The 57,671-nt window shown below is 70.2% G+C and carries 48 protein-coding genes and 1 tRNA gene (1 of these 49 only partly in view); 34 read left to right on the top strand and 15 right to left on the bottom strand.

The annotated features are described in order from the left end of the window. The 7 genes from eccCa to EAO72_RS20520 all read left to right on the top strand — a co-directional run. Window positions 1-4,057 (top strand): type VII secretion protein EccCa (gene eccCa / locus EAO72_RS20490; protein WP_148021924.1); only part of this gene is annotated, 4,057 nt, incomplete at its 5' end. A 52-nt stretch (window positions 4,058-4,109) separates the two neighbouring features. Next, a complete protein-coding gene (locus tag EAO72_RS20495; protein ID WP_148018782.1) occupies window positions 4,110-5,549 on the top strand; it encodes a DUF6177 family protein in 1,440 nt (479 codons plus the stop codon). Between the two features lie 127 nt (window positions 5,550-5,676). Beyond that, a complete protein-coding gene (locus EAO72_RS20500) occupies window positions 5,677-6,009 on the top strand; it encodes a hypothetical protein (RefSeq protein ID WP_123471228.1) in 333 nt (110 codons plus the stop codon). A 62-nt stretch (window positions 6,010-6,071) separates the two neighbouring features. Beyond that, the gene (locus EAO72_RS20505) at window positions 6,072-6,392 is read left to right on the top strand and encodes a pore-forming ESAT-6 family protein (RefSeq protein ID WP_148018783.1); all 321 of its coding nucleotides are present in this window, start codon (window positions 6,072-6,074) and stop codon (window positions 6,390-6,392) included. Between the two features lie 96 nt (window positions 6,393-6,488). Then, window positions 6,489-6,914, top strand: a complete 426-nt coding sequence (locus tag EAO72_RS20510) for a DUF6507 family protein (protein ID WP_148018784.1) — start codon at window positions 6,489-6,491, stop codon at window positions 6,912-6,914. Then, window positions 6,911-9,748: a hypothetical protein gene (locus tag EAO72_RS20515; RefSeq protein ID WP_148018785.1), complete on the top strand. Its 2,838-nt coding sequence runs from the start codon at window positions 6,911-6,913 to the stop codon at window positions 9,746-9,748. Before EAO72_RS20510 ends, EAO72_RS20515 begins: the two co-directional genes overlap by 4 nt. A 67-nt stretch (window positions 9,749-9,815) precedes the next feature. Beyond that, window positions 9,816-10,631: an immunity 49 family protein gene (locus tag EAO72_RS20520; RefSeq protein WP_148018786.1), complete on the top strand. Its 816-nt coding sequence runs from the start codon at window positions 9,816-9,818 to the stop codon at window positions 10,629-10,631. Between the two features lie 509 nt (window positions 10,632-11,140). Here EAO72_RS20520 and EAO72_RS20525 read toward each other — a convergent pair. Beyond that, window positions 11,141-11,641 (bottom strand): GNAT family N-acetyltransferase, encoded by a 501-nt coding sequence (locus EAO72_RS20525; protein ID WP_148018787.1) that lies wholly within the window; start codon window positions 11,639-11,641, stop codon window positions 11,141-11,143. Window positions 11,642-11,758: 117 nt separating this feature from the next. On the opposite strand from EAO72_RS20525, the gene EAO72_RS20530 reads away from it, so the two are divergent. The 7 genes from EAO72_RS20530 (at window position 11,759) to EAO72_RS20555 (ending at window position 18,385) form a co-directional block, all read left to right on the top strand. Continuing rightward, complete coding sequence (locus tag EAO72_RS20530) at window positions 11,759-12,478, top strand: ArsR/SmtB family transcription factor (protein WP_261991586.1); 720 nt, start codon at window positions 11,759-11,761, stop codon at window positions 12,476-12,478. A 263-nt stretch (window positions 12,479-12,741) separates the two neighbouring features. Further along, window positions 12,742-13,362 carry a DUF7691 family protein gene (locus tag EAO72_RS20535; RefSeq protein ID WP_148018788.1) on the top strand — a complete coding sequence of 207 codons (621 nt, stop codon included), beginning with the start codon at window positions 12,742-12,744 and terminating at the stop codon, window positions 13,360-13,362. A 145-nt stretch (window positions 13,363-13,507) separates the two neighbouring features. After that, window positions 13,508-14,767, top strand: coding sequence for a HEAT repeat domain-containing protein (locus tag EAO72_RS20540; RefSeq protein WP_148018789.1), 1,260 nt, complete (start codon window positions 13,508-13,510; stop codon window positions 14,765-14,767). A gap of 270 nt (window positions 14,768-15,037) precedes the next feature. Continuing rightward, window positions 15,038-15,199, top strand: a complete 162-nt coding sequence (locus tag EAO72_RS42085; RefSeq protein ID WP_187285150.1) for a hypothetical protein — start codon at window positions 15,038-15,040, stop codon at window positions 15,197-15,199. Window positions 15,200-15,245: 46 nt separating this feature from the next. Beyond that, the gene (locus EAO72_RS20545) at window positions 15,246-16,403 is read left to right on the top strand and encodes an acyl-CoA dehydrogenase family protein (RefSeq protein WP_148018790.1); all 1,158 of its coding nucleotides are present in this window, start codon (window positions 15,246-15,248) and stop codon (window positions 16,401-16,403) included. 18 nt (window positions 16,404-16,421) lie between these two features. Then, window positions 16,422-17,312 carry an acyl-CoA thioesterase II gene (gene tesB / locus EAO72_RS20550; protein ID WP_148018791.1) on the top strand — a complete coding sequence of 297 codons (891 nt, stop codon included), beginning with the start codon at window positions 16,422-16,424 and terminating at the stop codon, window positions 17,310-17,312. Between the two features lie 38 nt (window positions 17,313-17,350). After that, a complete protein-coding gene (locus EAO72_RS20555; protein WP_148018792.1) occupies window positions 17,351-18,385 on the top strand; it encodes a cation diffusion facilitator family transporter in 1,035 nt (344 codons plus the stop codon). A gap of 95 nt (window positions 18,386-18,480) precedes the next feature. Here EAO72_RS20555 and EAO72_RS20560 read toward each other — a convergent pair whose 3' ends face one another. Both EAO72_RS20560 and EAO72_RS20565 read right to left on the bottom strand, forming a co-directional pair. Next, the gene (locus tag EAO72_RS20560; protein WP_148018793.1) at window positions 18,481-19,260 is read right to left on the bottom strand and encodes a phosphatase; all 780 of its coding nucleotides are present in this window, start codon (window positions 19,258-19,260) and stop codon (window positions 18,481-18,483) included. A gap of 73 nt (window positions 19,261-19,333) precedes the next feature. Further along, window positions 19,334-19,957, bottom strand: a complete 624-nt coding sequence (locus tag EAO72_RS20565) for an SACE_7040 family transcriptional regulator (RefSeq protein ID WP_148018794.1) — start codon at window positions 19,955-19,957, stop codon at window positions 19,334-19,336. A 132-nt stretch (window positions 19,958-20,089) separates the two neighbouring features. On the opposite strand from EAO72_RS20565, the gene EAO72_RS20570 reads away from it, so the two are divergent. From EAO72_RS20570 to EAO72_RS20595, 6 genes are all read left to right on the top strand, one after another. Next, window positions 20,090-21,700 carry a carboxyl transferase domain-containing protein gene (locus EAO72_RS20570; RefSeq protein ID WP_148018795.1) on the top strand — a complete coding sequence of 537 codons (1,611 nt, stop codon included), beginning with the start codon at window positions 20,090-20,092 and terminating at the stop codon, window positions 21,698-21,700. Between the two features lie 7 nt (window positions 21,701-21,707). After that, window positions 21,708-23,789 carry an acetyl-CoA carboxylase biotin carboxylase subunit gene (locus EAO72_RS20575; protein WP_187285151.1) on the top strand — a complete coding sequence of 694 codons (2,082 nt, stop codon included), beginning with the start codon at window positions 21,708-21,710 and terminating at the stop codon, window positions 23,787-23,789. Continuing rightward, window positions 23,786-24,763 (top strand): hydroxymethylglutaryl-CoA lyase, encoded by a 978-nt coding sequence (locus EAO72_RS20580; RefSeq protein ID WP_148018796.1) that lies wholly within the window; start codon window positions 23,786-23,788, stop codon window positions 24,761-24,763. The genes EAO72_RS20575 and EAO72_RS20580 overlap by 4 nt, the downstream gene beginning before the upstream one ends. 7 nt (window positions 24,764-24,770) lie before the next feature. Beyond that, window positions 24,771-25,937: an acyl-CoA dehydrogenase family protein gene (locus tag EAO72_RS20585; protein WP_148018797.1), complete on the top strand. Its 1,167-nt coding sequence runs from the start codon at window positions 24,771-24,773 to the stop codon at window positions 25,935-25,937. A 367-nt stretch (window positions 25,938-26,304) separates the two neighbouring features. Next, window positions 26,305-27,288 carry an ABC transporter substrate-binding protein gene (locus EAO72_RS20590; protein WP_148021927.1) on the top strand — a complete coding sequence of 328 codons (984 nt, stop codon included), beginning with the start codon at window positions 26,305-26,307 and terminating at the stop codon, window positions 27,286-27,288. A 2-nt stretch (window positions 27,289-27,290) separates the two neighbouring features. Continuing rightward, a complete protein-coding gene (locus EAO72_RS20595; protein ID WP_148018798.1) occupies window positions 27,291-28,169 on the top strand; it encodes a siderophore-interacting protein in 879 nt (292 codons plus the stop codon). A gap of 132 nt (window positions 28,170-28,301) precedes the next feature. Here EAO72_RS20595 and EAO72_RS20600 read toward each other — a convergent pair whose 3' ends face one another. After that, window positions 28,302-29,963, bottom strand: coding sequence for a beta-N-acetylhexosaminidase (locus tag EAO72_RS20600; protein WP_148018799.1), 1,662 nt, complete (start codon window positions 29,961-29,963; stop codon window positions 28,302-28,304). A 330-nt stretch (window positions 29,964-30,293) separates the two neighbouring features. On the opposite strand from EAO72_RS20600, the gene EAO72_RS20605 reads away from it, so the two are divergent. Both EAO72_RS20605 and glmS read left to right on the top strand, forming a co-directional pair. Next, entirely contained in the window at window positions 30,294-30,569 is a 276-nt protein-coding gene (locus EAO72_RS20605; RefSeq protein WP_148018800.1) for a hypothetical protein, read from the top strand. Window positions 30,570-30,673: 104 nt separating this feature from the next. Further along, window positions 30,674-32,503 (top strand): glutamine--fructose-6-phosphate transaminase (isomerizing), encoded by a 1,830-nt coding sequence (glmS, locus tag EAO72_RS20610; RefSeq protein WP_148018801.1) that lies wholly within the window; start codon window positions 30,674-30,676, stop codon window positions 32,501-32,503. A gap of 637 nt (window positions 32,504-33,140) precedes the next feature. Here the strand turns inward: glmS and EAO72_RS20615 are convergent. Continuing rightward, window positions 33,141-33,662: a universal stress protein gene (locus tag EAO72_RS20615; RefSeq protein ID WP_148018802.1), complete on the bottom strand. Its 522-nt coding sequence runs from the start codon at window positions 33,660-33,662 to the stop codon at window positions 33,141-33,143. Between the two features lie 379 nt (window positions 33,663-34,041). On the opposite strand from EAO72_RS20615, the gene EAO72_RS20620 reads away from it, so the two are divergent. The 5 genes from EAO72_RS20620 to EAO72_RS20640 all read left to right on the top strand — a co-directional run bounded on the left by EAO72_RS20620 (window position 34,042) and on the right by EAO72_RS20640 (window position 38,486). Beyond that, complete coding sequence (locus EAO72_RS20620) at window positions 34,042-34,335, top strand: hypothetical protein (RefSeq protein ID WP_187285153.1); 294 nt, start codon at window positions 34,042-34,044, stop codon at window positions 34,333-34,335. A 391-nt stretch (window positions 34,336-34,726) separates the two neighbouring features. Next, a complete protein-coding gene (locus EAO72_RS20625; RefSeq protein WP_148018803.1) occupies window positions 34,727-35,983 on the top strand; it encodes a helix-turn-helix domain-containing protein in 1,257 nt (418 codons plus the stop codon). 10 nt (window positions 35,984-35,993) lie between these two features. Next, window positions 35,994-36,596 carry an oligoribonuclease gene (gene orn / locus EAO72_RS20630; RefSeq protein ID WP_148018804.1) on the top strand — a complete coding sequence of 201 codons (603 nt, stop codon included), beginning with the start codon at window positions 35,994-35,996 and terminating at the stop codon, window positions 36,594-36,596. A gap of 126 nt (window positions 36,597-36,722) precedes the next feature. Then, window positions 36,723-36,795: transfer RNA gene (locus EAO72_RS20635), tRNA-His, on the top strand. Window positions 36,796-36,935: 140 nt separating this feature from the next. Then, window positions 36,936-38,486 carry an FMN-binding glutamate synthase family protein gene (locus EAO72_RS20640; RefSeq protein WP_148018805.1) on the top strand — a complete coding sequence of 517 codons (1,551 nt, stop codon included), beginning with the start codon at window positions 36,936-36,938 and terminating at the stop codon, window positions 38,484-38,486. A 4-nt stretch (window positions 38,487-38,490) separates the two neighbouring features. Here the strand turns inward: EAO72_RS20640 and EAO72_RS20645 are convergent, their stop codons facing one another. The 4 genes from EAO72_RS20645 to EAO72_RS20660 form a co-directional block, all read right to left on the bottom strand. Next, a complete protein-coding gene (locus EAO72_RS20645) occupies window positions 38,491-39,474 on the bottom strand; it encodes an MBL fold metallo-hydrolase (RefSeq protein WP_148018806.1) in 984 nt (327 codons plus the stop codon). Further along, entirely contained in the window at window positions 39,458-40,048 is a 591-nt protein-coding gene (locus EAO72_RS20650; RefSeq protein WP_148018807.1) for a winged helix-turn-helix domain-containing protein, read from the bottom strand. The genes EAO72_RS20645 and EAO72_RS20650 overlap by 17 nt, the downstream gene beginning before the upstream one ends. A gap of 206 nt (window positions 40,049-40,254) precedes the next feature. Beyond that, entirely contained in the window at window positions 40,255-41,502 is a 1,248-nt protein-coding gene (locus tag EAO72_RS42090; protein WP_187285154.1) for a cell wall protein, read from the bottom strand. 494 nt (window positions 41,503-41,996) lie between these two features. Next, a complete protein-coding gene (locus EAO72_RS20660) occupies window positions 41,997-42,329 on the bottom strand; it encodes a helix-turn-helix domain-containing protein (protein ID WP_148018809.1) in 333 nt (110 codons plus the stop codon). A 394-nt stretch (window positions 42,330-42,723) separates the two neighbouring features. Between EAO72_RS20660 and EAO72_RS20665 the strand changes: the two genes are divergently transcribed. The 3 genes from EAO72_RS20665 to EAO72_RS20675 all read left to right on the top strand — a co-directional run bounded on the left by EAO72_RS20665 (window position 42,724) and on the right by EAO72_RS20675 (window position 44,838). Beyond that, window positions 42,724-43,458: a DUF6879 family protein gene (locus EAO72_RS20665; RefSeq protein WP_148018810.1), complete on the top strand. Its 735-nt coding sequence runs from the start codon at window positions 42,724-42,726 to the stop codon at window positions 43,456-43,458. A 9-nt stretch (window positions 43,459-43,467) separates the two neighbouring features. Further along, window positions 43,468-44,304 (top strand): helix-turn-helix domain-containing protein, encoded by an 837-nt coding sequence (locus EAO72_RS20670; RefSeq protein ID WP_148018811.1) that lies wholly within the window; start codon window positions 43,468-43,470, stop codon window positions 44,302-44,304. 87 nt (window positions 44,305-44,391) lie between these two features. After that, window positions 44,392-44,838, top strand: a complete 447-nt coding sequence (locus EAO72_RS20675; RefSeq protein WP_187285155.1) for a hypothetical protein — start codon at window positions 44,392-44,394, stop codon at window positions 44,836-44,838. A 792-nt stretch (window positions 44,839-45,630) separates the two neighbouring features. Here EAO72_RS20675 and EAO72_RS20685 read toward each other — a convergent pair. Further along, a complete protein-coding gene (locus tag EAO72_RS20685) occupies window positions 45,631-46,470 on the bottom strand; it encodes an SDR family oxidoreductase (RefSeq protein ID WP_148018813.1) in 840 nt (279 codons plus the stop codon). Between the two features lie 94 nt (window positions 46,471-46,564). On the opposite strand from EAO72_RS20685, the gene EAO72_RS20690 reads away from it, so the two are divergent. Further along, the gene (locus EAO72_RS20690) at window positions 46,565-46,936 is read left to right on the top strand and encodes a winged helix-turn-helix transcriptional regulator (protein ID WP_148018814.1); all 372 of its coding nucleotides are present in this window, start codon (window positions 46,565-46,567) and stop codon (window positions 46,934-46,936) included. A 79-nt stretch (window positions 46,937-47,015) separates the two neighbouring features. On the opposite strand, the gene EAO72_RS20695 is transcribed toward EAO72_RS20690, so the two are convergent. From EAO72_RS20695 to EAO72_RS20715, 5 genes are all read right to left on the bottom strand, one after another. Next, window positions 47,016-48,047: a LacI family DNA-binding transcriptional regulator gene (locus tag EAO72_RS20695; protein ID WP_148018815.1), complete on the bottom strand. Its 1,032-nt coding sequence runs from the start codon at window positions 48,045-48,047 to the stop codon at window positions 47,016-47,018. A gap of 249 nt (window positions 48,048-48,296) precedes the next feature. Further along, on the bottom strand, window positions 48,297-49,757 hold the full coding sequence (locus tag EAO72_RS20700; protein WP_148018816.1) for a GH1 family beta-glucosidase: 1,461 nt from the start codon (window positions 49,755-49,757) through the stop codon (window positions 48,297-48,299). Between the two features lie 121 nt (window positions 49,758-49,878). Continuing rightward, a complete protein-coding gene (locus tag EAO72_RS20705) occupies window positions 49,879-50,799 on the bottom strand; it encodes a carbohydrate ABC transporter permease (protein ID WP_148018817.1) in 921 nt (306 codons plus the stop codon). A 15-nt stretch (window positions 50,800-50,814) separates the two neighbouring features. After that, the gene (locus EAO72_RS20710) at window positions 50,815-51,813 is read right to left on the bottom strand and encodes a carbohydrate ABC transporter permease (protein ID WP_148018818.1); all 999 of its coding nucleotides are present in this window, start codon (window positions 51,811-51,813) and stop codon (window positions 50,815-50,817) included. A gap of 375 nt (window positions 51,814-52,188) precedes the next feature. Continuing rightward, complete coding sequence (locus EAO72_RS20715; protein ID WP_148018819.1) at window positions 52,189-53,517, bottom strand: ABC transporter substrate-binding protein; 1,329 nt, start codon at window positions 53,515-53,517, stop codon at window positions 52,189-52,191. A 678-nt stretch (window positions 53,518-54,195) separates the two neighbouring features. On the opposite strand from EAO72_RS20715, the gene aspT (EAO72_RS20720) reads away from it, so the two are divergent. The 3 genes in view from aspT (EAO72_RS20720) to EAO72_RS20730 are tightly spaced (at most 18 nt apart) and all read left to right on the top strand, a layout consistent with a single transcriptional unit that may run on beyond the window. Next, window positions 54,196-55,872, top strand: a complete 1,677-nt coding sequence (gene aspT, locus EAO72_RS20720; RefSeq protein WP_148018820.1) for an aspartate-alanine antiporter — start codon at window positions 54,196-54,198, stop codon at window positions 55,870-55,872. Next, complete coding sequence (aspT, locus tag EAO72_RS20725; protein WP_148018821.1) at window positions 55,873-57,576, top strand: aspartate-alanine antiporter; 1,704 nt, start codon at window positions 55,873-55,875, stop codon at window positions 57,574-57,576. 18 nt (window positions 57,577-57,594) lie between these two features. Further along, on the top strand, window positions 57,595-57,671 hold the 5' end (the start) of the coding sequence (locus EAO72_RS20730) for a bifunctional aspartate transaminase/aspartate 4-decarboxylase (RefSeq protein ID WP_148018822.1). 1,585 nt of this gene lie beyond the right edge of the window; 77 of the gene's 1,662 nt are visible here — the first part of the coding sequence; it begins with the start codon at window positions 57,595-57,597; the stop codon falls past the right edge of the window.

A 57,671-nucleotide genomic window follows, 5' to 3' on the forward strand; every position in this document is an offset into this window, starting at 1 on the left:
GCCCCGCACCATCGAGGCGCCGCCCAACCTGCCCGAGGGCAAGGCGGGCAACATCGCGATGTRGCTCCTGCCGGTCGCCGGGGTCATGTCGTCCGTCGTGATGATGACGGTCGTCCGCAACAGCCAGTTCGCCGGACTCGGCGCGATCATCCTCGTGGTCACCGTCATCGGCTCCGCGGCCCTGCTCCTCMCGCAGCGCGGCAAGGCCCAGCGCACCCGCCGCACACAGCGCGAGGCCTATCTCGCCTATGTGGAGGACCTGCGCGAGGAGCTGTCGGCCGAGGAGCGCGAGCGGCGCGGGCGCGCGGACGTACTGAACCCGTCGCCGTACTCCCTGTACGACATCGTGCGCGACCCGGCCCGGCTCTGGGAGCGGCGACGGGTCGACGACGACTTCCTGCGGGTACGGGTCGGCACCGGCGAGATGCCGGTGCGGGACCTCCAGATCGCCGAACAGGGCTCGTCCGTCCTCACACCCCCCGACCTCTTCATGCTGAACGAGGCCTCGGCCGTGGTGACCCGCTTCCGCAACGGCACCGAGCTCCCCCTGACCGTCCCCCTCGACCGCGTCGGCAACGTCAGCGTCATCGGCCCCCGCGAGGACTGCCTGCGTGTCGCCCGCGCCCTGCTCGTCCAGGCGGCCGCCCTGCACGCGCCCGACGACGTGGCCGTCGCCGTCGCCGCCCCGGGCGACCGCATAGCGGACTGGGAGTGGGCCAAGTGGCTGCCCCACCTGCTGGACCCCGAGCAGTTCGACGGCCCGGTCGCCGCCCGCCGCATCGCACCGTCCGCACCCCAGCTGGCCCGCCGGCTCGACGCGGAGCTGCGCCGCCGGGCCTCGTACGCCGCCGAGGTCCGCCGCGGACTGGCCGGCCGGGACGCGCTGTCCATGAACTCCCGGCTGCTCGTGGTCACCGACGGACACGGCGAGGACGCCGTCGACCTGCCGCGCCCCGACGACGCCGTCGGGCTGCGCGAGATGGGCGTGACCGTGGTGCACCTGCTCGAACAGCGGGTGCAGGAACCGGGACACGTCAACGTACGCATCACCGTCGACGGCACCGGCGTGACCATCGAGGACCTGCGCGAGGCCGAACCGGTCCAGGCGCACGGCACGGTGGACGAGGTCGGTGTGCCGTTCGCCGAGGGCCTGGCCCGGATGCTCGCCCCGCTGCGGCTCTCCGCCGAGTCCCTGATGGACGCCCCGCTGTCCGGCCCGGTCGAGTTCGCCGCGATGCTGGGCATCGACGACGTGGCCCGGCTCGACCTGGACCGGCTGTGGGCGCCGCGCGGGGACCGCGCCTTCCTGCGCGTCCCGATCGGCATCAGCGACACCCACGAGCCGGTGCTCCTGGACCTCAAGGAGTCCTCAGAACTCGGCATGGGCCCGCACGGGCTGTGTGTGGGCGCCACCGGGTCAGGGAAGTCGGAGCTGCTGCGGACCCTCGTGCTCGGCCTGGTGGCCACCCATTCGCCCGAGGACCTCGCGCTCGTCCTGGTCGACTACAAGGGCGGCGCCACCTTCGCACCGTTCGCCGGCCTGCCCCATGTCGCGGGCGTCATCACCAACCTGGAGAACCAGGCCGGACTGGTCGAGCGGGTCCACTCCTCGCTCGCCGGTGAGGTCAAGCGCCGCCAGCAGGCCCTGAAGGACGCGGGCAACGTCGCCGACATCGGGGACTACGCGGCCCTGCGCGCTTCGAGGCGCCCGGACCTCGCCCCGCTGCCCCACCTCTTCGTCGTGATCGACGAGTTCGGTGAACTGCTCACCGCCAAGCCGGACTTCATCGACCTGTTCCTCTCCATCGGCAGGATCGGGCGCTCCATCGGCGTCCATCTGCTGCTCTCCAGCCAGCGGATCGAGGGCGGCAAGCTCAAAGGGCTGGAGACCTACCTCTCGTACCGGCTCGGCCTGCGGACCTTCTCGGCCGACGAGTCGCGCACGGTCCTGGACACCACGGACGCCTTCCACCTGCCGCCGCTGCCCGGTTTCGGCTACCTCAAGGTCGACACGAGCCACTACGCGCGGTTCAAGGCGGGCTACGTCTCCGGCGGATACCGCGGTCCTGTCCGGCACGCCGACGAGGCGGAGACCGGGCCGCTCGCCCTGGAGTACGAGGCGTTCAACACCCTGGCCGGACCGGACAGCGGTCGGCAGGCACCGGAGCCCGCATCCCGTCGCCGCGAGACCGGTCCCACCGAACTCGGCATCATGGTCGACCAGTTGACGGGCGCCGCCCCCGGCGTCCGCAGCATCTGGCTGCCCCCGCTGCCCTCCGCGATCGCCCTGGACACGGTCGCCGGTCCGCTGGACGTCGGCCCGCGCGGCATGCGCCTGGCAGGGGCGCGCACGGTTGGCGGCGGGGCAGGTACGGGGAGCGGTCCGACCGGTACAGCAAGCGGGCGGGCCGGCACGGGAAGCAGTCCGACGGGCACAGCAGACAGCCCGGCAGCCACGGGCGGCGGTCCGGCCGGCGCCCGTCAGCAGGGTCCGCTCCGGGTGCCGCTCGGCCTGCTGGACGACCCGGCCAAGCAGTGGCAGGGGCAGTGGTTCCTGGACCTGACCGTGGCCGGCGGCCACGCGGCCGTGATCGGCGGCCCGCAGTCCGGCAAGACGACGCTCCTGCGCACGCTCGTCCTCTCCCTCGCGCTGACCCACACCCCGCAGGAAGTCGGCGTCTACGGCCTCGACCTGGTCGGCGGCGGCCTCCAGGCGCTGGCGGAGCTGCCGCACGTCGGCGGCATCGCGGGCCGCGCCGACCGCGAGCGGGCGGCCCGCACCGTCGAGGAGGTCCGCGCCATGCTCGCCGTGCGCGAGGACCTCTACCGCGAGCACGGCATCGATTCGGTCGAGCAGCTGCGCACGCTGCACGCGGCGGGGCGACTGCCGCAGCTGGCGTCCGCCGAGATCGTGCTCGTCATCGACGGATTCGGCGCGTTGCGCGACGACTTCGACGACCTCGACGACGCGGTCGCGGACATCCTCAAGCGCGGTGGCGGCTACGGCATCCACGTCGTCGCGGGCATGCTGCGCTGGAACGACGTACGCATCGCCATCCAGTCCAACTTCGGCACCCGTGTCGAACTGCGGCTGAACGATCCCGGCGAGTCGAGCATCGAGCGCAAGCTCGCCGCGACCCTGTCGCCCGACGAGCCCGGCCGGATCCTCACCGACGGCAAGCTCTTCGCCCAGGTCGCGCTCCCCCGCACGGACGGGGCCTGCGACACGGCGGACCTGGGTGCCGTGCTGGAGCGCACGGCACGCGCGGTCCGCGCCACCTGGCACGGCGACGTCGCCCAGCCGGTACGGGTGCTGCCGCACATCCTGGAGCCCGCACGGCTGCCGGGACCGGTCGCCGAGCCGCAGCGGGTCCCGCTCGGTCTCGACCAGTCGGCGCTGGCACCCGCCCTGCTCGACCTGTTCGGCCACGACCAGCACCTGCTGGTGCTGGGGGACAGCGAGTGCGGCAAGACGAACCTGCTGCGGACGGTCGCGCGCGGGCTGGTCGACCGTTACGGCGAGGACGACCTGGTCTTCGCCGTGATGGACCCGAGGCGCTCGCTGCGCGGGGTGGTCCCGGAGGAGTTCAACGGTGGCTACGCGTACAACTCCAAGCTGTGCGCCGGGCTTTCGGCCGGGATCGCCACCGAGCTGGAGAAGCGGCTGCCCGACGAGAACGCGCGCCTGGAGGACCTGGAGCCGGGCAGCTGGGGCAAGGGGCCGCGCATCGTGGTGCTGGTCGACGACTACGACGTCCTGACGACGGCGGGCCAGTCGCCGCTGGCCGCGTTCCTCCCGTACATCCCGTCGGCGGTCGACATCGGCCTCCACTTCGTGCTGACGCGGCGCGTGGCCGGTGCCTCGCGCGGCATGTACGAGCCGCTGGTGCAGGGCCTGCGGGAGTCGGGCGCGTCGGCCCTGGTGATGTCCGGCGACCGGAGCGAGGGACAGCTCTTCCCCGGCGTCTATGCGTCTCAACAGGCAGCTGGCCGAGGCGTGTTCATCCAGCGGGGCCGTCCGAACCGTCTGGTCCAGACGGTGTACGCACCGGCGTGAGGGACTCCGTGGACCACCTTTTCCCCCGAACACCGAAGGACCGGACGACTCCATGACGAAAGACGTCATCGCGCTCACCGCCCGCATGCCCGACCCGTGGACCGTGCTCGCGGGCCTGCTCTCCGGCGGCCCGGACAAGCTGGTGGGAACACGGGGCGACGGCGCCGTGGTGCAGCTCTGCGACACGCAGGGCCGCCCGCTCGTCTCGGTCGAGGCACCGTTGCTGGTCGCCGTGGAGGGCGAGGCGGAACGGCTGCTGGGGGCGACGCCGCCACCGGTGCCGTACTGGTGGACGGAGGCCCGCGCCACCACGGGCGTCGCGGAGGCGGAGCGGCTCGCGGGCACGTTCGCGACCCGGCTCACCGCGCTGGTGGGCGGCTCGGCCTGGCCGCCGGACGCCGTCGGTTCGCTCACCGTGGTGCCGTCGGACGGGGTGCGGGTCGCCCCGGCACCGGCCGCCGCGCAGCCCGCCGTCGACGTGCTCACGGAGAAGGTCGCCGTCGTCATCCAGGACCGTCCGGTCGTCGCGATGACCGCCTGGCTCTCCGACGCCTTCCGCGCGGCCGCCGGGGCCGGGCTCGGCCTCCAGATCGTCAGCCCGGCGGGGACCACGCTCTCCCCCGCCGTACGCGACAGCCTCGGCGGGTGGCCGTCGCGCTGGGTCGTTCAGGACGAGCGGGACGGCTACTACGACGGCCTGACGGGGGCCGTACTGCGGTGGCAGGACGGCGCGTTCGCCCCGCCCGGCTCCCCGGACCCCGCGGAAGCTTCGGATTTTTCGGAGGGCGACCCGCACACGCGGGTGGCGGCCACCTACCAGGAGGTCACGGACACGGGTGAGCGCCAGCTCGGCCTGACCTTCCGCATGGTCCACCCGGCGGACGACCGGCTGGTGCTGGGCGGCGGCCTGGAGACGGTGTGGCGGGAGCTGACGGGGAAGCCGCCGGCCGGCTGGGGTACCTCGGAACCGGCCAACCTGCCCTGGTCTCTGAGCCAGTTGACCGACGTGGCCCATCGCAGGGCGCCGGAGCCGACCTGGCTCGTCGTGGTCGGCGGCCCGGACCGGCCGGGCCTCGCCACCGTACGCGTCACGCGCACGGAGGCGGGCGTCGAGGAGCACGTCACGATGGCGCTCGGCTACGGAAGCGGCGAGGAGTGCCCCGTGGACGCCCTGCCCGCCCTCGCGGAGGCACTCGCCACCCGGCACCGCCTCCAGTCGATGCTCGTACAGCTTCGCAAAGCGCGACGCGACATGGCGGTGCCCGCACGCTTCGAAGGGCCGGGCGTTCCGCTGGCGTTCGTCCTGGGCGCGGATGAGGTCCGCGACCTGCCGGGCGACCGCGCCCGCCGCACACCCCTGCCGCAGGCGCCTCTGCCTCTCGGCCCGAAAACGCGCCCTGCGCTGTACTACCCGCTGCCGGGCGACCCGTCGGACCTGTCGGGCTGGCTGGACTTCGAGCGACTGATGCGCCATCTCAAGGGGGCGCCGTGACCGCGCCCGGTGTCATGACTCTGCAACAACGACAATCTGTCCGATTGCAGATTGCAGTAGCGACGCACGAGTTGATAGACATGTATTCGATCAAGAGGGTTTTCGTTCGAGCGGGTGGGGGAAGCTGATGAAGTTCAACATGGGGGCCTCGGTCCTCTCGACCCTGATGTCGAAGTCACAGGGCTCCAGTACGGATCTGGGCACGCTGATCCGGCAGTTGATCGCGGCGGCGGAACCGCTGGAGGGCAAGTTCCACGGGTCGGGCAAGGTCGCGTTCGACGACTTCAAGAACCGCTCCGACGAGATCACCGCGGCGCTGAACGCCTCGCTCTCCGGAATCCTCGGCGGCCAGTCCGGGATGGACGCGGCCTTCGGCTCGGGTGACCAGGAACAGGGCGAGAACGCGAAGACGCAGATGGCGTCGGCCAACTTCGACGCGGCCCGTTTCTCGGGCCGCTGACACCGGCCCGCCCGACGGGCGGGCGGCGGGTTTTCGTTCTTTCTCACGGGGAGTGATGGGTGATGGCAGGAAACGCGGGCGACACCGACCGGCGGGCGTACGACACGGGCGCCTCCACCGAGGTCCAGGGCAACATCCAGGTGGTGATCGCCCAGCTGGAGGCGGTGATCACGGCTCGGGACACACAGGTGAAGGCGGCGATGAGCGACTTCGCGGCGGACGGCGTGGCGGACGAGTACCACGGCAAGGAACTGCGGTGGAACGCGACCTCGCAGGAGGTCAAGAACATCATCCAGCTGCTCCGTTCGACGCTGGAGAAGAACGACGGCACCGCGCAGCAGACGCTGGCGCGCGCCAAGGCCGCGGTCGACAACATCGGCTGAGCGGTCTGGCTGTGACGCCCGTCGGAAGAATCGTTCCTTCTTCTTCCGACGGGCGCTGGTTCCGGATCAGGTACGGGCACGGGGGGCGGGTTTTCAGTGACGGCGTGGGACATCAAGCCGCAGGGTGTGCAGGGGCAGCTGAAGCAGGTCGGTCGGCACGCGGGTGACCTGGAGAAGGCGCTGAACGCGATGGTCACGGCCATGTCGGAGGCGGCGACGCATGCGGGGACGGCGGTGCCGGGCACGGCGGCGTCACTGCCGGTGGCGGGGCCGGTGGCGGTGGGGGCGGAGCCGTTGTCGCATCCGACGCTGGGGCCGGTGGCTGCGGCGCTGGGCACGTACATGACGGAGCGGAAGCCGCAGCTGAAGTCGATGGCGGAGCGCATCCAGGCCGCTGTGCTGGGTGCGGCGACGGCGACGAACGAGTACGTGGAGGGCGACCTGGACACGGCCAAGCAGGCCCAGGACGCCGCGAAGTCCGTGCGTCTGGATCTGCTGAAGGACATGGGGGCCGCCAAGTGAGCAAGAACGAGGCGGTCTCCCCGTCGGGCATCCCCGTCTTCACCGGCAACCTTGCCCTGCTGGACACCAGCGTGACCGCGCTGACGAAGGCCGCGGGGTCGATCGCCACGTCCGCCGGTGACGTGCACAGCAGCTTCGGCGGCCTCCAGGCGTTCTACAAGGCGCCCGAGGCCGACCAGCTGTTCGCGACGACGAAGCCGGTCGCGGACCGCGGGACGTCCCTGAAGTCGGACCTGGCCACGATCACGGCCGCGCTGAGCACGTACTCAAACGACGCCCACCCGCTGGTAGAGAAGCTGAAGCAGCTCAAACTCGACGCCGACGCCTTCCTGGTCCAGATCCGGGACGACGACAAGTGGCGCGAGGACGGCGACCTGGTCGACGAGAACAACGGCCGCCACGCCGAGATCATCGAGACCTGGACGGCGTTCCAGGCCGTGGAGCGGGCCTGCCACGACAAGATCGTCGCTCTGGTCGGCGGCCCCGCGCTGAAGATCGACGACGGCTCCGGCAAGAAGGGGACGTACGGCTACGACGCCGAGACCCTCAAGCACGCCGAGGGCCTGCCCTGGGGCGACCCCGTCGAGGAATCGAAACCCTGGTGGCACGTCCACGAACACGCCTGGGACTTCGTCAAGGGCTTCTTCGTCGACGGTGTCTGGGGCACCATCAAGGGCCTGGGCACCCTGGTGGGCACCGACGGCTGGGACTCCGCCAAGCAGGCCTGGTCGGGCCTGGGCAAGCTCGCCACCGGCCTGGCGATCACCGCTTCCCCGCTGGGCGTCGCGTACTGGATGACCCCCGAGGACCAGCTCCCCTCCTACCTGCGTGACTCCCGCACGGCCATGAAGGAGACGGGCAAGGCGCTGCTGGCCTGGGACCAGTGGGGCGAGAACCCCTCCCGCGCCGCCGGCGCGGTGACGTTCAACGTCATCACGACCGTGTTCACGGGCGGTGCGGGCGGCGCGGCCTCCGGCGCCGGCAAGGCCGCCCTCGCGGCGAAGGCCCTGTCCACCGCGGGCAAGGTGGGCCGGTTCGTCGACCCGATGACGTACGTCTTCAAGGGCGCGGGCATGGGCCTGACGAAGATCGGCGACGTGATGGCCGGCTTCAAGGGCCTGGGCAGCACCCAGATCCCCGCCCTCCCCGAAGGCACCATCACCCTCCCCGACGGCGGCTTCAAACTCGCCGACGGAACCCTGCACCTCCCGGAGGGCTCGGCGGTCCCGGAGGCCGCCTTCGAGGTCCCGAGCAACTCCTACAAGCTCCCGGACGGCACGGCCATCCCCGCCGGAGCGATCGACCTGGGCGACGGCGTGGTCCGCCTCCCGGAAGGCATGGCACCCCCCGCCGGCTCCCTCCACATCCCCGAAGGCGCCCTCAAACTCCCCGAAGGCACCACCGCCCTCCCCGAGAACGTACTCAAGGGCACGGACGAACACGGCAACACCGTCTACCTGGACCGCCCGGGCAACGTCCTCAAGGAAGACGGCACCCTCAAGCAACACCACACCGCCGCGAAGCAGGAAGGCGTGGCCACGGGGGCGGAAGCCCCGGCCACGGTCAAGGTCCCGGAGCACGAACTGGTCGGCGCCGGCGCCCACTCCATCGCCGGCAACGCGGACGGGGCTCTCCGCACGGGCGACGACCTGAGCGGCGCGGGGCGGGCCGGCGACGAGGCCACTGGCACGGGTGCCGGTACGGGCAGGAGCCCGGGCGGGTCGGCAAGCAACCTGCCCGGGGGCTCGGCGGGCAACTACGTGCCGAGTAACAACCTGGAGGGCGGCGGGCCGGTCGGATCGGGCGGCCACCACCCAACGAACAACCTCGATGGTGGAGGGTCCGGCGGGGGTCATAGCGACCTCGGCGCCACCGGCGGCCACGACGTGCCCGACGGCGCAGGCACCGCTGACGACGGCGCTACGGCTTCGCCGACGCACCGCGCAGACGAGGGCTCCGCGGGTAGCGGTGGAGGTCCCGCCGAGCGAGAACTGACCGCCGCCGAGCGGAAGAAGCTGCAAGACAGGCATGTGTGGTTGGCCAACAACAACGACGTGTGGCGCGAAACTCACTACCGAGGCGACGGCCATCGCTGGGACAAGAACGTCAAGGTCGACGGCGTTGAGCTGCCCATCCTCAAGAAGGGTGCCAACGGCGCGTGGGTTGCCAAGTACGACCTCCCGCACGGCCCTTCGGAGATCAAGCACAGCCGAACACCACTCAAGCCGGACTCCGCTGACCCCAGGCACATCCCACAGTTGGACGAGGCCGCGAAGAACAGCAGGGTGAGCGTGGACCTCGCCAACGCTGAAAGAGCATTCAAAGAAGACCCATCGCCTCAGAACCACTCTGACCTTGACACGGCGGCCAGCGCCTACCGCGATCAATTGGCCGATATCCCCAACAACAGCAAGCACTCGGAGAGGCTCGGCGAGAAGGCATCCAGGCTCCACGCCATCCCCAAGATTTTCCCGACAGCCAAATACGTTGATCTCCCCAGGACACCAAATGGCGCCAACATGCTTGACGACCTATATGAGATCGGCGATGACGGCAGCTATCTCGTCGTTGAGCAAAAAGGACCGAAGGCAAATCTGAACCCTCCTCGCCTCGGTGCCGGTCCAGCCGCAAACATGATGGTCAAGCAAGGAACGAGGCCATACCTGGAAACAATCTTCCATGAGATGTGGAAGCGAGGCGGTGTGGACAGGCAGCTCGCGGAGAAGCTATTCGATGCCCTTGAGAACAAGAAACTGCAGTATGTTCTAGTAAAGGGCAAAGAGAGCGCCGGCTCCTACGACGGCTCCGTGCTTGAGTACTTCAAGATCTACTAGAGGAGAGAAACCAGTGGTCACGAGCGTTCCCCGCCACGACTTCCCAGTAGGGGCAACCCAGGAGGACATGGCTTCGCTCACAGCGAGCACCAATCGGGTCCTCGATCGGCTCGAAGTATCGGAGATGTCCCGCTCCCGCGCCCTTGACTGCTGTTTGACCGTGGCCATGTCGCGCTGCGCCGGCGATCCCCAGGCCGAGAAGATCGAGACCTGGGAGGCTTGGGTCACCGCCATGCAGGTCGGCTCCGCGCTGTTCGATTCGGCCACTGCGACAGAGGGGGTCCTGCCCTGCCGCATCGGGATCGCGGGCGAGGTGAGGCAACTCCCCGCAACCGGACCGACCTCCTATACACACGCCGGATCATGGCTCACTGCGGTCTACCTGGCGACGATCTGCCGTGAGGAGGAGCGCCTCGACCGGCTCATGCAGGTTCCGGTGTCGTTCCTCCGCGCATCCGGAGCAGTGTTCGACGAGTACGTCTATGAATGGGTCGAAGCTCTGCAAAGCTACTGGGCCCGCCGCTCCAACGACATGTGGAGCCATCTGGTCGCCGCGATCAGTCACGCCACCCCCGAGGCCGCCCAGATCGCCGACAAGGAAACCCTGCTGAAGATCCTTTACCCGGCGCTTGAACTATTCCAGCTCTACAACCGCGGGGACGCCGAAAAGTTCAACGCATCACTGAATGAGTTCCTCCACTGGCACAGGCAGTATTGGACCGCGGACGAGGCGCGATCCTTGAGCAGCGACGGCCTGGTCGCTCTCGCCCCTCTCGCCATCGCATGCATGGCCTTCGACAACGACTTCACCATCGAGATCGAATCCGAGTATCTGCCAAAGGAACTACTACAGTTCGGCTGGCGCGGCGAGATCGACACCTGAGCGCCGCCAGGAGTATTCAAATCCCGTACCAGGATGATGGCCAGTGCGGGGCTCACGCCAGAATTGACACATCACGCGCCCGGAATCGAACAGGGGAACGGCGACTTTCACACCTCCCGCCGTTCCACGTGAATTCAAGCAAACAGCAGACCGTCCACGCACACCACCTTCGCCTCGCGAACCTCCTCGCGGCCGAGCCCGCGGTCGCGGGACTGATCGAGGACCGGTGCCTGCTTCCAGGGCAGTCAGGTCACATGCCGGGCCATGGTGGGCCGATTGTTCTTCACCGACAGCAGGTAGTGGGCCTGGCGGTCCTCGGCAAGGTAGCGAGCGTGGCTCGTCCGGGCGTGCATGGCGTCAACGGTGACGACGGAGCCGGTCAGATCCTGATCATCGAGGTGCGTTGAGCAGCGGACGGCACCACCACCTCGGACCGTGACGCTCCGGACGCGGCTTGTGGCGGGTGCAGAGCGGACGGAACAGGTGATGGTGCAACGAGCACGGCGACTTCACCGGGCCCGGACTGGTTCACCGGTCGGTGCGGTGAGTTCCTTGGTCATGAAGACGCGGCTGGTACCCGGCGGATCGCAGGGCACCTCTCCCAACCGCTTCCACCCGTGTTTCTCGTAGAAGCCGGGGGCCTGGAAGGTGATCGTGTAGAGCACGGCCGTGCGACAGCCACGGGCACGAGCCTCGTCCTCGGCCCGCCGGAGGATCTCTGTTCCCAGCCCGCTGCCGCGCCGCCGGGGCGGTAGGTAGAAGAGGTCGAGGAAGAACAGCCCGAGCGAGGTACGCCCGGTCAGTCCGCCGACCACCTGGCGCGTTTCGGGATCACGGACCAGTACGGCCAGGGATCTGCGGTCGGCGATTCCCGTGTGTTCGACGTTGAAGCGGTCCAGCGCGTCGGAGATTGCCGCGGCGTCTTCCGGCGTCGGGGAGTCGGTGAGCACCCAGTCCGTCTGGGGTTTGGGCTGGTGGGAGACGGTGACGGCAGTGTCGGAAGCGGTCATGGTCACTCCAGTACGTGAGCGGATGCGGGTGCGGGGCCGGTGAGCCCGGCGCACGAGCCGACGCTAGGACCCGGACGCTTCGACGGACGTCGAAGGGACGTCGGCGACAATGGGACCGTGGACATTCGGCGCGCAGCCCAGGACGTGGGCGTGGACCTGGCGGGCGTGGCCAAACTGGTGGCCGACAACACCCGGGCCGCCTTCTGCCTCGCACTGCTCGACGGCCGGGCCTGGACGGCGAACGAGCTCGCGCGCTACGCCGGCGTCGCACCGTCCACCGCGACCTCGCACCTGAACCTGCTCGTCAACGGCGGACTCCTCGTCGAGGAGCGGCACGGACGCCACCGCTACGTACGGGTGGCCGACCGCAGAGTGGTCGAACTGATCGAGAGCCTTGCCGCGCTGGCCCCGAAGCACAGCCCCCGGCCACGCTCCCTGGCGGCCTCCGGCCGGCAGCAGGCACTGGCCCGCGCCCGGCTGTGCTACGACCACCTGGCCGGAACCACCGCACTGGCCATCACCGACGCGATGGTCGAACACGGACTCCTGGAGTGGGGACCTGAGCCGGGCCTGACCGGCAAGGGCGCCCACTGGCTTGCCGAAGTCGGCATCACGGTACCCGCCGGCTCACGACGGCCACCGGTGCGCGCCTGCCTCGACTGGACCGAGCGCCGTCCCCACCTGGCCGGCGCGGTGGGCGCCGCCCTGTCCGCCCACGCACTTGCCACCGGGTGGATGACGCGCATCGGAACCAGCCGCGCCCTCCTCGTGACACCCGTCGGCAGCCAGGCACTGCACGACCACCTCGGCCTGCCACCAACTGAACTCCGATCCTGAACCGGACCTGCCCCGGCCACACCGACGCGTGGTCAAGGCGGGCGAACAGGACTCTCCCCGGGGCCCTGGGGTGGGGCCTGACGCAAAGGCCGCCGTCGGCCGGACACTCACGATCGCCGACGGCGGCTACATATCTCAGCAAGGCCGGGCGACACATCAAGCGCCCTGCGCCAAGGCCCTGTTGCGTAGCCTCGGCGGGATCTCTCCCGTGCCGTCCGGCACACCTCACCGGAGTGTCAGTGGCGCCACCTAAGGTTCGTCCCATGAGTTCTTCCCTGAGCGTCTACCTGTTGGACGTGGCCGCTACGCGCGCCCTGGTCGGATCCCGCGACGACCAATTGCTGAACGTGATACGCGCCGAGTTCGGGGACGACCTGGTCCGCGACGACGACTACCACAGTGACGCGATCGAGCAGGGCTCCCCCACGGCGGACCAGGCCCTGTCCGCGGTCATCCACGGCGGCCCCTTCAGCGAGAACCGGGACCACGCCTTCCAGTACAGCTACGCCTACGAGCGCATATGCTCGCTCACCGGCGCTTTCCTGCCCAACGACTGCTTCACGCCGCACAGGGGCGACTGGCTGTCCGTCGTCGACCAGGGTCTGGAGGCCCTGGGTGTCACAGCGGTGTCCGTGGACACCTTCAGCCACAGCCGTCCACCGGCTCCGCTGCCCTACACCTACACGCCGGGCTGCGGCGAGTGGGCGCCCGAGGACATCGCCCGGGCGCTCCAGCAGTTCGAGGCCACCAAGCGTGCGGTCGACGAGTCGGGCCAGGCCCCGCCGCTGGAGCCCGAGGTCCTGGACGCCGTCATGCAGTGCCTCACCTGGATGCGGCACGCGCAAGCACGACCGGGCTACGGCGTCATCGGCTTCCGCTCCTGAAGCCGGGGCAGCGGCAACTGATGTGCCTGCCCTCGCCGCACCGCCTCGCTCTCAACTACCCTACTGCGCGGCCGACTCCACTTGCAGCCTGTTCTAGGCTGCTTCGGCAGACTGAGCTGCACATACGCGACGGGGGAGCAGGGCCGTGAGCACAGGTGCGGATGCGGGTGGCGAGCCTGCTCTCGTCACTGCGGTTCGTGCCGGTGACATCCGCCTGGTGGAGCGCCTCCTTCGGGAGGACCGGGACGCCGATGCGGAGCAAGCCGCCTTCTCCCTCGCGGTCCGGATGCGTTCCGGGGGCATCGCCCAACTGCTGCTGCAGAACGGCGTCGATCCCAGCTTGAGCCGGCCCGACGAGTTGCTGACGTTGTGTGAGGCAGTCAAATCAGGGTCGCCCGCACTGGTCGAGGCGCTTCTGGAGCAGTCGATGCGGATCAGGTACCCGGAGGCCGAGCTTCTGGAGGCGCGGGACCTCGCGTGCCACTGGTACCGGGCGGGGGCCGAAGCCGAGCTGCGGCGTCGTACCGGTGCCGAGGAGGCTGCCGCTCGCGCTCGGGTCCAGGACGACGAGCTCTACAGCATCGGTGCATTCTCCCTCGGCGGCGTGTCCGTTCGGGACGGGCACGCTGCGATCCTCACGGACCTGGAGCAACTGCTCGGCGTCAGCCCCTCGTTCGAGGAACTGATGGCCCGCGCACTGGGCTTCGACCAGGACCACACCGCGTGGCCGCGGGCCACCATCCTGCTGTCGCACCGCCGCGATCAGGAGACCTGGGCGGCTGCCGCGGCCCTGCGCACTCATCCCGAGCCCTCCCACAGGCTGTTCGGCGCCGAGGTGCTGCGCCTGACCCATCTCTTCGACGACGACGAAGCGGATGCGTTCGCCGGTCCCGCCCTGGACATCTTCACCGAGTGGTCGACGCGGGAATCGGACCGGTTCGTCCTCACCGAGGTGCTCAGGGCTCTGGGACAGCACCCTGACGCGCGCGCCGTCGCCGCCCTTCTGCCCCATGCCGGCCATCCCTACGGCGATGTACGACGCGCGGTGGCATCCGGTCTGGGCACGTGGTTCGAGCCGCCCGCCTTTTCGGGCGAGGTGCGTCAGGCGCTGCTGGTGCTGATGACGGACCCGGACTGGGCGGTACGGGAGGAAGCCTGTCTCACGGTCGGCAACGGCAGAGACCGCGATCCTGCCCTTACCGACGCGATGTTCGCGTTGCTGGAGGACGCGGACCGGCAGGTCCGGGTCGCCGCCGTGGAAGGGCTCGCCTCCCACGACGACGCGCGGTGCGTGGAAGCTGCACGCCTTCTTGGCCCACCGCGGCAGCGTCCCGGCTCTCGTCCCAGCGAGCTCTACCTTTCCGCGCTGTGGCTCTACGAGTGGCGCCGGGACCGCCGGCGCTGAGCACGCCAGGCAGTCACCGGACCGGCACCGCCAGGACTCCGGCGCCCCTCACTTCTCCCGCAACGGCACCTCCCGCTTCAGCCCCGCCACCAGGAAGACCACGGGCAGCGGCCCGGATCACCGCAGCGCCCTCGACGTGAACGGCCTACCTCCGCCGGGGCATCCGTACCCGCATCCGTGCTCTGCCTCACCGGGCACTGCTCGCGGTTCCGGGATGGCGGCCTTCCGAGGAGCGGGTGGGCCGGTGGATCGCCGGACGCCGGGCGCCCGATGAGCGACGAGGCGTGGCTTGCGCGGTTCGCGGCACTGCTGCGCGGGCGAAACGGGCTCTCCTCGCGGATCGCGCGGCAGCACACCGCCGATGCCCCCGGCGTGCTCAGCATCACCCTGGACAGCTCCGGTGACCGCCGGGTAACTTTTAACCAAGGCTGAGCAAGCGCTTAGCCAAGCCGAGCGAAGCCGACCAGGGAGGCACCCCGTGCGCCGTACGGTATTCAACGAGGACCACGAGGCGTTCCGGGAGACCATCCGCGCCTTCATCGCGGCCGAGGTCGTGCCCGTGTACGACGAGTGGTTCGCGGCCGGCCAGGCCCCGCGCGACTTCTACCTGAAGCTCGGCGAGCTGGGTGTCTTCGGCATCACCGTGGACGAGGAGTACGACGGCGCGGGCATCGACTCGCACAAGTACGAGGCCCTCATCTACGAGGAGACCGCCCGCGCGGGCGTCTCCTTCGGCGGTTCCGGCGTGCACACGCTGCTCGGCCTGCCCTACATCAAGATGCTCGCCACCGACGAGCAGAAGAAGCGCTGGCTGCCGAAGTTCACCACCGGCGAGGAGATGTGGGCCCTCGCGATGACCGAGCCGGGCACCGGCTCCGACGTCGCGGGCATGAAGACCACCGCCAAGCTCTCCGAGGACGGCACGCACTACGTCCTCAACGGTTCCAAGACCTTCATCACCGGCGGCGTGCACGCCGACCGCGTGATCGTCTGCGCCCGCACCTCCGCCCCGCGCGAGGACGACCGCCGCTTCGGCATCTCCCTGTTCGCCGTCGACACCAAGTCCGCGGGCTACTCGATCGGCCGCAAGCTCGACAAGCTCGGCCTGCGCGTCTCCGACACCGCCGAGCTGGCGTTCGTCGACGTGAAGGTCCCGGTCGAGGACCTCCTCGGCGAGGAGAACAAGGGCTTCGGCTACCTCGGCACCAACCTGGCCTCCGAGCGCTGGGGCATCGCCTTCGGCGCGTACGCCCAGGCCGCCGCCGCCGTCCGGTTCGCCAAGGAGTACGTGCAGGACCGCACCGTCTTCGGCAAGACCGTCGCCTCGTTCCAGAACACCAAGTTCGAGCTGGCCGCCTGCCAGGCCGAGGTCGACGCGGCCCAGGCCGTCGCCGACCGCGCGCTGGAGGCGCTGGACGCCGGCGAGCTGACCGCCGCCGAGGCCGCCTCCGCGAAGCTCTTCTGCACCGAGGTCGCGCACCGCGTGATCGACCGCTGCCTCCAGTTGCACGGCGGCTACGGCTTCATGAACGAGTACCCGATCGCCCGCCTGTACGCGGACAACCGCGTCAACCGCATCTACGGCGGCACCAGCGAGGTCATGAAGTCGATCATCGCGAAGTCCATGGGCCTGTAGAGCGGCTACGTTCTCTCCATGAGCTCAGTACCGGACGCCGCCCTGCTCGATCTGCTGGATCTCCTCGATCTGGAGCAGATCGAGCAGGACATCTTCCGGGGCACCAGCCGTTCGGCGATCGTGCCCCGTGTCTTCGGCGGACAGGTCGCGGCCCAGGCGCTGGTCGCCGCGGGCCGGACCGTCCCCGCCGACCGGCCCGCCCACTCCCTCCACTCGTACTTCCTGCGGGCGGGGGACCCGGGCGCGCCGATCGTCTACAGCGTCGACCGCATCCGGGACGGCCGCTCCTTCACGACCCGGCGGGTCGTCGCCGTCCAGCACGGGCAGCCGATCTTCCACCTCTCCGCGTCCTTCCAGACGTACGAGGAAGGGCTGGAGCACCAGGCGGACATGCCGGCCGCTCCCGACCCCGAGACGCTGCCCACGGCCGCCGAGATGCTGCCGCGGTACGCGGACCGGTTCAGCGACCCGAGCGTCGTGGACCGGCTGATCGAGGCGCGGGCCGCGGTCGACCTGCGGTACGCGGACGCGCCGCCCTTCGGCACCGTCGGCGAACCGCGCGAGCCGCGGTCCCAGGTGTGGTTCCGTACCAACGGCAAGCTCGCGGACGACCCGCTGCTGCACGTCTGTATGGCCACGTACGTCTCCGACATGACGCTGCTCGACTCGGTGCTCCTCGCCCACGGGCGCGGCGGCTGGGCGGTCGGCGACGTGGTGGGGGCGAGCCTGGACCACGCGATGTGGTTCCACCGGCCGTTCCGGGCCGACGAATGGCTGCTGTACGACCAGGAGTCGCCGTCCGCGTCCGGCGGGCGCGGGCTCGGCCAGGCCCGGATCTACACCCAGGACGGCCGGCTGGCGATCACCGTCATCCAGGAGGGCGTCGTCCGGGTCCCGCGCGGGCACTGAACAGGCCGCGCCCGGCCGATTCCGCCATACTCCCCACCATGAGTGACGAGAAGTCCGCTGGTGGGGAGTCCACGTTCACCGTCATCGTCGCGGCGGTCGCCAACCTCGGCATCGCCGTGGCCAAGGCCGTCGCGGGGCTGATCAGCGGATCGAGCGCGATGCTCTCCGAGGCGGCCCACTCGGTCGCCGACACCGTCACCGAGGTACTGCTGCTCACCGCGCTCAAGCGCAGCGAGAAGCCCGCCGACGAGGAACACCCGCTGGGCTACGGCCCCGAGCGGTACATCTGGGCGATGCTCGCCTCCGTCGCCACGTTCGTCGGCGGCGCGGTCTTCTCGATCTACGACGGCATCCACACCCTGGCCTCGGGCGAGGAGCTCGGCGACCCGCTCGTCTCGTACATCGTGCTCGCCGTCGCCTTCCTGCTGGAGGGCTACTCGCTGCGCACCGGGCTGCGGCAGGTGCGCGGCGAGGCCGGCCGGCTGGGCACCCCCGCCAAGCGCTACTTCCGGCTCACCCCGGACACGGCGGTCAAGGCCGTCGTGATGGAGGACTCCGCGGCGCTGGTGGGTCTGCTGCTGGCCGCGGGCGGACTGCTCGGCGGCCAGCTCTCGGGTTCCGGGGTCTGGGACGGCATCGCTTCGCTCCTGATCGGCGTGCTGCTCGTGTACGTGGCCTGGGTGCTCGGCCGGTCCAACGCCCAGCTGCTGATCGGCCGGCCGGTTTCGCCGTCGATGCGGGCGGGGGTCCGCGAGGAGCTGCTCTCGGTGCCGCACATCATCGACGTACTGGAACTGACCACCCTCATCCAGGGACCGACCGAGATCCTGATCGCCGCGAAGGTCGACTTCCGGGACGTGGCCAGTGCCGAACAGGTCGAGTGGGCCTGCGAGGAGGCGGAACAGCAGCTGCGGGAGCGCTATCCGTCGATCCGCCGGGTGTATCTGGACCCGACGCCGGGTCTGGAGCAGCGGCGCCGGGCCCGGGCCGCGCGGAACGGTCCGGAGACCGGGAACGGTCCGGACGCCGGGAACCGTCCGAACCCACGGAACGGTCCGGACGCCGGGCCCTGAGCCGGACACCGGGCCCGGTGTCCGGACACCGGGCCCTGAGCCGGACACCGGGCCCCGGTGTCCGGACGTTGGGCCCTGAGCCGGCCGCAGCCCGGTCAGAGCAGCCCGGCCGCGTCCAGCAGGTACTCCGTCATCGGGTCGTAGAAGCGCGGGTCCAGCACGTGGTCGTCCAGCGGGACGGCCACCTGGAGGGTGCCCTCGGCCTCCCCGAGGAACAGGGCCGGGTCGTTGCAGTCCGCGTAGCCGATGGCGTCCAGTCCGCGCTGCGCCGCGCATCCCGCCCAGCCGTGGTCGGCGACGACCAGATCGGGCATGGGGCGCCCCTCCCGTTCCAGGGCGTCCAGGATCGCGGCCATCGGGGCCGGGGAGTGGGTGTGCCAGAGGGTCGCGCCGCGTTCCTGCACGGCGACGTCCGCGAACTGGAAGACCATGCCCTCGTCGGCCGTCAGCCCGGACGGGATGACCATGATCTCGCAGCCGGCCGCCCGCAGCGCGGCGGCGGTCTGCCGGTGGACGTCCAGGAGCCCGCCCGGGTGCCCGGTGGCGAAGAGCACCCGCTCCGTCCCGTCGGCCGCCTTCCGCAGCCGGGCCGCGGCCCGGTCCAGGGCGGCGACGGTGAGCTCGGGGTCGATGGTGTCCTGGCCGTACCGGTGCTCCGGATCGTCGCTGACGCCGCATCTCTCGGCCATGACCGCCAGGACGTCCTGCTCGTCGCGCCACCGGTCGCCGAGCTCCAGGCCCAGCCAGAAGTGGCGGTCGCCGTTGGCGAGCTTGCGGTAGTGGGAGAGGTTGTTGTCGCGCGGGGTCGCGACGTCTCCCGCTATGCGCGTACGGACGAGGTGGTCGACGAGGGCGGCGCGGCTGGGTATCGGCATGAACCCATTGTGCCGTGGGATGTGCGCAGCGTGCCGGGCGTATTGAGGGGTGGGCGGCGGGTCCGGCCGTCGCTCAGACGGGCTGCGGCTCCCCCGCCGCGGCGAAGGCACCCCGCGCCAGCCGGTGCAGCAGCGCCGCCGTGTCGGTGCGGCCGGGCAGCGCGCCGGGGCGGCCGAGGTGCGGGGTGGAGTTGAGCAGGCCGAACACGGCGTGGACGGTGGCGCGGGCCTCGTGCTCGGGGAGCGCGGGGTAGAGGTCGCGGACGACGGCGACCCAGACCTCGACGTACTCGCGCTGGAGCCGGCGGACCCTCTTGCGGTCGGTGTCCCGCAGGCGGTCCAGCTCGCGGTCGTGCAGGGTGATCAGGGGGCGGTCGTCGAGGGCGAAGTCGATGTGGCCCTCGATGAGCGCGTCCAGGAGCGCCTCGGGGGACCTGTCACCGGAGGCGTCCTCGGAGACCCTCAGCTGCCCGCCGGCCAGCAGCCGCTCGCTGATCCCGACGAGCAGTTCGGCGAGCATCGCGTCCTTGCCGGGGAAGTGCCGGTAGAGGCCGGGGCCGCTGATGCCGACGGCGGCACCTATCTCGTCGACGCCGACCCCGTGGAAGCCGCGCTCGGCAAAGAGGCGCGCGGCCTCCTTGAGGATCTGCTCACGGCGGGTGGGAGCCGCGACGCGTGCGGCGGCATGGGTGCTCATGAACAGTCATTCTAGACAGGTGCGTTAGCGGTCGTTAACCTATGGGATGCGTTAACGCTCACTAACAGCCTCCCCCGTCACGGACGGGGCCGAGGTCGTCACACTGCGGTACGGGCAAGGGGGCTCGACAGGATGCAGCAGCAGGCACCGGTGCTGGCGAGCGCGGCCGATCCCGCCTCGGAGGCCTGGCAGGCCAACGAGGCGGCGCATCACGCGCTCACCGACGAGCTGCGCAAGCGGCTCGCCACGGCCAGGCTCGGCGGGGGTGAGAAGGCCCGCGCCCGGCATGTGGCGCGCGGCAAGCTGCTGCCCCGGGAACGGGTGGACACCCTGCTCGATCCGGGCTCTCCCTTCCTGGAGCTGGCCCCACTGGCGGCCGAGGGGCTGTACGGGGGCGCGGCCCCGGCCGCCGGGGTGATCGCCGGGATCGGCCGGGTCAGCGGCCGGGAGTGCGTGATCGTCGCCAATGACGCGACCGTCAAGGGCGGCACGTACTACCCGATGACCGTGAAGAAGCACCTGCGCGCCCAGGAGGTGGCGCTGGAGAACCGGCTGCCCTGCCTCTACCTGGTGGACTCGGGCGGCGCCTTCCTGCCGATGCAGGACGAGGTGTTCCCGGACCGGGAGCACTTCGGGCGGATCTTCTACAACCAGGCCCGGATGTCCGGGGCCGGCATCCCGCAGATCGCGGCGGTGCTGGGGTCCTGTACCGCCGGTGGGGCGTACGTCCCCGCGATGAGCGACGAGGCCGTGATCGTCCGGAACCAGGGGACGATCTTCCTGGGCGGTCCGCCGCTCGTGAAGGCCGCGACCGGCGAGGTCGTCACCGCCGAGGAGCTGGGCGGCGGCGAGGTCCACTCCCGTACGTCGGGGGTCACCGACCATCTCGCGGAGGACGACGCGCACGCGCTGCGGATCGTGCGGAACATCGTGGCGACGCTGCCGGACCGGGGCGCGCTGCCATGGTCCGTCCAGCCGGTGGACGAGCCGAAGGTGGACCCCGCCGGTCTGTACGGCGCCGTTCCGGTCGACTCGCGCACGCCCTACGACGTGCGGGAGGTGATCGCCCGGGTCGTCGACGGATCGCGCTTCGCCGAGTTCAAGGCGGAGTACGGCACGACGCTGATCACCGGCTTCGCCCACCTCCACGGCCACCCGGTCGGCATCGTCGCCAACAACGGCATCCTGTTCTCCGAGTCCGCCCAGAAGGGCGCGCACTTCATCGAGCTGTGCGACCAGCGCGGCATCCCGCTGGTCTTCCTCCAGAACATCTCGGGCTTCATGGTCGGCCGGGACTACGAGGCGGGCGGCATCGCCAAGCACGGCGCCAAGATGGTCACCGCCGTCGCCTGCACCCGCGTCCCGAAGCTGACCGTGGTGGTCGGCGGGTCCTACGGCGCGGGCAACTACTCCATGTGCGGCCGGGCCTACAGCCCCCGCTTCCTGTGGATGTGGCCCAACGCGAAGATCTCCGTCATGGGCGGCGAGCAGGCCGCGTCCGTCCTCGCCACGGTCAAGCGCGACCAGCTGGGCGATGACTGGAGCACCGAGGACGAGGAGTCGTTCAAGGCCCCGATCCGCGAGCAGTACGAGACCCAGGGCAACGCGTACTACGCCACCGCCCGGCTCTGGGACGACGGCGTGATCGACCCGATGGAGACCCGGCAGGTACTGGGGCTCGCCCTGACCGCGTGCGCCAACGCCCCGTTGGGCGACGCCGGCTTCGGCGTCTTCCGGATGTGAGGAACTGATGACGATGTTCGACACGGTTCTCGTCGCCAACCGCGGCGAGATCGCGGTCCGGGTCATCCGGACCCTGCGGGAGCTGGGCGTGCGTTCCGTCGCCGTCTTCAGCGACGCGGACGCCGACGCCCGGCACGTACGGGAGGCCGACACGGCGGTACGGATCGGGCCCGCACCGGCCGCCGAGAGCTACCTCTCCGCGGACCGGCTCCTGGAGGCGGCCCTGCGCACGGGCGCACAGGCCGTCCACCCCGGCTACGGCTTCCTCGCCGAGAACGCGGGCTTCGCCCGGGCGTGCGCGGACGCGGGGCTGGTCTTCATCGGGCCGCCCGCCGCCGCCATCGCCCTGATGGGCGACAAGATCCGGGCCAAGGAGACGGTCGCCGCGGCCGGTGTCCCGGTGGTGCCGGGATCCTCGGGCAGTGAGCTGACGGACGGCCAACTGGCGGAAGCCGCCCATGAGATCGGCATGCCGGTCCTGCTCAAACCCTCCGCGGGCGGCGGCGGCAAGGGCATGCGGCTGGTGCGCGACGCGGCGCTCCTCGCGGACGAGATCGCCGCCGCCCGGCGCGAGGCGCGCGCCTCCTTCGGTGACGACACCCTCCTCGTGGAGCGGTGGATCGACCGGCCGCGCCACATCGAGATCCAGGTGCTGGCGGACGGCCACGGCAACGTGGTACATCTCGGCGAGCGCGAGTGCTCGCTCCAGCGCCGCCACCAGAAGATCATCGAGGAGGCGCCCTCGGTCCTGCTCGACGAGAAGACGCGCGCGGCCATGGGCGAGGCGGCCGTGCAGGCCGCCCGGTCCTGCGGGTATGTCGGCGCGGGGACGGTGGAGTTCATCGTCCCGGGCAACGACCCGGCCTCGTACTACTTCATGGAGATGAACACCCGCCTCCAGGTCGAGCACCCGGTGACGGAGCTGATCACCGGCCTCGACCTGGTCGAGTGGCAGCTGCGCGTCGCATCCGGCGAGCAACTCCCCTACACCCAACAGGACATCACCCTCACCGGCCATGCGGTCGAGGCCCGGATCTGCGCCGAGGACCCGGCCCGCGGCTTCCTGCCCTCGGGCGGCACCGTGCTGGCGCTGCACGAACCGCAGGGCGGCGGAGTGCGGACGGACTCGGGGCTCGCCGAGGGCGGCGAGGTCGGCAGCCTGTACGACCCGATGCTGTCCAAGGTGATCGCGTACGGCCCCGACCGGGCGACGGCGCTGCGGCGCCTGCGGGCGGCGCTCGCGGACACGGTGGTCCTCGGCGTCCCGACCAACGCGGGCTTCCTGCGCCGGCTGCTCGGCCACCCGGCCGTGGTGGCGGGCGAGCTGGACACCGGCCTGGTGGAGCGCGAGGTGGACGCGCTGGTCCCGGACGGGGTGCCGGAGGAGGTGTACGCGGCGGCGGCTCTGCTGCGGCAGCACTCCCCCGGCCCGGCCCACGCGAATGGCTGGTCCGACCCGTTCTCGGCCGGTGACGGCTGGCGGCTCGGCGGTATGCCTGCGCGTACGGTGCGGCACTTCCGGATCCCCGGCCACGACCCGGTCCAGGTGGGCCTGCGGCCGTGCGGCGCGGGCGCGGAGCTGACGTTCGGCCACGTCGGGGAGGGCGCACAGCCGCCACTGCCCGACTCCGGCACCTGCGGCCCGCTGGGCCCGCTGCCGGGCAGCGCGGAGACGGCCAGGACGCTGACGGCGGACGGCAGCCGGATCACCCTCGAACTCGCCGGTGTCACCCACGCGTTCGCGTACGCCGCCTCCCCGGAGGGCCACTGGTTCGGCCGGGGCGGCGACGCCTGGCACGTCCGGGACCACGACCCGGTGGAGGCCTCGCTGTCCGGCGCCGCCCGCTCCGGTGCGGACACGCTCGCCGCGCCCATGCCCGGAACGGTCACCGTGGTGAAGGTGGCCGTCGGGGACGAGGTCGCGGCCGGGCAGAGCCTCCTCGTCGTGGAGGCGATGAAGATGGAGCACGTCATCTCCGCCCCGCACGCCGGCACCGTGACCGAACTCGACGTGACCGCAGGCACCACGGTGGCCATGGACCAGGTACTGGCCGTGGTCGTGCCGGCGGCCACCGGGGAGGAAGCATGACGACGACCGACCGCACCCTGCCGATGACCGTGACGGCCCCGGACCTGCCCGCCCGGGTCCGTATCCACGAGGTCGGTGCCCGCGACGGGCTGCAGAACGAGAAGGCGGTCGTACCGACCGAGGTGAAGGCGGAGTTCATCCGCCGGCTCGCGGTCGCCGGGCTGACCACGATCGAGGCCACGAGCTTCGTCCACCCCAAGTGGGTGCCCCAACTGGCCGACGCGGAACAGCTGTTCCCGATGCTCGGCGACATAGGGGACGTGGGTGACGTGGCGCTGCCGGTCCTCGTGCCGAACGAGCGGGGACTGGACCGGGCCCTGGCGCTCGGCGCCCGCCGGATCGCCGTCTTCGGCTCGGCGACGGAGACCTTCGCGGCCCGCAACCTCAACCGCACGATCGACGAGTCGCTCGCCATGTTCGAGCCCGTGGTGGCCCGCGCCAAGGCGGAGCAGGTGCATGTGCGCGGCTACCTGTCGATGTGTTTCGGCGACCCGTGGGAGGGCCCGGTCCCGGTCCACCAGGTCGTCCGGGTCGCCAGGGCGCTGATGGACCTCGGCTGCGACGAGCTGTCGCTCGGCGACACGATCGGGGTCGCGACGCCCGGCCACGTACAGACCCTGTTGGCGTCGCTGAACGAGTCGGGGGTGCACACCGACACGATCGGGGTGCACTTCCACGACACGTACGGACAGGCCCTGTCCAACACCCTGGCCGCGCTCCAGCACGGCGTGTCCACCGTGGACGCCTCCGCGGGCGGCCTCGGCGGCTGCCCGTACGCGAAGAGCGCGACCGGGAACCTCGCCACGGAGGACCTGGTCTGGATGCTCGAAGGCCTCGGTATCGAAACCGGGGTCGACCTCGACGAGCTCATCGCCACGAGCGTGTGGCTCGCCGGACACCTGGGCCGACCGAGCCCGTCCCGCACCGTCCGCGCGCTCTCGGTGCAGCACACACAGTCCCACAAGGAGCAGTGATCCCCCGATGTCCCTGGACCACCGGCTGACCGCCGAGCACGAGGAACTCCGCCGCACCGTCGAGGAGTTCGCCCACGACGTGGTCGCGCCGAAGATCGGCGACTTCTACGAGCGCCATGAGTTCCCGTACGAGATCGTGCGCGAGATGGGACGGATGGGCCTGTTCGGGCTGCCGTTCCCGGAGGAGTACGGCGGGATGGGCGGCGACTACCTCGCCCTCGGCATCGCCCTGGAGGAGCTGGCCCGCGTCGACTCGTCCGTGGCGATCACCCTGGAGGCCGGGGTCTCGCTCGGCGCGATGCCGGTGTTCCGCTTCGGCACGGAGGAGCAGAAGCGGCAGTGGCTGCCGAAGCTCTGCGCGGGCGAGGCGCTCGGCGCGTTCGGCCTGACGGAGCCGGACGGCGGCTCGGACGCGGGCGGCACCCGGACGACGGCGGTGCGCGACGAGGCGACGGGCGAGTGGGTGATCAACGGCTCCAAGTGCTTCATCACCAACTCGGGCACGGACATCACCGAGCTGGTCACGGTCACGGCGGTGACCGGCCGCAAGGAGAACGGCGCCCCGCTCATCTCGTCGATCATCGTCCCGTCCGGCACCCCCGGCTTCACGGTCGCCGCCCCCTACTCCAAGGTCGGCTGGAACGCCTCGGACACCCGCGAGCTCTCCTTCTCGGACGTCCGCGTCCCGCTGGAGAACCTGCTGGGCGAGGAGGGCCGCGGCTACGCGCAGTTCCTGCGGATCCTGGACGAGGGCCGGATCGCCATCTCGGCACTGTCGACGGGCCTGGCGCAGGGCTGTGTGGACGAGTCGGTGAAGTACGCCGCCGAGCGACACGCGTTCGGGAAGCCGATCGGCGCCAACCAGGCGATCCAGTTCAAGATCGCCGACATGGAGATGCGGGCCCACATGGCCCGGATCGGCTGGCGCGACGCGGCGTCGCGCCTGCTGGCGGGCGAACCGTTCAAGAAGGAGGCGGCGATCGCCAAGCTGTACTCCTCGACGGTCGCGGTGGACAACGCCCGCGAGGCGACCCAGATCCACGGCGGCTACGGCTTCATGAACGAGTACCCGGTGGCCCGGATGTGGCGCGACTCCAAGATCCTGGAGATCGGCGAGGGCACGAGCGAGGTGCAGCGGATGCTGATCGCCCGGGAGCTGGGCATGTCGGCCTGACGGATCACGGGGCTGAGCCGGTGACGGGACCGGCTCAGCCCCGTCCGCGCCCTGGCAGCCCCTTGTGCTGCTGCTTCCGGAGCGCGGAGCTCGCCGCACACAGCGGCTGCGCCGACGACCACGTGGCGGCGCGGCCGGCCAACACCGAGGCCGCCGCCGAGCGGGCCCGGAGGTGGGAGGCGGCGGCGTCATCGTCGGGTGAGCCCGGTCGTCGCCGGGCCGGGGGCGTCCGCAGGGGCGACAGTTCGTGAGGTTAGGCTAACCTTCGCTCGAACTTGTCACCGGCCGGTCTCCGGCTCGTACGAAAGCGGACTCCGTCATGCGCACTGCCCGAGTGTCCCGTCCCACCCGCCGCGGCCTGCTGGCCATGGGCGGCGCCGTTGGCCTGGGCGCCGTGCTGGCAGCCTGTGGGGACAGCGACTCCAAGGACTCCGGTTCCACCGGCTCCAAGAGCGCCGACGCCGGGCCCTGGAGCTTCAAGGACGACCGCGGGCAGACCGCCGAGGCCAAGTCCGTCCCGAAGAACATCGTCGCCTTCACGGGCGTCGCCGCCGCGCTCCACGACTACGGCGTCGAGGTCAAGGCCGTATTCGGCCCCACGAAGGCCGCGAACGGCAAGGCCGACGTGCAGGCCGGCGACCTGGACATCAGCAAGGTCGAGATCCTCGGCAACGTCTGGGGCGAGTTCAACGTCGAGAAGTACGCCGCGCTCGGCCCGGACCTGCTGGTGACGGCCATGTGGGAGAAGGACGCCCTCTGGTACGTGCCGGACGCGTCCAAGGACAAGATTCTCAAGCTCGTCCCGAGCGTCGCCCTGTGGGCCGCCCAGACCACGATCCCCCAGGCGATCCAGCGCCACGAGGACCTCGCCGCCTCGCTCGGCGCCGACGTCAAGGCCAAGGCTGCCACCGACGCCAAGGCCCGCTTCGAGAAGGCCGCGGCCCGGCTGCGCGCCGCCGCGAAGTCCAAGCCGAACCTCAAGGTCATGATCGGCTCGGCCAGCCAGGACCTCTTCTACGTCTCGCTCGCCAAGATGTCCGCCGACACCCTGTACTTCCAGGAACTGGGCGTGAAGTTCGTCGAGCCGAAGGTCGACGCGGCGGGCTTCTTCGAGAGCCTGAGCTGGGAGAACGTCGACAAGTACGGGGCCGACATCATCATGATGGACAACCGCTCCTCGGCCCTCCAGCCCGACGCCCTGACCTCCAAGCCGACCTGGACGCAGCTGCCCGCGGTCAAGGCCGGTCAGGTCATCCCGCGCACCACCGAGCCGATCTACAGCTACGACAAGTGCGCGCCGATCCTCGAAGACCTCGCGAAGGCCATCGAGGACGCGAAGAAGACCGCCTGACCATGACGACCGCCGCCACGCCGCCCGTCGATCCCTTCCGGCTCTTCGGGCTGACCGTCCTGCGTACGGAGCGGCTGACCCCGTCCATGCTCCGGGTCACGTTCGGCGGACCGGGGCTCGACGGGCTCGCCTCCGGCGGCCGCGATCAGAGCCTGTCGCTGTTCCTCCCGCACCCCGGACAGCCGGAACCAGTCGTTCCGGTCGATAACGAGGGCAACTGGTTCGGCCCCTGGCGGGCTCTTCCGGCCGACGAGCGGGCGGTGCTGCGCTCGTACACCGTTCGCGCACAGCGGCGTACCGGCGGCGGTTCGGCCACCGAGATCGACATCGATTTCGCGCTCCACGAGGACGGCGGTCCGGCCTGCCGCTGGGCCGCCGCGGCCTCCCCCGGTGACGTACTGAAGGCGCTCGGACCGGCCGTCGAGGACAACACGGCCGTCCGGTTCCGCCCGCCCGCGGACACCGACTGGGTGCTGATCTGGGCCGATGAGACGGCACTGCCCGCCGCGACGGCCGCCCTCGAGTGGCTGCCGGCCCATCTGCGCGCGCAGGTCTGGCTGGAGGTCACGCACACCGGCGACCGCCAGGCGGTCGACACCGCGGCCGACGCCCGGATCAGCTGGCTGGTGCGGGACGAGGACGCGCCGGACGCCGTGGAGGCCGTGCGCGCGGCGGAACTGCCCGAGGGAACTCCGTACGTCTGGATCGCCGGCGAGGCGTCGAAGGTGCGGGCGCTGCGACGGCATCTGGTGGGCGAGCGCGGCATCGACCGCAAGCGGGTGACGTTCGTCGGCTACTGGCGCCGCGGCCTGAGCGAGGAGCAGCTCCGCGAGGAGGCCGTTTCGAGCCCGTCCGGTGACTCAAACCCGTCCGGCGATTGAGGACATCTCTCACAGCCCGTCCGTGCAATTGCGGAACGCATGCCGACAGCCCGTCCGTGCAGTCGCGGAACGTAGAACGACAGTCCGTCCGGCGGCCGGGGCCTCGTACCCCCGGCCGCCGGACGGCCCCGCTCACCCCGCCGCGGCGGGCTCCGCCGGCCACGGCACCTGGGGCGACCGGTAGTAGTCGATCCCCAGCGCGGTGAACCGCGGCCCGAGCGCCGCGAGGCGCTCCTTGTACGTGTCCCAGTCGTGCGTCTCGGCCGGGGACCAGCCCAGCTCCGCGGCCCCGGGCAGCCGCGGGAACGCCATCGCGTCGATGCCGTCGCTGTCGGTCAGCGTCTCGGCCCAGATCGGCGCCTCGACCCCGAGCACCGCGTCCGCCGGAGTGTCGGCGAGGTAGGTCGCCGGGTCCCAGTCGTAACTGCGCTGCACCTCGACCAGACCGGCCCACTTCAGGCCCAGCACGGTGTCCTCGTTGTACTTCATGTCGAGGTACACCCGGTCCGCCGGCGACAGCACGAGCCTGGTGCCGTTCTTCGCCGCGTCCGCCACCTGCTGCCGGTCCGCGGCACTCGTCTTGTCGTAGCCCCAGTACTGGGCGACCGCGCCCTTCACCGGCGTCGCGCCGGTGAGCTGGTGCCAGCCCATCACGGTCTTGCCGTGCTTGCCGACAGCGGCCTGCGCCCTCTCCATGATCTTGGCGTAGTCCTCGTGGCTGGTGGAGTGCGCCTCGTCACCGCCGATGTGGATGTACCTGCCGGGGGTCAGCGCGGCCACTTCACCGATGACGTCGTCGATGAACCGGTACGTGACGTCCTTGCCCGCGCACAGCGAGCTGAACCCGACCTTGATGCCGGTGTAGAGCGGCGGCGCGACGCCGTCGCAGTTCAGCTCCGCGTACGAGGCGAGAGCGGCGTTGGTGTGGCCGGGCATGTCGATCTCCGGCACCAGCTCCATGTAGCGGGAGGCCGCGTACCGCACGATCTCCTTGTACTGGCTCTTGGTGTAGAAGCCGCCGGGCCCGCCGCCGACCTCCGTGGAGCCGCCGTACGTGGCCAGGTTGGGCCAGGAGTCGATGGCGATGCGCCAGCCCTGGTCGTCGGAGAGGTGCAGGTGGAAGGTGTTCATCTTGTACAGCGCGATCTGGTCGATGTAGCGCTTGACCTCGTCGACGGAGAAGAAGTGCCGCGAGACGTCGAGCATCGCGCCCCGGTAGGCGTAGCGCGGCGTGTCGGTGATGCTGCCGCCCGCGACCTTCCAGGGCCCCTTCTGGCGGCTGTCGCTCTCGACCTGGGCCGGCAGGAGCTGACGCAGCGTCTGGACGCCGTGGAAGAGCCCTGCGGGCTTCCGGGCGGTGATGGTGACGGAGCCGCGCCCCGCCGTCAGCGTGTAGCCCTCGGCGCCGAGTCCGCTGTCACGGGAGGCGAGCCGGAGCCGGATGCCGTCGGAGCCCGCCCGTTCGGTGACCGGCAGGGCGTAGCCGGTGGAGGGGCGCAGCACGCCCGCCAGGTACTCGCCGATCTTGCGGGCCTCACCGGACGAACCGTCGACGCGGATCCTCGTGGCGCCGGTGATGGAGTACGGGGATCCCCCCGGTCTCACCGCGGCGGGGGCGGGCACGACCTGGCCCAGCGGGCGGGGCGCCGAGGCGGCGGAGCCGCCGCCCGCCGCGGTTGCCGTGGGGGTCGCGCAGGCGGCGGAGATTCCGGCCGCCGTGACGAGAAGCAGCGAACCGAGAAGACGGGGTAGAGCACGGGGAAGAGCACTGCGCTGCGTCGTGTGCAGTCTCACAGCCGGGTCCCTTTCTGCTGGATCACACCTGGATCTCCTGACCATTCGCACCGTCGCCATGCGTACCGCCTGCCTCACGGATGGTCAAGGTGTAGACCACTCCCCCTTGTCGCCCGCACATGAACGTGGCCGACCGTCCGGGGCGTATGGCCGAATTCATCCCGTCGGCCCCCACAGCCGCACCGCACTCGGCCGTTCCGGAGCACGGGCGTCGTCCTCAGACGCTCCCGAATCACCCAGAACGGAAAAACGAGCGCCACTCGACCGCATATCTGCCCGATATCGGGCAGGATTGTTGCGCTGGAGCTCCTTCGGAAGCAATATCGACGGGTGCTCGAACGCCGCTCGTCGCATGACGACCTCATTGACCACCTGGTACGCAGCACCGCGCTTCCACGCGGTGAGGCAGCCCGGGTGATCCTCGACGTACTGGCCTACTTCGACGAGACGACCGACGTCTTCGTCCGCCGCCGCCATCGCGAGCTGCAGTCCGGCGGCCTGGTCAACACGGAGATCTTCGAACGGATCTCGGCCGAGCTGCCGCACCGGGCGGTGGCCCCGCCGGAGCTCTCGCTCCGCCAGCTGCGCCGCATCGTCTACGGCTGAGACCGGCGGCCGGGACCGGCGGACCCGACCGGGCCGGGCCGGACCCGTGGCCGGGCACCCACTTACTTGCTTGTACCTGTACGTCGATGGAGGGCAGAGGCTCTATGTGTGGAATCGTCGGTTATATCGGAAAGCGTGATGTGGCCCCGCTGTTGCTGGAGGGCCTGCAGCGGCTGGAGTACCGGGGTTACGACTCCGCGGGCATCGTCATCACCGGCAAGCCGGCGGCCGGCAAGCCCGCCGCGCTGAAGATGGTCAAGGCCAAGGGCCGGGTCCGCGAGCTGGAGTCCCGGGTGCCCAAGCGCTTCACCGGCACCACCGGCATCGCCCACACCCGCTGGGCCACCCACGGCGCCCCGAGCGACGAGAACGCCCACCCCCACATGGACGCCGACAACAAGGTCGCCGTCGTCCACAACGGCATCATCGACAACGCCTCCGAGCTGCGCGCAAAGCTCGTCGCCGACGGCGTCGTCTTCCTCTCCGAGACCGACACCGAGGTGCTGGTCCACCTGATCGCCCGCTCGCAGGCCGTCACGCTGGAGGAGAAGGTCCGCGAGGCGCTGAAGTCCGTCGAGGGCACGTACGGCATCGCCGTCATGCACGCCGACTTCAACGACCGCATCGTCGTCGCCCGCAACGGCTCGCCGGTCGTGCTCGGTATCGGCGAGAAGGAGATGTTCGTCGCCTCCGACGTCGCCGCCCTGGTCACGCACACCCGCCAGATCGTCACGCTGGACGACGGCGAGATGGCCACCCTGAAGGCCGACGACTTCCGTACGTACACGACCGAGGGCTCGACCACGACGGCCACGCCCACCACGGTGGAGTGGGAGGCCGAGTCGTACGACATGGGCGGCCACGACACGTACATGCACAAGGAGATCTCCGAGCAGGCCGACGCCGTGGACCGCGTGCTGCGCGGCCGCATCGACGACCGCTTCTCCACCGTGCACCTGGGCGGCCTGAACCTGGACGCCCGCGAGGCCCGCGGGGTCCGCAGGATCAAGATCCTGGGCTGCGGCACCTCGTACCACGCGGGCATGATCGGCGCCGGCCTCATCGAGGAGCTGGCCCGCATCCCCGCCGACGCCGAGCCCGCGTCCGAGTTCCGCTACCGCAACCCGGTCGTGGACCCCGACACCCTGTACGTCGCGGTCTCCCAGTCCGGCGAGACGTACGACGTGCTGGCCGCGGTCCAGGAGCTCAAGCGCAAGGGCGCCCGGGTCCTCGGCGTCGTGAACGTCGTCGGCTCGGCGATCGCCCGCGAGGCCGACGGCGGCATGTACGTCCACGCCGGCCCCGAGGTCTGCGTCGTCTCCACCAAGTGCTTCACCAACACCGTGGTCGCCTTCGCACTGCTCGCCCTGCACCTGGGCCGCATCCGCGACCTGTCGGTCGCCGACGGGAAGCGGATCATCGAGGGGCTGCGCAAGCTGCCCGAGCAGATCGGTCAGATCCTCGAGTCGGAGGACGAGATCAAGAAGCTCGCCGAGGAGTACGCGGGCGCGCAGTCGATGATGTTCATCGGCCGCGTCCGGGGCTACCCCGTCGCGCTGGAGGCCTCCCTGAAGCTCAAGGAGATCTCGTACATCCACGCCGAGGCCTACCCCGCCTCGGAGCTGAAGCACGGCCCGCTCGCGCTCATCGAGCCGGCGCTCCCCACGGTCGCGATCGTCCCGGACGACGACCTTCTGGAGAAGAACCGTGCGGCCCTGGAGGAGATCAAGGCCCGCAGCGGCCGCATCCTCGCCGTGGCCCACCGTGAGCAGGAGAAGGCCGACCACACGATCCTCGTCCCGAAGAACGAGAACGAGCTGGACCCGATCCTGATGGGCATCCCGCTCCAACTCCTCGCCTACCACACGGCGCTGGCCATGGGCCGGGACATCGACAAGCCGCGCAACCTGGCGAAGTCCGTCACGGTCGAGTAGTCGCACCCCCGCACGTACACACGAGCGCGGCCCGGTACCCACGTCCTGTGGGTGCCGGGCCGCTCCCGCGTGCGGGCGGGTGATCCCGAATGCCAACAGTGCGAACCCCGGGGCGAGATGGCCGGGCCCGGTCGCCGGTGTTTGCCGCAGTGACGCCTCGGACCACCGCGGAACCCTCCTCGAATCCGGGCGGAACAGAGGGTCGCCGCCGACCCCCCGTGCATGCGATCGTGCTGTTCCCCCCTGACGCTTATGCGTCCTTCACACACACGCAATCCTCATCTACGGACCGGTAGCTTCGTTTTTTCCGCTGTTTCCGTAGTCGAGTTGACGCCATGCCGACCCTCTCCGGACGGAAAGAGACCGGCCGTTGGCCGAGGTCGGATCAGGACGGACGCGGAAGGGACCCAAAACAGACCGCCCGCTCCCGGCTGACGCAGGAGCGGGCGGAACAGGCGCTGAAGGCAAGGGACAACAGGCAGCCCGAACCGGCCCGACGGGACGGCCACGGGAGAACGCCGTGGGAGGCCCTTCGTGACAGCGGTACGAGACGGCTTTACACGACAGCGCTACGGGACAGCGCTACGAGAAGGCCTTACGCGACAGCGCTGTGGGACAGCGTGACGAGACGGCGGCCTTACGGGATGACGACGACCGGGCGCTGCGCGCGGCGCGCCAGCCGGCCCGCCACCGAACCGAAGATCCGGCCGACGATCCCGTGGGTGGACCCGACGACGATCGCGTCGGCCGAGTACTCCCGGCCGACCTCCTCCAGCTCGTGGCAGATGTCCCCGCCCCGCTCGACGAGCACCCACGGCACCTCGGAGAGGTAGTCCGCGCAGGCGAGCTCCAGACCGAGGACCTCGGTGCGGTGATCGGGGACGTCGACGAAGACGGGGGGCTCGCAGCCCGCCCAGACGGTGGTCGGCAGCCGGTTGGCGACATGGACGATGATCAGGCCGGAGCCCGTTCTCCGGGCCATGCCGATGGCATAGGCGAGGGCCCGCTCACTGGAGGTCGAGCCGTCGAAACCGACGACGACACCGTGCCGGAAGGCGGGATCGCACGCATGGCGTGCGTCTTCGGCCGCCTGCTGGTCCGACCGGGGGTCGGCTACCTGCTTGCGGTCCGCGGGTTCGGGGATTTCGTGACCGGCCATCGGTGTCTCGGCGAAGAGAGTCCTCGTGAGGAGAGCGACGTGGGGAAGCTGCGTCAGCGGGCGGTGTTGCGGTGTCCGGGAATCATCTTCCCAACCCCTTACCCCCAAGGGTACGGCGCCACTCCTCCACTGCCCAGACCCGCGCAAAGCGCGTGCGACGTTCCACGGAGCATGCCCGAGACCTGCCCTGTATGGCAATGCCGGTTGCGCGGTACACCGACGCCACAGGGCCCCGGACGGCCGCAATCGGTGACGGGCCGGTGACCGGGTGGGGCCCGGTCCGTTAGCCACGTGTCCGTGCCCCCGCAGGCCTGCCGCGGGGGTCCGCCGGCCGTTCCGTACCGACCGGAACGCCGACCGAACCCCCGGGGAGCATCACGTGCCCGCACCCGTCCCGCCCACGCATCCGGAACCCGCCGCGCAGCCGGCGACCGATGTCGTCCGCTGGGCGGTATTCGGCTGCCTGCTCGTACCGGCCGTCCTCCTGGCCCACGGCGACTCCGCCGGCGGCGCCGCGGCCGTCGCCCTCGGCCTGGCCGCGATCACCGTGGCCTGCCGGGTCCTGCTCCGCCGGTCCGCCCGCACGGCCGCCCGCGAACGCTCCGGTCCGGCCTCCCGCCCGACCGAGGGGGCGCACAGGAGTGACCGCACCCCGCGGGTCGTGCGCCGGTAGAACGACTGATTCCCGCACACGCGACCGTATATTTTCAGCCAACTTCAGGACTCAGTCGAATCCTTGTCGAAATGGCCGATCAACCCCCTTGCCAGCAGGCAGGAAGAGACCAAGCGGTACGCTTCCACCCCATGGGGACGGGCCATGAACGCCAGGCGCACTTCCCTGCACGACTCACGAGTGAAACGCTTCGTGATCGAATGCTTCCCGCCAGGTTGCCTTGTCGACATAAAGCCGGTTGGTGAACTTGTCACGACGGCACCACGGGACGCAGTAGATTCGATCTTGGGTGTCGAAGGCTGGGGACTCGTGCACGACCGAGGGGACATGTGCAGGTGCGACAGGCCCGTAAGGACCAGGAAGACGCGAACACCGAGGGGGGCTTAGCGTCATGAGCCAGGACTCCGCCACCGCAACGGAGGCTGTACGGAAGCTGAGCGGGCGTCGACGCCGTGAGGTCGTCGCCGTGCTGCTGTTCAGCGGTGGCCCCATCTTCGAGAGCTCCATTCCGCTCTCGGTGTTCGGGATCGACCGCCAGGACGCGGGAGTTCCGCGTTATCGGTTGCTCGTGTGCAGCGGCGAAGAGGGACCGCTGCGCACCACGGGGGGACTCGAACTGACCGCGCCCTACGGGCTGGAGGCGATCAGCAGGGCAGGCACCGTCGTGGTGCCCGCCTGGCGGTCGATCACCTCACCGCCGCCCGTGGAGGCGCTCGACGCGCTGCGCCGCGCCCACGAAGAGGGCGCACGCATCGTGGGGTTGTGCACGGGAGCCTTCGTGCTCGCCGCCGCCGGGCTGCTGGACGGCCGCCCGGCCACCACGCACTGGATGTACGCACCGACGCTGGCCAAGCGCTACCCGTCGGTGCACGTCGATCCGCGCGAGCTCTTCGTCGACGACGGCGATGTGCTCACGTCCGCCGGCACGGCGGCCGGGATCGATCTCTGTCTCCACATCGTCCGCTCGGACCACGGCACGGAGGCCGCCGGGGCACTGGCGCGCCGGCTCGTCGTGCCGCCGCGGCGCAGTGGCGGTCAGGAGCGCTACCTCGACAGGTCTTTACCGGAAGAAATCGGCTCCGACCCGCTCGCGGAGGTCGTGGCCTGGGCGCTGGAGCATCTGCACGAGCAGTTCGACGTGGAGACGCTGGCCGCGCGCGCCTATATGAGCAGACGGACCTTCGACCGGAGGTTCCGCTCGCTCACGGGCAGCGCACCGCTCCAGTGGCTGATCACTCAGCGGGTGCTGCAGGCGCAGCGCCTGCTGGAGACGTCCGACTACTCGGTCGACGAGGTCGCGGGCCGCTGCGGCTTCCGCTCGCCGGTCGCGCTGCGCGGACACTTCCGGCGCCAGCTGGGTTCCTCCCCCGCCGCGTACCGGGCCGCCTACCGGGCCCGTCGTCCGCAGGGCGGTGGCCCGGAGCAGGTCGTCACGGCGGCCGAACCGGTGGTGCCCTCCCAGGGCAGCCCGGTGAGCCGTCGCGCCCCGCTGCCGGCCCAGGCGGGTCCGTCCGCGGCCGGCCCGCCGGGACCGTCGGGTCCGTCCCCGTCCGTCGTGGACGGGGGCCGCGGGGAGCACGGGAAACCGGGCCCCGAGGCGTACGCTGCGGGCCGCCCGGCCCTGCCGGGACAGCGGAGCGCCCCGTAGGGTGGGGCGCATGAACGACCGCATGGTGTGGATCGACTGCGAGATGACCGGGCTCTCGTTGACGGAAGACGCACTCATCGAGGTGGCCGCACTGGTCACCGACTCGGAGTTGAACGTGCTCGGCGAAGGGGTGGACATCGTGATCCGTCCGCCGGACGCGGCGCTGGAGACCATGCCCGAGGTGGTGCGGCAGATGCACACCGCCTCGGGCCTCCTCGACGAGCTGGCCGCGGGCACCACCCTGGCCGACGCCGAGGAACGGGTCCTGGCCTACATCCGCGAGCATGTGAAGGAGCCCGGCAAGGCGCCGCTCTGCGGGAACACGGTCGGCACGGACCGCGGCTTCCTGTCGCGGGACATGCCGTCGCTGGAGGGCTACCTCCACTACCGGATCGTCGATGTCTCCTCGGTCAAGGAGCTGGCCCGCCGCTGGTACCCGAGGGCGTATTTCAACAGTCCGCCCAAGAACGGCAACCATCGGGCGCTCGCCGACATCCGCGACTCGATCACGGAGATGCGGTACTACCGCGAGGCGGTCTTCGTCCCGCAGCCGGGCCCCGACTCGGAGCGCGCCAAGTCGATCGCCGCGCGCCTGTCGCAGCCCTCGGCCTAGGACCTTCCGAAAGCCGCTGGTCACGGCCCTTTCGGGGGCCGGGACCGGCGGCGGGGAAACGGGGGCGCGAGCACCCTCCCGGACCCTGTACACTTTTTCTCGGCCGGTCGGAAACGCCCGGACATGGTGGGTATAGCTCAGACGGTAGAGCACCTGGTTGTGGTCCAGGATGTCGCGGGTTCGAGTCCCGTTACTCACCCTGATTGATGAAGGGCCGATCCGCTTTCGCGGATCGGCCCTTTCTCATGTGCGAGACGCGTCCCCCCGCGTCCCTTCCCCCTTCCGCCCGCCGCGCAGCGGTGGAGTCGGGTATCGAGCAGTCGACGAGAGGAACGTTTCATGCGCGCTCGGAGCATAGGTGCGGCCGCCGCCGCGGCACTGGCCCTGGTGGCTGCCCGCGACCTCGTCCAGAAGAAGCACGCCCTGCTCAGAAACTTCCCCGTGATCGGACATGCCCGGTACCTGCTGGAGACGATCGGGCCGGAGCTGCGGCAGTACGTCGTGACGTCCAACGAGGAGGAGCGCCCGTTCAGCCGTGACCAGCGCACCTGGATCTACGCGTCGGCGAAGGCGGAGAACAACTACTTCGGGTTCGGAACCGACGTGGACGTCGAGCACGTGCAAGGGCACGCGTACGTGAAGCAGCGGACGTTCGCCGGCGCGCTGCCCGATCTGCATGACCCGCAGAGCCCGCTGCCCTCGGCCAAGGTGCTGGGCGGCCCGCGCGGGCGCGCCAAGGCGTTCCGGCCCGCGAGCGTCGTGAACATCTCGGCGATGAGCTTCGGATCGCTGTCCGGCCCGGCCGTCACCGCGCTCAACAAGGGCGCGGCGCTGGCCGGCGCGATGCAGAACACGGGTGAGGGCGGACTCTCGCCGTACCACCGCAACGGCGGGGACCTCGTCCTCCAGATCGGGACGTCGTACTTCGGCTGCCGCAACGAGGACGGCACCTTCAGCCTCGACAAGCTCAAGGACATAGTCGCGGGCGCCCCGGTCAAGGCGATAGAGATCAAGCTCTCGCAGGGCGCGAAGCCGGGGCTCGGCGGGCTGCTGCCGGGCGCGAAGGTGACCCCCGAGATCGCCGGGATCCGCGGCATCCCGGTCGGCGAGGACTGCGCCTCACCCTCTCGGCACACCGCGTTCCACGACGTCGACTCGATGCTCGACTTCGTAGAGCTGCTCGCCACCGCGACCGGTCTGCCGGTCGGGATCAAGAGCGCCGTCGGGGAGATGAGCTTCTGGGAGGAGCTGGCCACTCTGATGGCGCGGGGTGATCGCGGGGTCGACTTCGTGACCGTCGACGGAGGCGAGGGCGGCACCGGGGCGGCCCCTCTCATTTTCTCCGACTCGGTGTCGCTGCCGTTCCGGATGGGCTTCTCCCGCGTCTACGGCGCGTTCGCCGAGCGGGGTCTGACGGACGACATCACCTTCATCGGTTCGGGCAAGCTCGGTCTGCCCGAGAACGCCGTCGTCGCGTTCGCCCTGGGCGCCGACATGATCAACGTCGCCCGCGAGGCGATGCTGTCCATCGGCTGCATCCAGGCGCAGAAATGCCACACCGACAAGTGCCCCACCGGCATCGCCACCCAGGACCCGTGGCTGGTGCGCGGCGTCGACGCGCCCTCGAAGGCCACGCGCGCCGCCGTCTACCTGCGCACCCTGCGCAAGGAACTGCTGAAGATCTCGGGCGCTGTCGGCGTCGCCCACCCGGCGCTCATCACGACCGCCGACATCGAGATCATGAACGGTGACTACGACGCCCGCACCCTGGCGAGCGTCTACGGCTACAAGGACGGCTGGGGCGAGCTCGGCCCGGAGCTCGCCCAGGAGATCACCGCGCTCCTCACCGCCGCACCTGCCCCTGTCCATGAGGCCGGTACTGACGTGTGACGAGTTACCGGTGGCCGGTGCCTGACCCGAGGCTCACGCCCGTCCGGCGGCGCCGCGTGAGTGCCGAGCGGAGCTTGTGGGCCAGCCCCCGGGCCATCAGACGGAGCTGGTCGACCGGGCGGGGCTCGTTGTAGATGACGAAGTCGTCGAACCGGTGGATGCCGCGTCGGCCGGTAACGGCCTCGGCGGCATCCCGGACGGCCGCGAGATCAGCCGCAGCGAACCGGAGCGCGCGCTCGTCGGGCTGGTAGGTGGCGCCGAGGGGGTAGTCGCGGCCCGGTTCGCTCGCCATCTCGACGTGGCAGCCGAGCACGTGGACCACCGTGTGCGCCTCGGCGAAGTCGACCAGGCGAGCCAGAGTGGCGCGGAACGCGGTGAAGTCGAATGCGTACAACCGGCCGGGCAGGACCGTGTCCCCGGTGAACATGATGCCGGTCCACGGGTCGTGGACGGTGATGGCGCTCCTGTGGTGGCCGGGCGAACCGAGGACGTCCAGTACCCTCCCGCCGAGGTCGAAGGTGACGGCCCCAGTCGGCCAGCGGTCTCCGAAACCGAAGAAGGAGCGGACAGCCTCCTCCTCCCGGGCGACCACGGTGGTCTCGGGACGGTCGTCGAACTGGGCGTCTGCGGCCACGTGATCGCCATGCCCATGGGTGTGCGCGACCACCAGGCCGTACTGTTCGCGCGGATGCCCGTCCAGCCACTCGGTGATCAGCCGGTCGACGGTCGTGCGCAGCGGGAACAGTTCCGGGTCGGCGGTGGCGCCGGTGTCCAGGAGCAAGGCCCGCTCGTTGCCGAACAGCAGAAAGAGAAACGGGGCCTCGTAGTTGGTCCGTTTGCTCTGGCGGAGGATGACCGTGTGCTCGTCGTAGTGATGGACTTGGATCCTTGGTTCGTCCGCCGTGCCGTGGATCCAGGCGACATCGAGGGATCCCTCGGCCGGTGTCCCGGCCGCGAAGTCGATCAAGCCGTCAGTGCTCCGGTTCATGCCCACTGTCCCCCGATTCGAATGCTGGTAGCGGCGTGCCCGCCATGAAGTACCGGACGTGACGCTGCCCGGGCAAACGATCTGCGCTGTCCTTCTCGGTCCGCGCGACGTACGGCGCGAGAAGGGCCTTCCACTGTTCTCTGAGCTCGGCGGCCTCGTCGGCGGAGAGCAGGGCCACCGCCGTGACCATGACGCCTGCCTTCTGCCGCCAGCTCACACTCCCGGCGTCCCGGCGCCCCACGTGGTCGAGGATGGCCCGGGTCTCCCGTTCGACGACGATCCGCTCCAGCGCCGGCCCGACGTCCGGACTGTCATCGACGGCGATCCGCATCTCCCGCCTCGGTTCGGGGACCTGCCAGGCCCGTTCTCGCCGGTCGCGGCCCGGACCGGCATCCTCCACGAAGCCGTACTTGGCGAGTTGGCGCAGATGGAAGGAGCAGCTGGCCTGCGAGACCTCAAGCACCCGGCCGCAGTGGGCGGCTGTCGCGGGCCCGGCCGCGGTCAGTAGCTCCAGCAGATCGAGCCGGAGCGGGTGGGCCAACGCCCTGATTGCCTTCGGGTCACTGATCCTCATATCCCAAAGAGTACTTTGGGATATGAGGATGCCAAAGGGTTCTTTGGCATATTCGTGATCGGCGGCGCATCGCCATGGCGCGACCTCCAGCGGCCCGTCACTCCTTGCCGGAGGCAGCCTGCACGAAGTGCCGACGGCAGTCCTGGACCTTGCGACTGATTGCCGAATCCGGAAGGACTGACCGCTCAGGAGACACACGGGTTGCCTCACGTACACGCGCCCGCGCCCGCGCCCGCGCCCGCAGGTGATGCTCCGCCCGACCCGGCCAGCACGCGGTCGACGAGCCGGTTCGTGTACAGGCGGCGAGTGTCACGCTCGCCGAGGTTCTCAAGGGCGACAAGGATCAGGCCCGGATCGACTACGGCGGCAGAGCGAAGCTCGATGACCTCCTCTCGCGTCAGCCCGTCGACTCCCGGCGACGGGCCGTCAGCATCCACCAGCGCGACGCCCCCAGCTGCCTCGGCCGACGATTCCCGTACGTCCACCACAGCCCGGGAGAACGCCGCCGACGGGGACGCAGCGGCGTGTCCGTGCGCCACCTGCCGATCGGCCCCGTCGGACTGCCCGTCACGGTTCAGGGCCGCCGTGATGTACGCCGCCGGACGGGCCGGCCTCCAGTCGAGGGCGAGGCCGTGCAGCTCGGCCGCGATGTCGTGAGCGCCGAGGCCGCGGTCGACCAGCGGGCGCAGCGCGAACGCCAACCGGCGCAACGCCTCCGACTGAGTCCAGGCAACCAGCGGGCGCACCTGCCGGGCGAGGGCGATGTCCCGGGCGACCTGGAGTGGGTGCCGTGACGGCGGGCGGTTGCCGCTTTTCGATGGCCTGGGGCTCCGGTCTCTCCGACCGCGCCCGGCCGCCGGGCCTTTCCCACCACCCCTGCCCCTTGGACCCCGGAGAGTTGACGCGGTCGCGGACGTCGCGCGCTCGCGCGAGGTGTCGTTCAACCTCCCACTCGGATCAACCTTGGGCACGTCGTGGCCGGACCCGGGAGAATGGGGTGCACGCCCGCCTGAACTGGGCCTATCCACATCCGAGTTATCCACAGGGTGGCCTGCCGTACGGAACGCGTCCACGGCACGGGCCCGACCCGGGTCCGTCACCCCGACCACCCGCGCCCCGTACCCGACACCCTCCAGCCGATACCCCATCACCTCGTCGTACAGGGGCGGGATCGTCGCGGCGTAGATCGTCGCCGTACCCGCGTACGACCGGCCGGGTAACCGCAGGTTCCGCTTCGATCCGTGCCGCCGCCACACCAGCGCGCCCAGCTCCCGCAGGACCCGGACATGGCGCTTCACCGTCGCCGCCGACACCCCGCACCGGGCCGCGGTGCGCTCCAGGTCGTACAGCACGAAGCCCAGCCGGTAATCCATCCGCCCGGCCAGATCCCGCGCGACAACCAGGGTCGTCGCCCCCGCCCCCCGGTGCAGGCGCGCCTCGACGAGCCACTCCACAGCACGCAGCCACGCCCGCGGCTGCGCATGCCGGGACGCCGTGGCCTCAAGCTCCTGAAGGGCGCCGGGGACGGGGGTCCATGCTGGATCCGGGCATGACGGAGAAGCGCAGCACGAAGCCGCGCCGGTGGGATGGCGCATCACAGTCCGTGGGGTGAGGGGGCGGCCGCGCGGGCCGCAGAGTCAGCGGGGAGCGATCAGCAGACTTGCGCTACGCGGGCCGGCCTGACCGCAGCATCGGCGGGGCCCAGGGGAGCCCGGCCGGGCGGGAGGGGCCTCATTCGATAGTGCGGGAGTGGTCACCGCGTGGGCGATGGCCGGGCGATCCGAGACGAATCCTTCTCGCAGCTGAGAGTCGGTTCACCGATCAGCGGGGTGACGATCCGACTGTCACCGTAAGCGGGCATGTTCGATACGCTCATCGGAGCGCCTTTCTCTCTCAGGGATCTTGTGCGCTTCGGCCGGGCGGTGGTCAAGACCGCTCGGCCGTCTTCCTACTGCACCGGGGACTCGTCGTCGACTGAGCCCTCAGTGACAGCCTTTTTGCGTGCCTTCGTCCCCCACGCGCCGCCGTGACCTCGCTCGATGTCCTGCACCGTGCCGAGCGAGACCCCCAGCCGAGCGGCGATCTTTCGGTAGGACACCTTCTCGGCACGCAACGCGAGAACCGCTTCACGGCGCAGCTCCCGCAGACGGGGCGCTCGCGCGCTGTGGTCCGCGAGGACTTGACTGATGGCTGCCGCCCTTTCGGTCGGATCCTCGATTCCCTCCAGCTCCGACAAGGCGTCAAATACCCGCTTCGCCACCTTGCTCACGTCGTCGGTCACGCCCGCATCCCTTCATGGGCGCGTCCCGGTTGACCAAGCGTATGTCATGCCATACGTTGGCGCCAAGACAGCCCGCTCTGTCGTGCAACAAAGCCCCGACCTGGTGGCGACACACCGAGTCGGGGCCATAGGAACCGGGCCGGTGACGACACACCGGGCCCGACACCCCGACAAGGCATGACACACCAAGCCGGGACCAGCCAGACCCCTGCTCCCAGCAGAAGACTCGCCATGCACCATCCTTCCACCCGTCGGACCCGCCGCGCGGCCGGGAGCAACAGCACGCGGCCCAACCGCAAGGGTGCGCGTGACACCCGGCAGCCAGCTCTCTACGCACTGTTGCACCCAGGCTTGTCTGGGTACGGTGCGCGGCACCCCTACCCAGGAGGCTTCGATGACCCGATACCTGCGCAAGGTCGGCACCAACTCTGGCAACGACGGCTGCCCGACCTTGTACGAGGTCCCCGGAACAGACCGGTACGTGGTCCAGGGCGACCGCGTCACCGACCCCGGCGAACTCACCCAACTGGACAACCTCACCTCCGACGAGGGCGCGGTTACCGTGCCCCGTGAATTGCTCGCCAACTTCGGGCCGAAGGAGCCGGTGCACGTGCCGCAGCTGATCAGCTTCGAAGACTTCGGCGCAATGTTCGCCAAGGTGAAGCATTCCGCTTGGCGTCTGGAGACCCGTCGTCGGTACGCCTCCGACGAGGAGACCGACACCTACCGTGAGTTCACTGCGGGCCGGACCGTGAGCTGGGACCTGGACGACGAATGGTGCACCAACCGCCGGGAGCGGTCGGAACTCGGGGTCAGGTTCGAGAGGGTGAGGATCCTGGACGAGCCACCCACGCCGGGGCAGCTGTACCTCCTCGACAACGCGCGGCGGAACACGGCAGTCGGAGAGGACATCCGCACTCTGCCCCGGGCAACGTCAGAGGAGTTGAGGTTGCCGGCCGAGGACTTCTGGGTCTTCGACAGCCGAGTCGTGGCTCTGCTGGTCTTCGACGATGAGGACCGGATGACCGGCGTCGAACTGATCACCAACCCGGTGGAGGTCCTGCGATATGCGCAGGTCCGCGAGGCCGCTTGGCACCACGCCTCCCCGTACGACCAGCCGCGGAGGTAGCTTCGATACGTGAGCACGGACTATCAGCAGGCCAGGGTGTCTCTCGGCGCGCGGCTACGGGAACTGCGCGCCGAGGTCACCGGCCGGGACCTCGCGGCCCGCCTGGGCTGGCCGCAGTCGAAGGTGTCCAAGCTGGAGACGGGCCGGCAGACGGCCACGCCGACGGACCTCAAGGACTGGGCGGAGGCGACCGGGCACCCTGCAGTCGCCGGGGAGCTCCAGGCTCGGCTGGAAGGGCTGGAGTCCCATACACGCTCGTGGCGCAGGCAGTTGCGGGCCGGACACAAGCCGGTGCAGGACGCCCTCATGGTCGAGTACGAGCGGTCGACCGAGCTACGCGCCTGGCAGAGCTCCATGGTCGTCGGGTTGCTCCAGACCCCGGACTACGCCCGTGCCCTGTTCGCGCGGTTCGCTGAACTCCACCGCTCACCACGGGACATAGACGAGGCGGTTCGGTCCCGGATGCGTCGGCAGGATCTGCTGTACCAGCCGGGCCGGACGTTCCACATCCTGATGTGGGAGGCCGCGCTCCACGCCGGAGTGTGTCCGCCCGCAGTCCTTGCCGCGCAGCTCGACCGGCTGGCCGGTGTGATCGGGCTGGACACAGTGAGGCTCGGGATCGTCCCGTTCGGCGCCCAGGTCGCGGTGCCGCCCGGCCCTGGATTCTGGATGTACGACGACCGGCTGGCCATCGTCGAGGACTGGCACGCGGAGCTGTGGCTGGACGACGAGCCGACGCTGACCGTCTATCAGCGGGTGTGGGACGCACTCAACGCGTCGGCGGTGTACGGGTCGACGGCACATCGACTGATCAGCAGGGCGCGGGCCCAGATCGTGCACCCGTGAGCATTGCCGGGAATCACCAAGGTGTGCCGGAGAATTTTCGAGAATCAGCGGAGACTCATATTCGCGTGACTCCCTAACGTGCAGGTCATGGCCTCACGGACACGTACTCCGGGATCGGAATGGCTGGCGCTCTCCTCCCCCGACCCGGTGAGAACACACCGGGCATGGGCTGCCGGAGAACTCGCCCGACTGCACTCGGGCCGACTGTGGACGGCCGTCGAAGCAGACGTGCGCCGATCGGTCGACGCGATGCAGCGCATCGGCCCGGACCGGCTCGGTCCGGTGCTCGTCCATCCGTCGGCGGACCTCGCATGGTGGCTTGTCCCGTGCGGGTCCGTGGAGGAGCTGGCGGGCGCTGATTTCCTGACGGTGCACGCGTCCGGCCGGTCGCTCCGCTGTCCGCCGGCCGAACGGTATGTGGACGGCCTGGGATGGCTGGAGAAACCGGCCGGCTCCGGACGGCTCACCGACCCCGCCGCGCTGGGCGCCGCGTTCCGGCCGGGTCGCCGGCTGCGGGCGGGGGCGTTCCGTTGAGCCCGCCCCTGACGGAACCGCTGCCGCCCGTCGCGTCACTGTCTGCCCAGCAGCTGCGTGGCACCAACTGCGTGTGGTGTTCAGCCGAGCTGACAGCCAAGACAGCCGTCAACCTCGGGGCCCGACCGGAGTACGAGGGCTCGTCCGTATTCATCTTTCCCCGACGCTGTCGGCCCTGCCCGAAGGAGGCACCCGGTGACTCACACCCCCAGCAAGATAAAGCGGCCCCGACCCCGGAGTGAGGAGACATACAGGGCGTGGGTGGGCCACACGTACGTGTGTGATCTGTGCGGCCCTGGGCTGTGCCCGGAAGGTCTGCGTCTGGGGCGGCAGTGGAGGCACGACCGCCGGCAGGCGGTACGGCCATGATCTGCGTCGACTGCGATCGGGTAATCACGGGCGCGTACGTCGTGGTCGCCGTCGGCGACTCGATGTCAGCAGCCCGGCAGGACTTCCACGCCCACCCGCCGCAGGCTCCGGACTGCCTGCCCCGCACCGCGCACAGGCAGCGGTTCCGTCGAGAGCTCGACGCCACCCGCCTCCCTCCGGAGCGGCCTTGAGCCGGCTGCGGGACGGTGTACGGGGCGCGGGGCGCGGGTGCGCCCCGTCCGGCCTCGGCCCGCCCCTGTGAACGGGCCGTCGGCCCGGCCGGGGTTGGCGGCTGCCATGTTCCCGGTGCCCGGGTCGAGAACCGCCGGACACCGGTCTCGCCGCCCCCTACGGTCGGGCCCCCGCCGGCCGGCCGCGCGGAACGGCGAGCGCGAGGGGCCGTTCCGGCGGCGTCGGCCGGGCTCAGCGGAACGCGGCGACGTGGCGGGCGGCCCAGTCGGCGAAGGTGTGCGCGGGGCGGCCGAGGATCCGCTCGACGTCCGGGCTGATGGCCAGCTCGGCCGGGCTCGGGGAACCGATGATGTCCAGGGTGTCGTCGGCGAGCTCCCCCGGCATGCTCCGGCTCATGGCGGCATGGGCCTCGGCGCGGGTGAGTTCGTGGAACGTCACCGGCGTGCCCAGTGCGGCGGCGAGGGCCTCCGTCTGCCCGCGGGGGGTGATCACCTCCGGACCGGTCAGCTCGTAGGCGGCGCCGACGTGCCGGTCGTCCAGCAGGCAGGCCGCCGCGACGGCGGCGATGTCCGCCGGGTCGACGACCGGCACCCCGACATCCCCGAACGGCGCGGCCACGAGCCGCTGCGTGCGGACGGACTCGGCCCACCACAGGGCGTTGGAGGCGAAGCCGCCCGGCCGCAGGATGGACCACTCCGGGCCGGACTCCCGCAGCACGTCCTCCAGCTCGCGCATCGCGATCCGCGTTTGGCCGAAGGGCCTGGTCACCACGCCGAGCGTGGAGAGCAGGACGACCCGCCGGACCCCGGCGGCCGCGGCCTCGCCGATGATGTCGGCGGGACTGGCTCCGGCGGCGTGCAGGTCGCCTGAGAGCAGCAGGAACAGTGCCTCCGCCCCGTCCAGCGCGGGCTTGAGACCGGCAGGTTCGGCCAGGTCGGCCACCACGTGACGGACGCCGTCCGGCACCTCCGCCGGGTGCCGTGACACGGCCGTCACCTGCCGGCCCGCATCGGCCAGTGCCTGCGTCAACGGCCGGCCGATGTTTCCCGTAGCCCCGGTTACGACGATCATGATCTGCTCCCTTGTGGGTTGCCCTCTGTTGCCCCGCACGCTAGGAGCGCGGACTAACTTTTGGTAAGGACATACCTTTGAGTAAGCTCATGCCATGACGGGAAGCGTGCAGGACAGGCAGGGCGAGGCAGGGACGTCGTATGACGTGTTTCACACCGACTGCCCCGCGCGGAACGTGATCGACCACGTGACCAGCAGGTGGGGTGTCTGGGTGCTGATCTCGCTGCGCGGCAACAACCTCCGGTTCTACGAGCTGCGCGAGAGCATCAAGGGCATCAGCGAGAAGATGCTCGCCCAGACGCTGCGCGCACTGGTGGAGGACGGCCTGGTCTGGAGAGAGGTCGAGCCGACGACGCCGCCCCAGGTCACCTACGGGCTGACCGGGTTCGGCCGGGACGTCGGCGAGCCGCTGACAGCCCTGTTCGACCTGGTCACGCAGCGGCTGACGCCGGGCGCTACGGGATAGCGCGGGATACGGCACGGGCGCGGGGTGGTGCGGTACCGCACCACCCCGCGCCCGCTCACGGCGAACCCCGCGCCCGCCGTCACGACGAGTCCCGCACCACCAGCTCCGTCGGCAGCACGATCTGCGGGCGCTCCGCGCTCTCGCCCGCGATCTGCTCCAGGAGTACCCGGGTCATCGCACGGCCCATCTCCTCGATCGGCTGGCGCACGCTCGTCAGCGCCGGGTCCATGTGGCGCGCCACGGCCGAGTCGTCGAAGCCGATGAGGGCCACGTCGTCCGGGATACGCCGGCCGGCCTCGCGCAGCACCTGGCGGGCGCCCGCGGCCATCAGGTCGGACGCGGCGAAGACCGCGTCCACGTCCGGGCGGCGGGCGAGCAGTTCGCGCATGGCCCGGACACCGCCCTCCTCGGAGAAGTCGGCCGGGGCGATCAGCCGCTCGTCGGGTTCGTGGCCCGCGTCGGCGAGGGCCTGGCGGTAGCCGTCGAGGCGCCGCTGGGAGGCGTAGACGTCCAGCCGGCCGGTGATGGTCGCGATGGAGCGGCGGCCCCGGGAGACGAGGTGCTCGACGGCCCCGCGGGCACCCTCGAAGTTGTCCGAGTCGACCGAGGGCAGCGGCTCCGTGGCGGACCTGCGGCCGTTCATGACGGCGGGCATGCCGAGCTGTTCCAGCAGATCGGGCAGCGGGTCGTCGGCGTGCACGGAGACCAGCAGGACGCCGTCCACGCGGTGCGCGGTCAGGTACTGGGCGAGTCTTCGGCGTTCCCGGTCGCTGCCGACGAGCGTGAGCAGCAACTGCATCTCCGTGTCGGCGAGGGCCGCGCCCACGCCGCGGACGATGTCGGAGAAGTAGGGCTCCCCGAAGAAGCGGCTCTCCGACTCGGGAACGACGAGCGCGATGGCGTCCGTCCGGTTTCCGGCCAGGGCGCGGGCCGCCCGGTTGGGTACGTACCCGAGCTCGGCGACGGCCGCCTCCACCGCCTCGCGCGTGTGCGCGCTGACCCGTGGGGAACCGTTGATGACCCGCGAGGCGGTGCCGCGCCCCACCCCTGCCCGTGCCGCGACCTCTTCGAGCGTGGGCCGGCCCCCGCTCCGTACTCGCGCTGCCGTCATGGCTGCCTCCCGTTCGCGGTCAATTTCTCACAGTCGGATAACCAAACCAAGTCCTGGTGTTGGCTCCCTTGACACTCGACGGGACCGGCCCGCCGTTCCACGGGCCAATTCGTGGGAGCGCTCCCACTCTACGCGCGTGGTCAACGGGCCCACGCAGGTGGCGGGGGTGGACGGGGGAATCGGCCGCGCACACGACTGAGACCCGGCACGGGGCCGGGTCTCAGAGGTGGCGCGAGGATCGGAAAAGGATCAGGAGAGGCCCGCCGGCGGCAGGGCGTGACGCCGGATCACATCGGAGTACCAGTGGGCACTCGCCTTGGGGATGCGGCGCTGGGAGCCGTAGTCGACGTACACGGTTCCGAAGCGCTTCGAATAGCCGTACGCCCACTCGAAGTTGTCCATCAGCGACCACAGGAAGTAGCCGCGGACGTCCGCGCCGTCGGCCACCGCACGCTGCACGGCGTCGAGGTGGCCGTGCAGGTAGGCGATCCGCTCGGGGTCCTCCACCCGGCCCTCGGGAGAGACGTAGTCGTCGAAGGCGGCGCCGTTCTCCGTGACCATCAGCGGCAGACCGGGGTGGTCACGGGTGACGTCCATGAGCAGGTTGTAGAGGCCGTCGGGGTCGATCGACCAGTTCATCGCGGTGCGCTCCTTCCCCTCGGCGAGGTGGAAGGCGACGTGCTCGGAACCGGGCCACGGGGAGAACTCGCTGGCGCCGTGGACATCGTTGCCAGAGCCGCTCTCGCCCTTCTCCGGAAGCGAAACCAGCGTCGGCGTGTAGTAGTTGACGCCGAGGACGTCGACCGGGCGCGAGATGGCGGCCAGGTCGCCGTCCTGGACCAGCTTCGACCAGTCCACCAGGTGCGCGGTGTCGGCGAGCAGGTCCTCGGGGTACTCGCCGCGCAGCATCGGACCGGTGAAGATCCGGTTGCCGACCGCGTCGATCCGGCGGGCGGCGTCCGCGTCGGCCGCGCTCGCGGTCAGCGGGCGGACCTGGTGGAGGTTGAGGGTGACCGAGGTCTGCGCGCCGGCGGGGAGTTGATCGCGCAGAACCTCGATCGCCCGGCCATGGGCGAGGTTGAGGTGATGGGCCGCCCGCAGGGCTGCGGCGGGCTCGGTGCGGCCGGGGGCGTGCACACCGGAGCCGTATCCGAGGAAGGCCGAGCACCACGGCTCGTTGAACGTGGTCCAGGTCGCGACCCGGTCGCCGAGCGCGCCCGCCATGATGGCGGCGTAGTCGGCGAACCGGTCGGTGGTGACCCGCTGGGGCCAGCCGCCGGCGTCCTCCAGCTCCTGGGGCAGGTCCCAGTGGTAGAGGGTCGCGACGGGGGCGATGTCCGCCTCGAGGAGTTCGTCGACGAGCTTGCGGTAGAAGTCCAGACCGCGCTCGACGGCGGGACCGCGGCCGGTGGGCTGCACCCGGGACCAGGAGATGGAGAAGCGGTATGCCTTCAGCCCCAGCTGCTTCATCAGCGCCACGTCGTCGCGGAAGCGGTGGTAGTGATCGGCGGCGATGTCACCGGTGTCACCGTTGTGGACCTTGCCAGGGGTGTGGCTGAAGGTGTCCCAGATGGAGGGGGTGCGGCCGTCCTCGGCGGCGGCGCCCTCGACCTGGTAGGCGGCGGTGGCCGCTCCCCAGACGAAGCCCGTCGGGAATTGCGTGGCCTCGGGCGCCTGCTTCGGGGCGATGTCGGGTCGTACGGCAGTCATGCGGGAGCGCTCCCAGGGGTGGGCGGACAGGGGCGGAAGTGGAACTCCGGAGCCCGTACGGTCCGCGGGGCGGGCGCGGGCCGTGCGGGGCTGCCGGGAAAGACGGCGGGGCTGCGCGAGGTCAGCCCTTGACGGCACCGGACATGATGCCGCCGACGATCTGCTTGCCGAAGACGACGAACACCACGAGCAGCGGCAGCGTGCTGATCAGTCCGCCGGCCATCACGATGCTCTCGTCGGGGGTGTAGGAGGCCTTCAGCTGGCCGAGAGCGACCTGGAGGGTGGGGTTCTGCTGGTTCAGCGCGAGGTAGGGCCAGAAGAAGTCGTTCCACGCCTGGACGAAGGTGAGCATGCCGAGCACCATCATCGCGGGGCGGGCCACCGGGAGCACGACGCTGCGCACGATGCGGAAGTTGCTCGCACCGTCGATCTTGGCGGCCTCGATCAGCTCGTAGGGCAGGGCCTCGGTCAGGTACTGCCGCATGAAGAACACGCCGAACGCGCTGACCAGGGTCGGGAAGATCACCGACTCCAGGCTTCCGCTCCAGCCGAGGTCGGACATCATCATGAACAGCGGGACGACGCTGAGCTGCGGCGGGATCGTCAGGGTCGCGATGACTCCGGTCATCAGCGCGCCGCGACCGCGGAAGCGCATCTTGGCGAACGCGTAGCCGGCCAGGGTGCAGAAGAAGAGCGTCGCCAGCGTGATGCAGCTGGAGACGATGAAGCTGTTGAGGATCGCCTTGCCCAGGTGGGCCTGGTTCCAGGCGGCGTCGAGGTTGTGGAACAGCCGGTCGCCGGGCAGGAACGGAGGCGTGGAGGCCAGTACCTCGTCCTGGGTGTGGGACGCGGCCACCAGGGTCCAGTACAGCGGCAGCAGCGAGCCGATTCCGACGACGGTCAGCGCGATGTAGGCGAAGGGACCGCCTTTCAGCTGCTGCCCGGCACCGGGCTTGAAACGGCTCGCGCGCTTCGGCGCACGGTGCGCGGTGCGCGCCGGGATGACGGAGCCCGGGACTTTGGTGGGGCTGGTGATGGTCATGGATATCGCTCCCGGTCAGACCGCGGATTTGCGTACGAAGCGGCCGATGAGCCAGTTGACCGCGGCGATGATCAGCAGGAGGGCGAGCATCGCCCAGGCCACTGCGGCGGCCGGACCGAGATGCCCCAGGTTCCAGCCGTAGTTGTAGAGGTAGATGCTGAGGGTCTCGTACTGGTTCTCGTTGCCGCCGATCGCGCCGAGGGTGCCGCCCTCCAGCAGCAGGGGCTCGCCGAACAGCTGCATGGAACCGATGGTCGAGATGACGATCGTGAACAGGATCGTGGGCCGCAGCGAGGGGATCGTCACCTTGAGGAACTGCTGCCAGCGCGAGGCTCCGTCGAGCGAGGCGGCCTCGTACAGATCGGACGGGACGGCCTGCATCGCGGCAAGGTAGATCAGGGTGTTGTAGCCGGTCCAGCGCCAGATCACGATGACGGAGATGGCGATCTTGGACGTCCAGTGGCCGTTGGCCCAGTTCGTGTCACCCAGGCCGACGAACTCCAGCGCCCAGTTCAGCAGACCGCCGTCGGCCCGGAAGACCAGGGCGAAGACGAGGGCCGCGGAGGCCACCGAGGTGGCGTACGGGGTGAGGATGACCGTCCGCCAGAAGGTGCTGGCACGGAGCTTGTAGTTCAGCAAGTGCGCCAGGCCCAGGGCCACGAGCAGCTGCGGGACCGTCGACATGACACCGATCAGGAAGGTGTTGCTGACGGCCGTCCAGAACTCCGAGTCGTGCAGGATCTTGTCGAAGTTCTCCCAGCCGACCCACTCCATCTGGTCCAGGCCGGTCATCTCCACCCGGTGCAGGGCGATCCAGCCGGTGTAGATCAGCGGGTAGAGCCCGAAGGCCCCGAAGACGAGGAAGAACGGGGCTATGTAGGCGTACGGCGATGCCTTGTCGTCGAACCGCCAGAGGCGGCTGCGCCAGGTCTGCCGGCGGGTGCTGACCGGCTTCCGCTGGGAGCCGGGGGGCGGCGGGGCGTATACATCCCGGGTGGGAGACGAGGTGGCCACGGGCGATATTCCTTCCCTGGATTGCTTGGGTTACCCGGGTGGAGGCTGTTGTCCCACTTCCGACGGACCTGCTCGGGCAGCCGGTGCGGTCGATCGCAAAGCGCCGGAGTGACCTCATGGCGGGGCCGTGCGGGCAGTTCGGCAACGCGGCGAGCGGCCGCACCGGTGTGCGGGGCCGGGCGGGTGGTCGGACGACAGCTTCTGATGGGGCGGACGGGCCGGGGCGCGTGCGGTGGGCTTCCACGGAGCGGCCGGTCAGTGACCGGCCACCCACGGAAGCCCACGGCGCGCGGGCCGAAGCGGCTTCCCGCCCCCCGCGAGGGGGCGGGAACACGCAGGTGCGGGCGGCCCGGGGGCCGCCCGCTGCTACGACCGTCAGCCGATCGCCTTGTCGATCGCGTTGGTCGCGGCCTTCCACGCGTCGTCGGGCTTGGTGCCGCGCTGCTCCATGTTGTTGATCTGGGTGGAGATGGTGTCCTTGATGATGCCGTCCTTCGGGCCGAGAACCGTCTCGGGGATGGACTTGGCCTCGTCGGCGTACAGCTCACCGATCGGCGCGTTGTTGAAGTACTCGAGCTTGGCGGTCTTCACGTCGGGCAGGTCGTACGCGCCCTTGTTGGACGGGAAGCTGCCGATCGCCTTGAAGACGGCGGCCTGCTGCTCGGGGGCGGTCAGCCACTTGACGAGCTCACCGGCCTCCTTGACGTGCTTGCCGGCCTTCGGGACTCCGAGGAAGGAGCCACCCCAGTTGGCAGCGGTCGCACCCGGAGCGGTGGTGATGTCCCACTTGCCCTTGTTGGCGTCACCGGCGTTCACCGAGATCTGACCGGCCATCCAGGCCGGACAGGCGACGGTGGCCATGGTGCTCTTGCGCAGAGCGGCCTTCCACGGGTCGCTGAACTGGGCGAGGCCCTGGGTCAGCTTCTTGTCGGCGGCCTCGGCCGCCAGGTCCCAGCCCTGCTTGACGCTGGGGCTGTCCTTGTAGATCGCCTCGCCGCTCTCGTCGTAGTACTGCTTCGCGTTCGAGCTGACGACGGCGTTGTACATGGCGCTGGCGGAGTCCATGAAGTACGTGCCCTCGGGCGCCTTCTTCTTGTACTCCTCACCGAGCTTGAGGTAGTCCTCCCAGCCCCCGGCGATCTTGGCGGCGACTTCCTTGCGGTCGGTCGGCAGGCCGGCCTTCTTGAAGAGCTCGGTGTTGTAGCAGAGCGACATCGGGCCGATGTCGGTGCCCGCGCCGATCACCTTGCCGTCCTTGGTGGTGGCCTGCTTCTCCTTCCAGGACACCCACTCGTTGACGTCGATGACCTTGCTCAGGTCGGCGAACTGGTCCGCCTTCGTGTCGACGAGCTCCTTGATGCGCCCGACCTCGAGGCCCTGGACGTCGGCCAGACCGCTGCCCGAGTTCAGCTGCTGGAGCAGCTTGGGGTAGTAGACCTTCTCATCGGCGGTGGTGTCTTCCTTCACCGTGATGTTCGGGTGCAGCTCGTGGTACTTCTCGAAGAGGCCGGCTTCCTTGTAGCCGAACTGCCCGAAGTCGGCGACGGTCAGCGTGATCTTCCCGTTCGCATCGGCGCCGGCGCTGTCCGAATCGTCCGAGTCGCTGCTGCAGCCGGTCAGCAACAGCGCGGTGGCTGTCAGGCCCGTGGTGGCCAGGACCGCGACTCTGCGGCTCCGACCGGCGGCGGTGCGGGTGATACGCATTCCACTACTCCTTGTTCCAGGGTGGGACTGGCTCACTGCGTGGCATACGCGCTGGTGAGTGCGGGTGCCAGATGGTTCAGGGGGGAGGACACGGGCAGTGCCGTTCGCACGAGATTTCCTCGTCCGATGTGGGAGCGCTCCCATGCGTCGATGTCGGAAGGTTGCTGCCTGGGAGGGGTGGGTGTCAAGAGTTGAAGACGCTTCCGTTGCGCGAGCGTGTCCTGCAAGTCACGAGACCGTGTCCGGCCGAAGGCTTGCCAAAGCGCACATCCAGGGGAAGCGGATTGGTTCATTCCTGAATTCCCGCAGGTGACAGCACTGTTGGGAGTGGATCTTGCGGCCGCGACCGGGAAGCGGACCTGATCGCACCAGTTTTCCGGCACACCCCCGAAACACCCCTCCCCACCCCCGATTCCTTCGGCGGCGCCCGCCGGAAGGTGAACGGGGTGCCGCACCCAGGGGCCTTCCGGAGGCACCTCCGCGTTCTTTCCCCGAAGCCGAGCGCCGAACGATGGCCGAGAACAGCAGCCGGGCCGGTGACCGAACAACGCCCCCCAGGAGAGCCGTTACGGTTCCCGCGACACCAGCGAACCAGACATGCCGGTCATCTCGCACTCTGTTAATTTCACCCTTATGCGCCTGATGATCACTTATGTCACCCAGGGTGGGTGACGCCCGATGGGAGTAGTCCGCGACCATCCCGAACTTGCTCTCTTCCTCTGTCTGTCCCTCGGCTACCTCGTGGGCAAGATCCGCGTCGGACCGATCACGCTCGGCGGCATCTGCGGCACCCTGATCGTCTCGCTGCTGATCGGCACCCGGCACGTCAGCGTGAACGAGGACGTCAAGACGGTCTTCTTCGCGCTGTTCATCTTCTCGCTCGGCTATCTGGCCGGGCCTCAGTTCTTCGCCAACCTCAACCGCAAGAGCCTGCGCTTCTTCGCCCTGTGCCTGATCGAACTGGTCTGTGTGCTCGGCATCGCCTTCGGCCTGGCCAAGGCGTTCGACCTCGACGTGGGAACCGCCTCGGGCATCCTGGCGGGCGCGGCCACCGAGTCCGCCGTGGTCGGTACGGCCACCGAGGCCATCGGCAAGCTCGACGACCTGACCGCCGCCCAGATCACCCAGTACCAGGGGCACGTCGCCACCGCGTACACCGTCTGCTACCTCTTCGGCCTGGTCACCATCGTGCTGTACACCAGCCAGATCATGCCGATGCTGCTGCGCATCAACCTGGCGGACGCCTCGCGCGAGCTCTGGGAGAAGATGCGCGGCGGTGTCCGGGGTCTGGAGTCCGACGAGCGCGAGGCGCTGCCCAGGACGGTCGGCCGCACCTTCCTGGTGACCGTGGCGGACGGCCGCCGGATCGGGGAGCTGGAGACCTCGCTCGGCGGCGGCGTCACGGTGGAGGGCGTCAAGCGCGGCAGTCTGCTGCTGGACCCCTCCCCCGACCTGGAGCTGACCCTGAGCGACCTGGTCCAGCTGGTGGGCCGGCGGCGCGGGATCATCGCGGCCGGCCGGGCGATCGGCCCGGAGACCCCGGCCGTGCCCGGTCTCGACACCCCACTGGCCACCCGTCAGGTCGCGGTGACCGAGAAGGCCACCGCCGGGTCGACCATCGCCGAGCTGGAGCGGGACCACCCCGAGTTCCGCGAGGACGGCGTGTACATCACCGACGTGCTGCGCAACGACCAGCATCTGCCCGCGTCGGCCGAGACGCAGGTGGAACGGGGTGACGTGCTGACCCTGGTGGGTGCGCGCGCCGGCCTCAACAAGCTGGTCGCCAAGATCGGCGCCGTCGTGAAGAACGACGCGACGGACTTCGTCTACCTGGGCCTCGGCATCGTGGCGGGTTCGCTGCTCGGCCAGATCGTCGTCCGGATCGGCGACATCCCGTTGTCGCTCGGTACCGGCGGCGGCTGTCTGGTCTCCGGGCTGCTCTTCGGCTGGTTCCGCTCCCGGAAGCAGACCTTCGGGGCCTTTCCCCCGCAGGCCGCGAACACGCTGAAGGACCTGGGTCTGGCCGTCTTCATCGCCTGCACCGGGCTGACCGCCGGACCCCAGGCCTGGCCGCTGCTGAAGGAGTACGGCGCGCTCCTGCCGTTCGCCGGGATCGCCATGGTGCTGATCCCCGCGACCATCTCACTGATCGTCGGGCTGACGGTCCTGAAGATCGAGAAGCCCCTGCTGATCGGCGCCATCGCGGGCCAGCAGTGCTCGACCCCGGCGATCACCTCCATCACCCAGGTGGCCCAGAGCTCGGTTCCGCTGCTCGGCTACACGATCACGTACGCGCTCTCCAACTTCCTGCTTCCTCTGACCGGTCCCATCCTCGTCGGCGTCCTGGGAGCCTGAATGATCGACTTCCTCAACCGCAACATCTTCGCGCCCCATCCCGAACTACTGGTCTTCCTGGTCGTCGCGCTGGGATTCCTGATCGGGAAGGTCCGCTACAAGGCGATCGCGCTCGGTGCCGTGACCGGCTGTCTGGTCGCGGGCCTGGTCCTGGGGGCACAGTTCAAGATCCAGATCGACGGCACGGTGAAGAACCTCTTCTTCATCATGTTCCTGTTCGCGCTCGGCTACCGGGTCGGCCCGCAGTTCTTCCGGGGCCTGAAGAAGGACGGCCTGCCGCAGGTCGTCAACGCGGTCGTGGTCTGTGTGACCGGGCTGCTGGTCTCCTGGCTCTTCGCCGTCCTGCTCGGGTACGGTCCCGGCCTCGGCGCCGGGCTCATGAGCGGCGCACTCACCCAGTCGGCGGCGATCGGTGTCGCCCAGGACGCCATCGGCACCCTGCCCGGGCTCTCCTCCGCCGAGGTGAAGTCGGAGCAGAACCTGGTCGCGGTCGGATACGCCGTCACCTACCCGCTCGGCACCATCCTCTGCGCGATGCTCCTCGCCAACGTGCTGCCCCGGCTCTACCGCCGGGACCTGGCGAAGGAGAGCGCGGACCTGGCCGCGGAGCTGGACGCCCCGGACGAGGACCCCGACGAGGGCGAGGGCTACTACGAGACCGTGCTGCGGGCCTACACGGTCGAGCGCCACGACCTCGTCGGCCGCAGCATCGCCGACTTCGAGGCCCAGCAGCAGGCACTCGGCCGCCGCGTCTACATCACGCGGGTCCGGCGCGAAGGAACGATCCTGCCGCAGGCCCAGTCCCTCGTCCTGCGGGACGGCGACACCATCGCGGTCAGCGCGCTGCGGCACGACCTGGTGGACTTCGACGCCCGTACGCATGTGGGCCCGGAGGCGGACGACGTGGCGCTGCTCGGCTACCGGACCGAGACGCTGCACGTGGTGGCGTCCGAGAAGGCGCGGCTGGGCAGGACCGTCGAGGAGCTGCGCCGGGAGCCGTTCATGGCCGGGGTCTACATCGAGAAGCTGTACCGGGCGGGCGCCGAGTTCCCCTTCCGGCTCTCCACCCCGGTGGAGCGCGGCGACACGCTGGTGCTGACGGGTCCGGAGCGGCTGGTCGGCCCGGCGGGCAAGGAGCTCGGCAAGCCCGTGCCGACGAGCTTCGCGACGGACATGGTGTGGGTCGGCCTCGGCATCTTCCTCGGCGGCTGCATCGGCATTCCGGCGCTGACGGCGGGCGGGGTGCCGATCTCGCTGTCCACGTCGGGCGGCGGCCTCATCATGGGTCTGGTCTTCGGCTGGATCCGGGGCAAGTACCCGACGTACGGGAACGTACCGCCGGGCGCCCAGTGGTTCATGGACACCCTGGGCCTGTGCATGTTCGTCGCGGTGGTCGGCATCAACGCCGGCCCCAGCTTCACCAGTGGTCTTTCGTCGGCGGGCTGGGGGCTGCTGCTCCTGGGGGCCGTCGCCACCGTCGTACCGCTGCTCGTCGGATTCCTGGTGGGCCACTACATCCAGAAGATCAGGTTCCCGATCCTGATGGGAGTGCTGGCCGGCGGCCAGACCACCACGGCGGCGATCGGCGCCGTCAACGAGACGTCCAAGTCCCAGATCCCCACGCTCGGTTACACGATCCCGTACGCCGTCGGCAATGTGCTGCTGACCGTGTGGGGCGCCGTCATCGTCATCCTCAACCACTGAAACCGCGGGAGCGCAGACATGCCCAAGGCCAGCCTCAGCCGTGCGGAGATCCGCTCGTTCGCCCAGCTCAGCCCGTTCGAGCTGAAGGACAAGTT

The organism is Streptomyces sp. OR43 (genome assembly GCF_008042275.1).
Taxonomy (GTDB): domain Bacteria; phylum Actinomycetota; class Actinomycetes; order Streptomycetales; family Streptomycetaceae; genus Streptomyces.

Excerpts from the sequence above, each read along its gene's own strand:
- EAO72_RS20500 (WP_123471228.1), top strand. The coding sequence starts at position 5,677 with ATGAAGTTCAACATGGGGGCCTCGGTCCTCTCGACCCTGATGTCGAAG.
- EAO72_RS20700 (WP_148018816.1), bottom strand. The coding sequence starts at position 49,757 with ATGACTGCCGTACGACCCGACATCGCCCCGAAGCAGGCGCCCGAGGCC.
- EAO72_RS20625 (WP_148018803.1), top strand. The coding sequence starts at position 34,727 with ATGAGCCAGGACTCCGCCACCGCAACGGAGGCTGTACGGAAGCTGAGC.
- EAO72_RS20690 (WP_148018814.1), top strand. The coding sequence starts at position 46,565 with ATGACGGGAAGCGTGCAGGACAGGCAGGGCGAGGCAGGGACGTCGTAT.
- EAO72_RS20615 (WP_148018802.1), bottom strand. The coding sequence starts at position 33,662 with ATGGCCGGTCACGAAATCCCCGAACCCGCGGACCGCAAGCAGGTAGCC.
- EAO72_RS20695 (WP_148018815.1), bottom strand. The coding sequence starts at position 48,047 with ATGACGGCAGCGCGAGTACGGAGCGGGGGCCGGCCCACGCTCGAAGAG.
- EAO72_RS20590 (WP_148021927.1), top strand. The coding sequence starts at position 26,305 with ATGGGCGGCGCCGTTGGCCTGGGCGCCGTGCTGGCAGCCTGTGGGGAC.
- EAO72_RS20705 (WP_148018817.1), bottom strand. The coding sequence starts at position 50,799 with ATGACCATCACCAGCCCCACCAAAGTCCCGGGCTCCGTCATCCCGGCG.
- EAO72_RS20560 (WP_148018793.1), bottom strand. The coding sequence starts at position 19,260 with ATGCCGATACCCAGCCGCGCCGCCCTCGTCGACCACCTCGTCCGTACG.
- EAO72_RS20665 (WP_148018810.1), top strand. The coding sequence starts at position 42,724 with ATGACCCGATACCTGCGCAAGGTCGGCACCAACTCTGGCAACGACGGC.
- EAO72_RS20525 (WP_148018787.1), bottom strand. The coding sequence starts at position 11,641 with ATGACCGCTTCCGACACTGCCGTCACCGTCTCCCACCAGCCCAAACCC.
- EAO72_RS20520 (WP_148018786.1), top strand. The coding sequence starts at position 9,816 with ATGGCTTCGCTCACAGCGAGCACCAATCGGGTCCTCGATCGGCTCGAA.
- EAO72_RS20580 (WP_148018796.1), top strand. The coding sequence starts at position 23,786 with ATGACGACGACCGACCGCACCCTGCCGATGACCGTGACGGCCCCGGAC.
- EAO72_RS20505 (WP_148018783.1), top strand. The coding sequence starts at position 6,072 with ATGGCAGGAAACGCGGGCGACACCGACCGGCGGGCGTACGACACGGGC.
- EAO72_RS20715 (WP_148018819.1), bottom strand. The coding sequence starts at position 53,517 with ATGCGTATCACCCGCACCGCCGCCGGTCGGAGCCGCAGAGTCGCGGTC.
- aspT (WP_148018821.1), top strand. The coding sequence starts at position 55,873 with ATGATCGACTTCCTCAACCGCAACATCTTCGCGCCCCATCCCGAACTA.
- glmS (WP_148018801.1), top strand. The coding sequence starts at position 30,674 with ATGTGTGGAATCGTCGGTTATATCGGAAAGCGTGATGTGGCCCCGCTG.
- EAO72_RS20595 (WP_148018798.1), top strand. The coding sequence starts at position 27,291 with ATGACGACCGCCGCCACGCCGCCCGTCGATCCCTTCCGGCTCTTCGGG.
- EAO72_RS20640 (WP_148018805.1), top strand. The coding sequence starts at position 36,936 with ATGCGCGCTCGGAGCATAGGTGCGGCCGCCGCCGCGGCACTGGCCCTG.
- EAO72_RS20685 (WP_148018813.1), bottom strand. The coding sequence starts at position 46,470 with ATGATCGTCGTAACCGGGGCTACGGGAAACATCGGCCGGCCGTTGACG.
- EAO72_RS20495 (WP_148018782.1), top strand. The coding sequence starts at position 4,110 with ATGACGAAAGACGTCATCGCGCTCACCGCCCGCATGCCCGACCCGTGG.
- EAO72_RS20645 (WP_148018806.1), bottom strand. The coding sequence starts at position 39,474 with ATGAACCGGAGCACTGACGGCTTGATCGACTTCGCGGCCGGGACACCG.
- EAO72_RS20575 (WP_187285151.1), top strand. The coding sequence starts at position 21,708 with ATGACGATGTTCGACACGGTTCTCGTCGCCAACCGCGGCGAGATCGCG.
- EAO72_RS20535 (WP_148018788.1), top strand. The coding sequence starts at position 12,742 with ATGAGTTCTTCCCTGAGCGTCTACCTGTTGGACGTGGCCGCTACGCGC.
- EAO72_RS20650 (WP_148018807.1), bottom strand. The coding sequence starts at position 40,048 with ATGAGGATCAGTGACCCGAAGGCAATCAGGGCGTTGGCCCACCCGCTC.
- EAO72_RS20585 (WP_148018797.1), top strand. The coding sequence starts at position 24,771 with ATGTCCCTGGACCACCGGCTGACCGCCGAGCACGAGGAACTCCGCCGC.
- tesB (WP_148018791.1), top strand. The coding sequence starts at position 16,422 with ATGAGCTCAGTACCGGACGCCGCCCTGCTCGATCTGCTGGATCTCCTC.
- orn (WP_148018804.1), top strand. The coding sequence starts at position 35,994 with ATGAACGACCGCATGGTGTGGATCGACTGCGAGATGACCGGGCTCTCG.
- aspT (WP_148018820.1), top strand. The coding sequence starts at position 54,196 with ATGGGAGTAGTCCGCGACCATCCCGAACTTGCTCTCTTCCTCTGTCTG.
- EAO72_RS20675 (WP_187285155.1), top strand. The coding sequence starts at position 44,392 with ATGGCCTCACGGACACGTACTCCGGGATCGGAATGGCTGGCGCTCTCC.
- EAO72_RS20555 (WP_148018792.1), top strand. The coding sequence starts at position 17,351 with ATGAGTGACGAGAAGTCCGCTGGTGGGGAGTCCACGTTCACCGTCATC.
- EAO72_RS20570 (WP_148018795.1), top strand. The coding sequence starts at position 20,090 with ATGCAGCAGCAGGCACCGGTGCTGGCGAGCGCGGCCGATCCCGCCTCG.
- EAO72_RS42085 (WP_187285150.1), top strand. The coding sequence starts at position 15,038 with ATGAGCGACGAGGCGTGGCTTGCGCGGTTCGCGGCACTGCTGCGCGGG.
- EAO72_RS20565 (WP_148018794.1), bottom strand. The coding sequence starts at position 19,957 with ATGAGCACCCATGCCGCCGCACGCGTCGCGGCTCCCACCCGCCGTGAG.